The sequence below is a fragment of the Polynucleobacter sp. MWH-UH2A genome, assembly GCF_018687195.1.
Taxonomy (GTDB): domain Bacteria; phylum Pseudomonadota; class Gammaproteobacteria; order Burkholderiales; family Burkholderiaceae; genus Polynucleobacter.
In genome coordinates this window covers 1,263,164-1,318,695 of the sequence record NZ_CP061321.1, presented here as the reverse complement: position 1 = coordinate 1,318,695, position 55,532 = coordinate 1,263,164, and the positions used below count along the sequence as shown (strand labels likewise).

Genomic DNA, 55,532 nt, shown 5'->3' with positions numbered 1-55,532 from the left:
TAGATGTGAACAATTTCTATGTTTCTTGTGAGCGTGTTTTTCAGCCTAAGTTAGAAGCTGTGCCGATGGTTGTGCTATCGAATAATGATGGATGCGCCGTGGCGCGTAGTGCGGAAGTTAAGGCCCTAGGCGTCAAAATGGGTATGCCCTGGTTTCAGATGAAAGATTTGGCCAAGAAGCACGGTATTACCGCGTATTCCTCAAACTACACGCTCTATGGCGATATGAGCAATCGAGTAGTGCAGGTACTCAAAACATTTACACCCAAAATTGAGATCTACAGTATTGATGAAAGTTTCTTACAGATTGAGAGTGTCTTAAAGCATCATCGCGACACCATCGAGCTAGGTCAATCGATTCGCAGCACTGTAAAAGAAACAACTGGCTTACCAGTTTGCGTTGGTATTGGCGCTAGCAAGACCTTGGCAAAGTTGGCTAATCATTTAGCAAAGAAGCATCCCGCATTCTCTGGTGTATGCGATGTGCAAGCAATGCCCAAAGAAGAGCTCTATCAATGGATGAGTGAGACTGAGGTTGGTGAGGTGTGGGGTATTGGTCGACAGTTAAATAAAAAACTCAAAGCACAAGGTATTCATAGTGTGTTTGATCTGCTGTGTGCTTCCCCACAAGCGATGCGTCAACAGTATGGCGTAGTCATGGAGCGCCTATGCTATGAACTGCGCGGGACTTCTTGCTTACAGCTAGAAGAGGTGGCAGCAGACAAGCAGCAAATCATTGCTTCGCGCAGCTTTGGCAAGCTAGTGACCAGCCAGACTGAGCTGGCTCAATCAGTTGCCACTCATGTGGCCAGGGCTGCCGAGAAGTTAAGGGGGCAAGATGGGGTAACTGGCGCATTAACGGTGTTTATTCAGACCAACCCATTTAAACATCACGAGCCACAGCACCATCAAAGTATCACCATTCCGCTGGCTGACCCAACCGATAACACGCTGACATTAACCAATGCGGCTTTAGCAGGACTCAAGCAAATTTATCAACCCAACTTTCGTTATAAGAAGGCAGGAGTCATTCTGAACTGCATTAGTGATAAGCCTAGCGTTCAGCAATCACTCTTTGAAGACCTGGAGAGCAAAGGTAAGTCAGCACACCTCATGAAGGTGATGGATGAGATCAATACGCGTTTTGGAAATACAGCACTTCGGTCGGCAGCCTCAGGCACGCAAGATAGTAAACAAGCCTGGCAAATGCGATCAAACAATCGATCACCTAACTACACCACCAAGTGGGATGAGTTGCCAGTCGCACGTTAGGAAACCCATGAAAGACATGAAAGAACATCAACAAAATACCAAAAAACCACGATTTTTTACTAGCTCATTTCGTGAGCTTTTAACTCAGTAATCTAGTAACAACTAAGCAATCAAAGTAGAGGAGAAATACATGAATACCTTAAGTAACTTGACGAACAACTTCAACGGCATCTCATTGGCGGCCATCATGATTTTGTCTTATTGCGCAGTACTCAAAAACACCAAGCGTCATGAAGGCGAAGCAAAGAACGTCTTCAATCGTCAGTACCAATAAGAAAAAAACAATCGCAGCAGCAAAAGTTAGCAGAAGGGGAATAAGGAACTCACGGATTCCTTATTCCCTTGTTTTAAGCGGCTTTTAGTTCAAATTTAATACTCTTTCCAAGTACTGCAGCAGCGCTAGCAAGCGTAATTAGTGTGAGACTAGTATCACTTTCATCTAGTAAGCGATTGAGAGCAGCACGACTCGTATGCATTTTTTTAGCCATTAATGTTTTAGTTAAATTTTGTTTTTCCATTTCCCGTTCAATCTGCCATGCGATAACACGCTTCACTGCAACAGCTGTAGAGTGTTCTAAAAGAGATTCTTCTTTTAGAAAATCGTCAAAATTACTGCCAATATGTTTTTTCTTCATAACCGCTTCCTCAAATTTTTAACTCTGGCTCTAGCTATATCCAAATCTGGTTTTGGCGTTTTCTGTTGATTCTTTTTGAATCCATGGATCAAAACCATGGATTTACCATCAAGAACAAAAAATACTCTAGCAATTCCATCCTTTAATCTACTTCTGGCCTCCCAGATATCTCCTTCAATATGTTTAACAAGGGGCATTCCAAGTGGCCAGCCATATTGAATGGTTTTCAAATCTTCGCCAATAATCTTTTTATCTCCAGTCGTTAGTTCCCTAAGCCATTCTCGAACTGGCTCATTAAATGTGTCAGTTGCATAAAAGTACACTTCTAATATTGGATTCTTCATCCAAATATCGTATCAATATTGATACATATATTACATCAGAACTTACTGAATTGCATATAGGAAAAGACTGATTAATAGATTCCCCAAGGGCAAATACAATGAGACTCTCTAAGTAAGTTTCAAAAGTTAATGACATCGAATCCCTGCTTTGACTGTGGTCAGTGTTGCCAACATTTCCGCGTGAGTTTCTATCACGGGGAGATTGAAGGTAATGGCGTTGGCATTGTTCCTGCTGAGCTGACTACCAAACTCACAGATCATCTGGCTTGTATGAAGGGTACCGAGAAGGGTGGTGCACCTTGTATCGCATTACGTCACACTAAAGAGGAAGGTTGGCGTTGCTCTATCTATGAGAGCCGTCCCACCCCTTGCCGAGAATTCAATATTCTCAATGAGGATGGAACGCCCAACCCAGATTGCGAGCGACTACAGCTGGTCGCCAAGCAAAAGCGACTAGCTGGCAGTTGAGCATTTAACGCAAATTCAGTGTTTTAGCGATTTGGCTGAAGGCCGCGTATTCCTGATCAAGCTTGTTCTGTAGCTCTTTGCCTGTCAGAACAGCAGAAGATTCGCCAACCTCATCTAAATACCGCATGGTGTCAGGTTCTTTCATGGCCTGACTGAACGCTTGTGCAATTTGCTTAATGCGTTCAGGCTTCGTGCCTTTAGGTGCTAGCACTACGCGCCACAATAATGTCTCTTCTTTTGGTAGACCAATATCTTTCAAAGAGCTGGCATTGGGAAACTGGGCATTTCTGTTTGCAGAAGAGACCAATAGGCACTTCGCTTTACCAATATTGGCATGTTGCAAGACTGGTGGAATAGAGCCTACATAGATATCAATTTGATTGGATAAAAAACCAATGATGGTTTCACCAGCACCCTTGTAGGGAACATCAACTGCTTGGATATTCTGGGGTCTAAAGATGCGCTCGGTAGCAAGTTGCGCAGGACCACCTAAGCCATCGGTGCCGTAGGTGTGTTTCTTGGGATTCTTGCGCAGCTCTTCCATAAAGGATTTGCCATCATTTGCTGGAAAATCAGGATGAACACAAAAGACATACGGTGCGGTAGAGAGTTGAATGACTGGAATGTAGTCATTTGGTGTGTAAGGCACTTTACTGGTCTGCGGAACCACGGTGACCGGGGAGGGCCAAACACCTGCTAGGGTATAACCATCTGGCGGAGAGTTCACCATTTGCGCAACACCAATCGTGCCGCCAGCACCAGGAACGTTTTGCACGCTAATAGGACCACCAATAAAACGTTGTGCATCTTTAGAGGCCACCCGAAAGAGTGCATCAGTACCGCCACCAGGCGCTGTAGGAACAATCAATTTGGTGACAGTCTGGGCAGAAACCGATTGCAATAAACAGATTGCCGTACAAGCAAAGACAGTTTTCAAAAGGGATTGTTTAGAAAGATTACGCATATCAAGCCTTATTCAAAATGAAAGAGGGTTTTGGGGTTATTGATCAAAATGTCATTCCATGTTGCCCGATTAGGAATGGCCGACTCAATCCAAGAGAGGCAGTCAGCATAAGTAAAGCGGTTTTCATAGCTGAGCCATGGCCAATCGCTAGCCCATACCAGTTGTTTTGGGTTAGCTGCTATCAGTGCATCGATATAGCCTTGAATAGAAACACCATCTAAAAAACCAAGGCGATAGGGCGCGGAGAGTTTTACCCATACTTTGCCATCCGCTAGGCTACGCAGCGTATTCTGAAAACTCTTGCTCTGTTTACCTTGAACTCCGAGCTTAGGATCAGGGTTGCCAAAGTGATCTAACACTAGGGTGGCGCCACTGGCTAATATTTTGGGAATAACCAATTCTTGTAAGTGATCTTCTAAAAATAATTCAATATGCAGGTCTAAATCTTTAGCTGTACCCAAGAGTTTTTTGTAGTCAGCGCTATCAATATCCGGAATGGCTTTTTTCCTAATCCAATTCAAGCGAATGCCAACAACGCCTTGCTCACGCATCTGTAGCAGTTCTCGCTCTAGGCGAGAGGAGCTAGGGTCAACAATCACGGTGCCACGAAGTTGATCTGGATAACGACGTAGGGCATCAAGCAAAAGCGAATTATTGGCACCATAAAAACTGGGTGCAGTTAATACCCCATGTGAGATGCCATGTGAGCCTAAAACAGTGAGATATTCCTCCGCATTAATATCGCGAGTAGGGCGGGAGTGGATCTCTGGTGCTAATGGGAGATCCACAGCCATGATGTGGGCATGGCAATCAACGCCAGTAATAGCGGGTTTTTCTGACATCTGTCTCTGAATTGTTGCTCAATAGGTATTTATAATTCTGTAAAAAGGAGACTACCATGCCACAACAAGATGGCTCAACTCACTTGGGTACCCGCTTACGCCAACTCATTAATGAGAGAAGGGGTTTATTAGTGCCTGGAGCAGGCAATGCCTTGGCAGCTAGGGTGATTGAGGATGCTGGATTTGAGGCAGTCTATCTCAGTGGCGCAGGCCTTACTAATCAGTTTTACGGCATTCCGGATTTAGGCTTTATTAGTCTGAATGATGTTGCGTCGCACACGGCCGCTATTCGGGATGTGATTCAACTACCCCTCATTGTGGATGTTGATGTCGGCTTTGGTAATGCGGTTAATGTCCATCACACTATAAAAGTATTAGAGCGATCTGGTGCTAATGCAGTGCAAATAGAAGATCAAGCCATGCCCAAGCGTTGTGGCCATTTCGCTGGCAAAAGCATTATTAGCAAAGAAGAGATGTGCGGAAAGATTAAGGCTGCAGTCGACGCTCGGGCGCATGAGGACTTTTTAATCATTGCTAGAACAGATGCAAGATCGATCAATGGATTACAAGATGCTTTAGATCGAGCACAGGCGTATGCACAGGCCGGCGCTGATATGACCTTCATTGAGGCGCCAGAGAGCGTAGAAGAAATGAAGATCATTGCCTCACAAACTTATTGTCCGCAGCTGGTCAATATGGTGATTGGCGGCAAAACCCCATCGCTTCCCCAGCAAGAGCTGGCGCAAATGGGATTTGGTATTGTTCTGTATGCCAATGCTGCCTTACAAGGTGCAGTGCATGGCATGAACCAAGCGCTAAATCATTTAAAGCAAACGGGCGAACTCAAAGAAGATCCTAATTTAGTTGCTACTTTTGCTCAGCGTCAAAGCGTTGTTAAAAAAGAAGACTTTGACGCCCTAGAAAAGAAGTTCTCATAAACAAATCAAGTTAAAACTAATCTAAGCACCTAACACCATCTAATACTATCCAACCATCATGAAAATATCTAAACTTCTTATAGCGTTTGTTTCTACACTTATCGCCACATCTGCGCTTGCTGCAGATCCATGGCCTAATCGTCCCATCAAATTTGTAGTGGGCTTTGGTCCTGGTGGTGCCAATGACTTAGTGGCACGTGCGGTTGCGGAGGCTGTAGGTAAGCAACTGGGACAACCCGTGATTGTGGAGAACAAGCCGGGTGCGGGTTCTGTGTTGGGTGGTGACTATGTTGCTAAGAGTGCGCCAGATGGTTACACCTTCTATGCAGGTGCTGCAGGTGGTGTTGTGACCATTCCGATGCTGCGCAATAGCATGCCTTATAAGCAAGAAGACTTGGTACCCGTAGGAATGATGGCGGTGAGCCCATCGATCATTGTTGTCAATAGTGACTCGCCGATCCAGAACTTTAAAGAACTCTTAGCGAAAGCAAAAAATAAGCCAGGGGTGACATTTGCAACTGCAGGTTCTGGTAGTACGCCGCACTTTGTGGCGGAGATGCTGAAGCTCTATGCCGGTGGTGGTAATTATGAAATCATTCCTTACAAGAGTGGATCAGAAGGCGTGTTTGCAGTGGTCTCTAAACAAGTAGATGCCACATCAGAGGCTAGCGTCGTAGTGTTGCCACAAATTGAAGGCGGCAAACTCAGACCAATCGCATCTACTTGGAACAAACGTATTACTCGTTTACCAAACGTGCCAACCACGAAAGAATTGGGTTACCCAAATATCTTTATTGGTCACTGGTCAGGCATCTTTGCTCCTAAAGGCACCTCTCCTGAGATCATCGCCAAGATGAACCAGGCGATTAATGCAGCTTTAGATACCAATGCGCTTAAATCTCGTTTGATTCCACAAGGTATTGAGCCAGCTCCAGGTTCGCAAGCAGACTTCATTAAGTTCTTAAATGAAGAGCGTAAGCGTCTACAGCCGATTGTGAAGAGCGCCAATATGAAGGATGAGTAAAACTCATTCATCATGTATTTAGATCTTATTTATTAAAAGGAAGACCCAATGAGAAAACTCTTATTAATCCTCTTGGCATCCATTGCTACTGGCGTGTTTGCTCAGGATGCAGCAGTCATTGTTCAAACGGATCAAGTTCAGCAGGCACTTGCGCGTGGCGCAATCATTTGGGATGTCCGTGATGAAAAGAGTTATCTCGATGGCCATATCCCAGGAGCAATAAATATTGGCGATGCTGGTGCTGTATTGCGAGATCCTAATAAGGAAGATTACATTCCAATAGAGCAGATCGAGAAGACCTTCAATGCTGCTGGCTTGGATGTGAATCAGGAGGTGATTGTCTATGGCTCAAGAGGTAATCCCTATAGCTACTTTGGCTTGTACACCATTAAATACTTTGGTGGCAAAAACGCCCAGATCTATCACGACGGTATTGATGGCTGGAAGCAAGCAGGCTTATCAATTCAGAAAGAGCGTACAAGTCTCAAGCCTGTATCAGTAGCCTTGGTGCCACAAAAACAGCTGGTGGTGAGCAATGAAGAGATGCTCAAATTGGCGCAGTCCAAATCAGTGCAGATCATTGATGCAAGAACGCCCGATGAATATTCCGGTAAGGACATTCGCGCTATTCGTGGCGGGCATATTCCAAATGCGATCAATGTGCCATTTGAAGACAACTGGCAAGACCCAGCAGCAGGAGTGAAGCTGAGCAAAAAGCAGGTGACTGACAATTCAGGAATGGCGCTGAAAAACACAGCCGATCTGAAAAAACTCTACGCGAATCTAGATCCCGATAAAGAGACGGTGGTGTATTGCCAAAGTGGAGTCCGTGCATCTGAGACAGCAACGGTTCTCAAGAGTCTAGGATTTAAGAAGGTGAAGGTCTACGACTCATCATGGCTAGGTTGGGGGAATAACCTCAAGGCACCTGTTACTGATGAGACATTCTTAAATGTGGGCGCACTCAATGCCAAGATGGCCGCCATGCAAAACAAGATCAACCAGTTAGAAGAAGCGCTGAAAGCCAAAAATAACTAAAACTAACTCGCCAGAGTAGTTGCCAAAGCAACTACTCTGGTTTAATTCCGGACTTCTTAATTAAGCTAGTCCAAAGTTCAATTTCAGATTTCATGAAATTGTTGTACGCATTCGCACCCAATGGTGGAATCACAAAACCGACTGACTCAATGCGTTGCTTGACTTCAGGGGTTTGCAGTGCCTGAATCATGGTAGCTTCTAATTTATCGAGTGCTGGCTTAGGGGTTCCTTTAGGTGCGCTGATACCTGCCCAAGACAATGCTTGGAACCCAGGGTAGCCACTTTCTGCGACAGTGGGGACATTTGGGTACAAAGGGTTGCGTTGTAAGCTACTTACGGCAATCGGTCTGAGTTTGCCGGCGGCAACGTAAGGTAATGCAGCATCTTGATTGATAAACTCCATCGGAATTTCATTACCCAAAATGGCATTCATTAAAGGACCACCGCCGCGATAGGGGATGCCAACGATCGGTAACGGATTACAGTTCAGCTTCTTTTTGGGATCTGCGCAGGTAGCAGTTGCTTGGCGAAGTAACTCCATGGCCATATGACCTGATGATGCATAGGTATAACCATAGTCAAGCTTGCCAGGATTGGCTCTTGCATAGTCAACGATATCTTTCAGTGTTTTAAAAGGACGGTCTGGGTGAACTACTAAAACATTTGGCCCTAGATCAATGAGTGAGATATGTGCAAAATCCTTCATTGAGTCATATTTGAGATTCGGATCTAAACCATGGGCCACGGCATTTTGTCCAACGCCAGTCATCACTAAGGTGTAGCCATCAGGCTGCGCACCAGCAGCTCGTTCAGCGCCAATGACGCCACCACCACCAGCGACGTTCTCAATCACAAAGGCTTGCTTCAAAATTTTGGTGAGTTGCTCGGCAGAAATGCGCGCCATTAAATCAGTTGTACCGCCAGGAGGAAAGGGAACAATGATTTTGACGGGTTTGCTGGGGTAGTCAGATTGGGCAAATGCTGTCAGCGAGCCAAAGCAAGCTAAATAGCAAATGCACAGCGTTTTAATCCATAAAGAGTGCTTCATTTGGTCTCCATCCCCATGGTCTTAGGGTTTTTTATTTAGGTCTTGATGCTCTGTTTTTACTAGGGTAATTAAATGGTTGGGAGAAAACAAGTGCAGGAATACCCTTTCTGCAATTTCCAGCATTAATATAGGCTTTTACATTTCTTCTTATATTGATCCATAGGCGCCAATGTCCAAAAAGACCAAAGAATCCTTGCGTAGTGCTCGCTGGTTTGCACCGGATGATTTACGTTCCTTTGGACATCGCTCTAGAGCTATGCAAATGGGTTATGGGCCAGAGGATTGGGCAGGTAAACCGGTTATTGCCATTATTAATACCTGGTCCGATATCAATCCTTGCCACACGCACTTCAGGCAACGAGTAGAAGACGTGAAGCGTGGCATATTGCAAGCCGGTGGATTTCCGTTGGAGTTGCCTGCTATCTCATTAGCAGAGCAGTACGTTAAACCTACCACCATGCTCTATCGCAATATGCTGGCGATGGAAACAGAAGAGTTGATTCGTTCTCATCCAGTGGATGGTGCAGTTCTGATGGGTGGATGCGATAAGACTACGCCAGGCTTGGTGATGGGTGCTTTATCTGCGGGTCTACCGTTTGTCTATTTACCCGCTGGACCAATGTTGCGTGGCAACTGGAAAGGCAAAGTTTTAGGTTCGGGTTCGGATGCATGGAAGTATTGGGATGAGCGCCGCGCAGGCAATATCTCTGAAGCACAGTGGTTGGAAGTAGAAGGCGGTATTGCCCGTAGTCACGGTACCTGTATGACCATGGGTACCGCTGCCACCATGATGGGTATTGCTGAGGCGCTAGGGTTGACATTGCCAGGCGCATCAAGTATTCCAGCAGCAGATGCAAGCCACCCTCGGATGGCCGCTGCTTGCGGTAGAAGAATTGTGGAGATGGTGTGGGAAGATCTCACGCCGGCAAAAGTGCTCAGTAAAACCAATTTCTTAAATGCGATTAATGCAGCGATGGCGATGGGTTGTAGTACCAACGCCATCATTCATTTGATTGCGATGTCACGTCGTGCAGGCGCAGACTGCACCGTGAGCTTAGAAGATTTTGACCAGGCTAGCAGAAAAGTTCCGGTGATTGCCAACATTCGTCCTAGTGGCGATCAATATTTGATGGAAGACTTTTATTACGCAGGTGGTATGCCAGCGCTTTTAAAACAGATGGGCAGTCATCTGAATCCAAATGCGATGACCATCACCGGCAAAACCATTGGTGAGAATATTAAAGATTCGCAAGTGTATAACGATGATGTCATTCGGTCATTAGACAAAGCGATTTACCAAGAGGGCGCCCTAGCAGTTCTGAAAGGCAATATCGCACCAGGTGGCGCAGTCATTAAGCCAAGCGCCTGTGCTGAGAAGTTCCTCAAACACACTGGCCCGGCCCTCGTGTTTGATAGCTACCCTGAGATGAAAAAAGCCGTTGAGGATGAAAATCTCGATGTCACAGAGGACCATATTCTGGTTCTAAGAAACGCTGGACCAAAAGGTGGCCCTGGTATGCCGGAGTGGGGCATGTTGCCTATTCCGGTGAAGTTGGTTAAGCAGGGTGTGCGCGACATGCTGCGCTTATCCGATGCTCGCATGAGTGGTACTAGTTATGGCGCTTGCATCTTGCATGCCTCACCAGAGTCTTATATTGGCGGTCCCTTAGCTTTAGTGAAAACGGGTGACCTCATTACAGTCGATGTACCAAACAGGAAAATACATCTAGAAATTAGTGATGAAGAACTGGCCCAGAGAAAAGCAAAGTGGGTAGCGCCAGAACCGAAATATGAAAGAGGGTATGGCTGGATGTTTAGTCGTCATATTTTGCAAGCAGAAGATGGGTGCGACTTTGATTTCCTAGAAACCAGCTTTGGTAAGCCAGTACCAGAACCAGACATATTTTAAAAATGAAAAGTACCCAAGCTTGAATTGATTGACTGCATTCCTTCACCAAATTAGGTGGGAGTGTTCAACTTAGGTGCATGCAGCACCAATTTATGACTTATACGTATTACTTCATCATTTTTATGAGTTGTATATTCAAGTTTTAAAGCTTTGCTACACTAAGAAAAAAGCAGTACTACCTATAAATAAGGAGACCCAGCATGAAATCACGTATTTCTACGTTGTTTGCAGCCCTAGTTATCAGTATTTCAGGGAGCGTATCTGCTAAAGATACGGTCAAAATTGCCTACATTGGACCCTTGACAGGTGGTGTTTCAGCCAATGGTATTGGCGGTCGAAACTCTGCTGATTTAGCGGTTCGGTTGAAGAATCAGGATCCAAATGCGAAGTACAAGTACGAACTAGTTGCGGCTGATGATGAATGTAAGCCAAACGTAGGTGTGCAGGTTGCAACCAAAATAGCATCGGATAGTTCGATTATTGCTGGGGTAACGCATTATTGTTCAGCTGTAGCCATGAGCACGGTCGACGTGTATCACAAGTTTGGCTTACCAGTCATGGTGTGGGGCGCTGTTTTGCCTGAAATCACTTACGCCAACAACTACAAAGAAGTTCACCGTGTTAACGGCACCATGATTAACCAGAACGAAGTTGCTGCAAAGTTTCTTACAGGGCTTGGTTACAAGAAGTGGGTCATCATTCATGACACCACCGACTACGGTAAAGGTCACAATAAATATTTCTCTCAATATCTCGCCAAAAATGGTGGACAGATTTTGGGAACCTTTGGCGTTACTGCAGATCAGCAGGATTTCACAGCGGAGTTAACCAAAGTAAAAGAGTTAAAGCCTGAGGTAGTCTACTTCGGGGGTTTGACTCCAATTGGTATTCGCATTCGCACGCAGATGGATCGCCTGGGCATCAAGGCTGTATTTGAAGGCACTTCTGGAATTAAGTCTGACGCCTACATTGAAGGTTTGGGCAAACTCTCTGAAGGTTCACTCTCATTTATTGAAGGCGCTCCATGGGAGAAATTACCAGGTGGCCTCGGGTTTATTGCTAAATACAATCAGCAAAAATATCCTGATGCTCCAGAGGCGTATGGACCATTTGCTTACACTGCAGCAACTCTCATTATTGATGCGATCGAAAAGGCTGGGCCTGATCGCAAGAAAGTAATGGCAGTACTAAACAACACTCAAAATGTGGAAACAATTATTGGTAAGGTAAGTTTTGATGATCATCGTCAAAATATCGTTCCATTGATTTCCAAATATGTTGCGCAAGACGGCAAATGGGTTGTTTGGGAAGATAGCTTGTATGCCAAGGGACAGCGTAAGCTAGGCCAATAATTCTTCATAGATTTTCTGGCTAAGAGGAAAGTGTTCTAGCGTGTCATTTGATATTTTTTTGCAGTATCTTCTCAATGGGTTGATGCTGGGCGTTATTTACGCAATTGTGGCGGTCGGCTTCACCTTGTACTTTGGTGTTCTGGACGTTATTAAGTTCTCGCACGGTGATATCTTGATGGTGGGGGCCTTTGCTGGCCTCACCACTTATATTGGGATTGCTGGAACTTTTGACTCTCCATGGCTGCAGTTACTTGTGCTGGTATTGGTGAGTCTGTCGATCGCAGCATTTCTTGGTGCAATCATTGCGCGCTATTTGATTCTGCCTCTCCAAAAAGCACCCCCAATTAATACATTGCTAGTTACTTTGATGTTGGGCTTGGCTTTGCGTGAGTTGGTACGTTTGTTTTATCCAAATGGATCCAATCCAAAACCATTTCCAAGATTGCTTCCAGGCGATGGAATCGCCATTGGGGAATTTATATTACGCGCGGATAGTTTGATTCTTCTAGCTACCGGTGTGATTACGATTGTTGCTGTACAGAGGCTAATTACCAAAAGCAAGATCGGATTAGCGATTCGTGCAGTTGCTCAAGATAGTGAAACTGCACGCATTATGGGCATCAATTTTCGGCAAATTGTGCTGATCACTTTTATGCTGGGATCTGCATTGGCTGCGCTAGCAGGTTTGATGAATGGCTTGTATTACAACGAAGTCAATTTCAGTATGGGCTTACTTTTAGGTGTGATTGGCTTCTCTGCTGCGGTTGTTGGTGGTTTAGGTAATTTTTACGGGGCGATTGTCGGAGGTTTTTTATTTGCGGCTCTTCAGACAGTTGGGGCAGTACTGCTGCCAGCAATCTTGCCGAGCGTTCCGAGCGCATACAAAGATGTATTCGCATTTGCGGTGATCATCATCATTATGGGATTAAAGCCAACTGGTTTGATCTCAGAAAAATCCAGTGAGCGAGTGTAAGTATGAAATTATTGATCTCTACTTTCATCGTTTGCTTAATCTATTGCATCTTGTTACTTGGCGCTGAAAACCAGTTGGAAGTGGGTGCATTAGTCGCGATTGCTTTTGTTGCGAGTTTAGTTGGCAAGAAAACTGGGTTCATGGATCGCCTGGCGGTTGCAGTCAGTCAGCGTCCAAGTTTTCCAGCAACTGCTTCAGTGATTGGCGTCTTGGTCATGATGGCCGTGTTTCATAACTCCCACTTCGCTTTGTTAATGCTGGCAACGGTATTGATTTATTCCATCGTTTGCTTGGGTCTTAATATTCAATTTGGCTACGTAGGTATTGTGAACTTTGCGGGCGCCGCCTTTTTTGGTATCGGTAGCTATACCGCCGCAGTTTTAGCTACGCATACCGCAGTACCGCATTTATTAGTGCTGTTCATTGCGGCAACTATTTCAGCCTTAATTGGCTCTATCCTGATTTATCCAGTGCTGAGAACGCGTGGTCACTATGCTGCGCTAGTAACTATTGCTTTTGGTATTTTGTTTCGCAACTTCTTAGAGGTTAACGACACCCTGGGTGGTCCACAAGGCTTAAAAATTCCACCGTTAACCATTTTTGGCTGGAATCTTTCTGATGGGCTAGAGGTGGGTGGTGTTGAGATTTCCTTCTACATTCCCTATTTAGTGATTGCCTTAGTTCTGCTGATTGCAACCTTCCGTATTACTCGCAACTTGGAGCGCTCATGGATTGGCTTGAGCATGGATATGGTTCGCACGGATGAGATTGCTGCTTCTACTTTTGGGGTCAATATCGCCCATTGGAAAATTGTTGCGTTTACTTTGGGTAATTTTGTTGCGGGCTTGGCTGGTGCGCTCTACGGCATGATGACAGCCTATGTGGCGCCAAATAACTTCACTTTTGCTGATTCTTTGATCCTGGTTTCGATTGTGATTCTTGGGGGCATTGGAAACCCATGGGGAATTATTCCTGCGGCTGCGATTGTGGTGATTCTGCCGGAGAAATTACAGTTTATTCAGGAGTATCGCTTTCTGCTGTATGCGATTGTGGTGATATTGATCTTGTTATTCCGTCCCGATGGTTTATTGCCAAGACGTGTTCGCCAGTATTTTCCTGCCAGTAGAGCGGGAGGAAAAGAATGAGCCAGCAATCTTTGAATTCCAAGACTAAATTGTTAGAAGCACAAGATCTCACCATGCGTTTTGGTGGTGTTACAGCGCTGGACTCCTTGAATTTGCATGTGAATGAAGGCGAGGTTCTAGGTCTTTTAGGCCCTAATGGATCTGGTAAGACAACATTTTTTAATGTCATCACTGGCTTGTATCGCGCTAGTTCTGGACGTGTACATTTTCGTGGCCAAGATTTAACTGATGCAACTGCCCAGCAGGTTTATCTGAATGCCATTACTAGAACATTCCAACGCTCACGCTTGTCTTTGCCATTAACGGTATTTGACAATATTGCCATTGGCGATAATCGTCGCCTTAATACGGGTTTGCTCTTTAATTTACTCTCTCGTAAGGCGTTTAAGGCTGAGTATGAAAGGGTAGTCGAGCAGGTAGAAAGCTTATTAAAGACCTTCAACCCTAAATTGGCCCCCAAAATATTTGAGCCGGTTGCCAGTCTGCCGATGATTGATCGACGTCGTATTGAAATTTGTCGAGCCTTAATTAGCGAACCTGATCTCCTGTTGTTAGATGAGCCATCCGCAGGTATGACACATGACGAAACTGCAGAAGTGATGAATGATATTTTGCAGGTGCGTAGCAAAATCAAACCCTTTACGATTATTTTGATCGAGCACGAAATGGGCTTAATTCAGCGCATGACTGAGCGTTGTATCGTCCTGAATTACGGTAAAAAGATTGCCGAAGGCACTTATGATGAAATCGTGAGCAACCGTGAAGTTCAGGTTGCCTATTTGGGGCAGGAATAATGATGGCCTTATTAGAAATCGACCATATCAACACAGCCTACGATCGGATTGATGTTCTTGAAGACGTATCGATTCAGGTCGAGCGTGGACAAATCACTTGTATCTTGGGTGCCAATGGCGCGGGAAAATCCACTCTCATTCGATCTATCCTGGGTTTAACTCCAGCTAATCGTGGCAAGATTACTTTTAATGGTGCGGACATCACGCATTTAGCTACTCACCGCATTATTGGTCAAGGTATTGCTTGTGTGCCGGAGGGGCGTCGTGTTTTTCCTAGAATGACGGTCGATGAAAATTTATCAGCAGGCGCATATCTAGTTGGCGATCAAAAGGTGATACAGGAACGTCGCGAACGGGTAAAGACTTTATTTCCGCGTCTGGCTGAACGCTCTAATCAATTGGCAGGAACCATGTCTGGCGGTGAGCAAGCCATGTTGGCAATTGGCCGTAGCTTAATGAGCTCTCCTGAACTTCTCATTTTTGATGAGCCTTCCTTGGGTCTCTCTCCTTTGTTTGTGAAAGAGAACTTCAAAATCATCAAAGAAATCAATCAAATGGGGACAACAGTCTTGCTGGTTGAGCAAAATGTACGTCAAACCTTAGCTATTTCGCATCGCGGCTATGTGATTGCGAAAGGGCAGGTCGTAGCGCAGGGTAGCGCTACTGAGCTTGCTGAAAATTCAGAGGTGCAAGCTGCCTATTTTGGGTAAGTCTATTCAACTAAGTACCCTCAACCTAATTTGCTCGAATGAATATGATGACTATTCCTGATCCGATTGCCTTAACCCAAGAGCTGATCCGCTTTAATACTGTTAACCCTCCTGGTAATGAAGACCAGATTTGTAATTTTCTAGCGAGCATTTTGGAGTCGGCTGGTTTTGAGTGTCGCAAGATTGAGTTTGCCCCACGACGGATGAGTCTAGTGGCCAAAAATGGTGCTTGTACTCCTGCAAATCCAAGCATCTGTTTCACAGGTCATGTGGACGTAGTTCCATTGGGAGCGCGATCTTGGAAGCATGAGCCATTTGCCGGTGTAATCGATGATGGCAAATTATTTGGCCGTGGCTCTAGCGATATGAAAAGTGGCGTCGCTGCATTTATTGTTGCCGCCATGAAAACCGCGCAAACTGCCAAAGCCGGCGGTGGTATCAGCATGATTATTACCGCAGGAGAAGAGACGGGTTGTGAAGGCGCGTTTCATCTAGCTGCGAGTGATGAGATTCTGAAATTTTTAGGCCCCGCTGGTTGCTTTGTCGTTGCAGAGCCCACCGCCAATGAACCACTCCTTGGTCACAAGGGCGCCTATTGGCTCAAAGCTTCTACTGAGGGCGTTACTGCTCATGGATCGATGCCAGAGCGTGGTGACAATGCATTCTACAAATTAGCAAAAGCAGCACTCACTCTTGAGCAATTTACTTTTGATACGCCTGTTCATCCCATGATGGGGCAAGGCACATTGAATGTGGGTACCGCTAAAGCCGGTTTAAATATCAATTCTGTGCCTGATGCTGCTGAAATGACTTTAGATATTCGTACGGTAGCGGGGCAGAGTCATAAACATATCTACGGCTGTCTATGTAAAGCCCTAGGCCCAGTTGTGAAACTAGAAACCATCATTGACATTGAAGGCGTATATACACCTGCAAACGACCCTTGGATGGCCAAAGTATTTGACCGTTGTGAGCAAGTCAATGGCGTTAGACCAACTGAAAAAACGGTTTCTTACTTTACAGATGCTTCTGCACTAAAGCCTGCTATCGGCAACCCTCCTACAGTCATCCTAGGGCCTGGGCAGCCAGAGATGGCACATCAAACCGATGAATTTTGCTACGTAGACAAAATTACCGATGCCACCCAAATTTTTGAAGATCTGATTACGGATTGGCAGCAAACTGGAAAATGAAGAATAGTCACCAAGCTTTGGGTTTAATCGCAGCAGCTAAACAAATTGACGCGCACCAGCTTGATCCAAAGGATTTGCTGAAGGATGCATTTGAGTTGGCTAATCAATTAGAGTCAAATTTAAAGGCTTTTGTTTCTAGGCATTCCCTAGAAGATTTAATCAAGTCGATTGCGCCAGGCCCTTTATCGGGTATCCCAATTGGCATCAAGGACATTATTAATACTCAAGATTTGCCAACCACCAACGGCTCGCCAATCTACACCAATCATCGTCCATCGCAAGATGCGCCAATCGTCCAGAAGATCAGAGCTTTAGGCGGAATTGTTTTTGGCAAGACGGTAACTACTCAATTTGCCTGGAAAACACCCGGCCCAACGGTCAATCCTCACAATTCTGCTCATACTCCCGGCGGTTCATCTAGCGGATCTGCTGCAGCGGTCGCCGCTGGTATTGTCCCGCTGGCTCTGGGTACACAGACGGTGGGCTCGGTTGTCAGACCTGCTGCATTTTGTGGGGTCGTGGGATTTAAGCCAAGTTTTGTTGCTATCTCAAAAGAAGGTGCCCATCCACTTTCATATGCATTGGATCACATTGGGTTCTTTACTCGATCGGTAGAAGATGTCGCATATGCCTATCAATTGCTCAAAGAGGGCAGTGTTTATCAGGGTGCTAAAACAAAGGTAAGCGACGTAGCGCAATTGAGCATCAACCATATACCTAAGATTGCATTGCTCAAAACACCATTTGATCACTTAATGAGTGCTGAGCAAGAACAGGCGATCCAAACGGCGATTAAAAAATTACAACAAGCGGGCGCAAGCGTTGAGGCGGTAGAGTTACCCAAGCAATACTGGGATGGCGTAAATCAAATGCCGACGATTATGGCTTATGAGGCTGCGCAGATACACCGTGAGCATCTACGAAATCATTCAGAACTTCTTTGCGAAAACATCAAAGAACTTGCTGCCAAAGGGGTGGAATACTCTCAGGCTGAATATGAGGTCGCATTAAACCAGCAAGCCCAGTTACGCAAATCGGTGAGTGAGATATTTAAAGAATTTGATGGACTGTTACTAGCGCCGGCAACGGGCGAGGCCCCTAGAGATCTCACATGGACGGGCGATCCGTCGTTCTGTGCTCTCGCTAGTTACTTGGGTATTCCAGCAATTAATCTGCCTGCAGGGAAATCAGCCAATGGATTACCCCTCGGAATTCAGTTGATGGGTAATTACGGGGGAGATGAACATCTTCTGACGGTTGCTCAATTTGTCGAGAGCTCTTTGGTTCATTGAAAACTAGTTAGCAATCAAGCATCTCTATAATTGAGAGCATGATTAATCATTTTGTTCATGCCTTATCGTTTGCCGCTGAGAAACATAAAAATCAGCGTCGCAAAGATGCGCAAATTACACCCTACATTAATCACCCCATTGAACTCGTGAATGTCCTCGTAAATGAGGGTGGAGTGGTCTCTTGGGATATTTTGTGTGCCGCCTTATTGCACGATGTGATTGAAGATACCGAAACGACCGAAGAGGAGCTCTTGGCTCACTTTGGCAGAAAAGTAGCCTCGATTGTCAAAGAAGTCAGTGACGATAAATCACTGCCAAAAGAGGTGCGAAAGCGTAAGCAGGTTGAGCATGCGCCATTTGCAAGCCATGAGGCCAAGTTAGTTAAGCTTGCGGATAAGATTTGTAATCTGCGTGACATTTTAAGTTCACCCCCAACGGGCTGGGATTTGAAGCGCAGGCAGGAATATTTTGCATGGTCGCAAGCAGTGGTTCTGGGTATTCGTGGAACCAACTCCAAAATGGAAAAAGTGTTTGATATTCTGGTTGAGCAAGGCAAAGAGATGCGATAAGGTTTTGCCTTGGGCTTTCTAAATACTGAGCTTTAGATAGCCGGCAAAATCTGTTTAATCATTTCTAGAGCTTGTTCAGCAGTCTTGACCGACGCTCCTTTGCCAGACTTGCCAATCACAAAGCTTTTTTCCTTTGAAATATAGATGTGGACAAAGGCCTCATTCTTGCTTGAGCCAATGACTACTTGCAGAACGGGTTCAGCACTAGCCCGATCATAGGATTCTGTAAAGCTTGTGTAATCAAGTTCATGAGGATGATTTTTGGATATTGCCCAAATGAGATGGGTAATGCCCTCTACGAGCTTGCAGTATTCCTGGTAAAAGCTCGGTTCAGAGTGCTTATACCCCTCAATCGCAATGGCATGGAGTGCACTATTGGCCATGGTTGCTTTTAACGACTCTTATCTCAAGATCTCTAAATGCACAGCAGTATCAAGCTCTTCCAAAGACGCTCTGCAATCAATGGCGGCCAAAGTGAGCCCTTCTTGTCTGAAGTCTTCAATGCTGGGATGACTACCATCGCCACCTAAATTGACAATATAAGTCCACAGCACTTGATTTGGCTGATGCTTACGGTAGATGTCAACGATGCGTTTCATTTGCATCCCTCTATCAGTTAAATATACGCCCGCGTGATCAAAATGGCTTTAATTTTTAATACTGCAATGCGACATTGATTTTGAGCTGGGTTACACGCTATTTTTAGTTTTGTAGGCTAAAAGCTCATCCTATGAGCTTTTAGCTCGCAATACTTCACTCATCCTTTTATTTATGGGTGGGTGTATGACCACGGTTCGTCAATATCTCGTTTTTCTCACCGGCCATCGAATTAGCGCAAGAACCCCTGCGGAAGAAGTGGGGAGCCTTAGCAAGATTGGCGCCGCTATTGCCTTTGCCAGTTTTTTAGCTGCGCTGCAATTTGGCATTGCAGGATGGTTTTTGGCGATGGATTTGCATATTGCGCTGCAGATTCTCATGTCATTGGTGTTTGCCATCATTGGTGCAGCTATCGTCTTAGTGCTTGACCGCAATTTTATTTACCTTGCTGATACGCGCTATGAAACCGATAAAAAACTGACCTATGTCTATTTGGGAATTCGGGTGTTTCTCATTACGGTGATTGGTTCGCTCAGCAGTCAATTTACGATGCCCTTATTTTTAAAGTCAGAGCTCGCTATTCATGCGCAAGATATGAAAGATGGCCGTTTTACAGAAGCCAAAGAGCGCTATCAAGAAAAATACGAACTAGCTGACAAAACTCAAAACCTCAATGATTTAGAGGGCAGATCTGCCAAACTCAAAAAAGATATTGCTAATTTAACGCCAGAGTTAGTGCGTCAGCGTGGTGTAGTTAATCAATGTTTTGCTGACTACACCAAAAAAACCAAAACTACCTTTGCACCAGATTTGGATGAGCATGAAATTATTAATCTGTATGCAAAAGACAAGCGTGAGTGTGAACGTATTGAAGGTCTTTATCGTGAGGCCTATCGCGCGTACGTAGCGCCCAAAGAGGCTGAGTTAACCCAAATGGGCGACGCCATTACTCAAGCGCAAGGCAATATTGATACCGCCAAAAAAGACATTGCCCAGGACTTAGAAAAAGCAACCGCGATTAATGAGGCCTACATCAATGTCGCATCAGCTGATGTGTTGTCTTCTTTAGTACGCCACAATCCTGGCGCTTTTTTAAAGTATGCCCTTCTGACGCTATTGCAACTATGCCTTGAGCTCATGCCAATCCTATTAAAGCTGCAGGCAGGGCAGTCCCCCTTAGGGCATGAAATGGCAATCTATGCTTATGACCACAAAACAGTGACCTTAGATCGTGTTAACCAAAGTAATGAACGGCGTTTAGAATCAGATGCGCAAATTGAATTGGCTCGTCATGAGCATGCGCTAGTACTTAAAGAGCAATTTGCCAAGCGCCAAGAAATGGATTCGCAGCTGGTGCAGCAAAAACTCACTCAAGACTTAGAAAATGAGAAATTGCGACAAGAGCTCATCGAGCTCAAACGCCAAGCCAATGCCTATGCGCGTGCGCAGCATCAATTTACACAAAGCTTTACTCAGGCAGCTAACCAGTTCGTCAATCGCGTGGTAGTGCCCACGGTGAATATGGCTGGTAAGCCATTTACTCAAAGCAATTCTCAAGAGTCAACATCTAGTGAGCAGGAGAGTAAGTCGGCTGGTGCCAGAGTATTTCCCTTTGTAGGCCAAATGGATCTGGGCGTTAAAGCGTCATGAAAATAGCTTTAGTGATCGGCTTACTCACGCTATTGCTGGCATGCTCAAGCTCGCCTCGCTATAGTAATAATAGCTATACGCAAACCTATAAGCCCCAAGCATCAAGCACATACTCTAAGCCAGTGGCACAAAGCAATTATCAGGCCAATAATGCTCAAGGCAATTACATCAAAACATCCGGGCAAAGTGCTGGACAATCTGCATCACCTGTTGCGGTATCTAATTTTGAGCGTTTAAGCTACGAGGACTTGGTTCGTTTTGAGCCAGATTGCGAGCGGCGTACCGAGCAAGCCGCGCTGTTAGAAGAGCAGCTCAGACGCAATCGCTTTTATACAGTAGATGGCGTAGATGGTAATAGCTATCCAGGAAAAATAAGTAAGAGCTATTACTCGCTTATTAAATATCGCATCTGGTCACTTCATTTTTCCTGTCAGGGTAGTGAAGTAGCGCGTAATGTCATTGAGCAAGATATCCGTGCTGTCCCGACATCCTCTCCCTTGGCAACACCGCGTTGTTACTTTGAAGAAACAACTGAAGCAAAGACTTCAGTTCAGCCAGCGCACTACTTGACTAGCGAGCAGCAATCGACCCGAAGAGAAATCTGTACGAATTTTCCGTATGCGCAAGATAAGCCTTTTATTCGTGTTGGAGATCAAATTAGCTTGAGTTCTCGAGACGCCAAAGATGGCACCTCGTATTCAGCGCTACGCAAATGGAGGGGAAATATTTATCAGATGGTCTCAAAAACAGAAATGCATTTGAATCAAGCAGTCCGTTTTACCTTAGTAACCGTTCGCTCAGGAGTCAATCAGTGGACGGTAGTAGATAAGTTCTAACAATCAATTTCATTGAAAAGGGAAGGTTATGATGAATAAACACTCGAATGTGCGCGCTGTACAAAGTATTGGCAGCATTCGCAGTATTGCTGCAGGTGGAGCATTGAGTCTTGTGCTGGCTGCCTGCGGTAGCAATCCTGTGCAGCAAGTGCAAAATCAGCAGCAAGACGATTATCGCCAGCAGGCTCGTGTGGCAAAACAAGCCATCAGTGAGGCTCCTGACTGGATGTATAAGTTGCCCAAAGAGTCTGGGGTGATCTATGAAAATGGCACCGCCATTAGCAGTGACTTCTCGATGGCTGACCTCAAGGCAAAAACCATGGCCTATGTGAAGATTTGCACGGGTGCTGGCGGTAAGGTGCGCAGCCAAATGAAGATGTATCGCGCTGATAATGATGCTGCCTCAGTTGAGAGTTCAGAATTGACTGTGCGTAGTCTTTGCCCTGATGTAGATATCTCAGGAGTAGAGACGGTCGAGATGAAGCACGTGGCTGAAGGAAATCGTATTCGCACCTATGTTTTGGTTGCATTGCCATTGGGCTCGAAGAACGTGGCGAAAAGTGCGAAAGATATTCAGAATCGCTCGGGCGAAGCCTTTAAAGAACTCGATGGCGTGACTGAAAACCAGTTACGTAGCAATGGAAAAGAGGTGCAGAAGGAGTTTTCGCCAAGTGCCGTAGTGGTGCCGGTCCAGCCGGCTCAATCCTTTACCCCTGCACCTCTTGTAATGCCGCCCTCAACTGTGCCGCCAATTAGCCAGGCACAGCCCGCGATGGAGGGCGCAACTAATGCCAGTAGTGCAACAGAGCTTCCCACATTAAAAATGAATGTCAAACCTGCCACTAAGCTTGATGGCAGCGTGATGGATTCGGTCAGAGCGGTTGGACCGGACTCGGTAGTGGTGCAATCGGGCGATGGCACCCAAAAACAATTGGGTTTAGTCAACTCTAAAAACCCAGAGTATGTTGCAAAGCGCGCTGAGGCGCTTAATAAACCTGGCGCGGTGATTGGGCAGGTTTCGGTAGAGTAGTTTATTGCTCAATCAAATTAGTCAAGCTTGGCCAACTCTTTTGATAGAGGTAAAAAGACGATAAATCCCATCGTTTTGATTTGCAATCATCAATTTCCTATCATTTATTCGGAGGGTTGATGAAGTTATTTGTGGCATTCGTTCGCATACCGCTAAATCATGATTATCAAAAAGTTCAGGTTCTAGCCAATTCTCCTGCAGAAGCAAAAGAGCAGTTGGAGATTGAGTACGGGGAGGGATCAGTGGCTCGTTATCCTCAGGAGCTAGCATGAGGGAAGTAGTGCAATTTATAGCCATCTTGGTTTACGATGAAGAGTCGTTTCATAATGAGTTGGCGCAAATGAATAAAAAATTCTCTAAATCCACATCCAAAACCGAAAAGGAAGAAAAGAAAGCGCTTGAGGTTTTTCAGCGGCGCTGGGATTTATTAAAGCGCATTCCCTCTTATGAGCAAGATGGCTCAAAAGAGCAAGTTGCTACAGTGTTATTTGCACGCTATGGCCTGCCTGACGGCGAGGGCGGCATGAAGGCAGATGATTTGGAGCTAAAAAGACAAAACTTTCTGCGCTATATCCAAAGTGACATTGATATTTTGCAAAGGGCCCTCAAAGACCTTGGATCAGAAGAGATTGAAACTTCCAGAGGTAAAGTTTGGTGGAATAAACGTAAAGGGTCGCCGTTTAAGGTTGCCGGCTTTGGGTTAAATGAAACCATTGCTTTTGGTATGCTCAAAAAACTCGGTAGTAATTGGCTACCTTCAGAAATACAAAAAGATTTAGAGCCCTACTATGAAAAGGCCATTGCTGGCGCTGCAAACCTAATTGTGATTCAAGCTAATACAAGTACTGATCAGGCTAGCACCCAAACTCGAAAGTGGCTTACGAAATTAGAGCAATGGCCTGACTTTATTGAATTTAAAAAGCCAACTGTTAAACCCGCAGTGCAGCGCGCCATCTACGAATCTTTGCTCCATGAGACTCGATTGGAGATTAAATATAAAGGCAGGGAAGAGCCATTTATTATTCACCCTCATCTCTTGGTGCAACGGGGTGTTAGAACCTATCTGTTTGCTACGGATGACTCAAGGGGTGCAATACTTCATTCGTTTTTGCTAAACCGCATTTCTCAGGCCAAATATATTGGCGGCCAGTACAAGCCGAGATCCCAGGTGGAATTGAAATCTCGGCTGGATAGGGGAATTGCCGTTCCAAAAATGGACCAAGAGATTTATGGAAAAGATATTGAATTAAAAATGGTGGTGGATTTTGGCACTGCATTATTGCTTGGCGAAACCCCCATTGGGAGAAATCAACTGATTAAACCCTTAAAAACCAAGCTTGATCCAAGGGATGATGACCTAGCTTCGGAAGTAACAACCACCATCAAGTTGCAAGAAGAATTGGTTTGGTGGTTACGTAGCATGACTCCGCATGTGAAAGTTCTTGCCCCAACGATACTCGTTGAGCGTATGCGGGTCGACATGAAAAAGGCGGCAAAACTGTATTCCTAAGTTTTTCACCCCCCCCCTAATTTTGGCGATAAATTTCATCGTTTCAATCTGGATACTATGTATTGCTGTGTGGGATGTATCGCAGCAATAAGTCTCTGTGGTATTGCTATCAAAGCGCCGCAAGGGTTCGGATTGAATTGCATATGAAGGGGTGAATATGTCTGAGGCTACTTGGTTTGTTGATGAAGCAATTGCAACGCCACAAAAAGAACTTAATTCCCCTGGGCTCAAACACAAGCTAAGCAAGCAACAGGAGGAGCTTGAAAAGGCGCTCAGAGCACGCTATTTATCGGTCGATATGATTTCAGGACTAGAGCTTGATGATCTCATTGATCCAAGCATGCCCTATGCCAAATGGCTCAGGGTAATCATACTCAGAGTCTTAGTGCACACCAGCGCTTTGAATGAGCTCAAGAATTGTTACACATTTGGCACAACGAAGTTATATGCATTTTTGGGTTTTAAGAATTTTGAGGAGTTTGCCAAAAAGCGCGATTTAATTACGTTACGAGAAGATTTGCTGACCATCTTGCATGATTGGGAAATGGATCTGCATGATGGGGAAGGGCACTCTCATTTTCCGCAACCATTGAATGAAAATTTATCCGCTTTATGTCAGCTCGCCTGCTTAGATGAGGTGCAAGCTCAGATTCTGGGTTTTGCCATTTTGCTGCATACTGAAGGCGTGCTGCAAGAAGGTGCAGAGATGATGGGGCAGAGTATTTCTGCTTTTTCAATTCCCAAGATTTTTGCGGCGACCTTAGGTTTGAAAGTTTCGGTTGTTGAGGCGGCATTAGATGATCATTCACATTTGATGCGCTCAGGGTTGCTGTCTCTTGATCATCGCGGCGAGGGCGATTTACGTTCTCGTGTTGATCTTTTGAATTGGACATTTGCTAAGTGCGCAGTCATTAAGCAGCACGATGTACGTGATTTACTTAAAGCTTATATTCGCCCTGTTTCTAGCTCAAACTTGACCATAAAAGATTACGGACATATTGCCCAACGTGTAGGCATTTTGAAGACATATCTAGCGCACGCAATCGCTACTCAAAAGCCTGGCGTGAATATCCTCATTTATGGTGGGGCAGGTCTTGGTAAATCTGAATTAGCAAAATTACTTGCCAAAGAGATCAATTGCGATCTCATGGAGGTGGTGGCAACCAATCTTTCCGGCAATCCTGTTACGCCAATGCGCCGAATTCGTAGCTATCGTCTTGCGCAATCACTGTTTCAGCAGGGCAATATGATGGTGTTATTCGATGAGTGCGAAGAGGTGCTCAGCGGTGAGGGTATGCAAACGTCTGATGTTGATCCTTCGTTAGCGCAAAAGTCTTGGGTCAATATGATGCTCGAGGAAAACGCAAGCCCAGCCATTTGGATTTGCAATTCAATTGAGAAGTTTGAAGAGAGTTACATTCGCCGCTTTGATATGGTGTTTGAAATGCCTATGCCAGATGAGCATAAGCGCCGTGACATGCTTATGAATTTGTGTGGTCAAGACATTGATCAAAAACTTATTACGCAAATTGCTAAAAATAAAAACACATCACCTGCTTTAGTTGCAAAGACGGCCCAGGTGGTAAAGGCAATTGCCACCACCCAATCCCTTGATCAGCGTAATGATCTAGCTCTGATGCTAGTCAATGACAAATTAACTGCCCAAGGGGTCATGAAGGTGCAGTCAGTCAGCATGGGAGCAATGGAATTGGATTTTGAGCCAAGCATGGTTAATTCGCCGGTGTGTTTAAGTTCGCTTTGTGCTGGGGTGCAAAAAACACGTGAAGCGCGCATGCTTCTTTACGGGCCTCCAGGCACGGGCAAAACCCGTTTTGGAAAATGGTTGGCTGATAGCTTGGCCATTCCCCATATGGTCATTAAGCCTTCTGATTTGTTGGGCTCTTATGTGGGCGAGAGTGAGCGCCAGATTGCAAAGGCCTTTGCCATGGCGACGCGAGAAAATGCCGTATTGCAATTTGACGAATGCGACACCTTTTTGATGGATCGTCGTCAAGCCAAGCAGAACTGGGAATCGAGCATTACAGCTACGATGCTCTTGGAGATGGAATCGTATCAGGGTATTTTTATTGCCAGTACTAATTTGATGGAGGGTATTGATGACGCTGCTATGCGCCGTTTTGATATGTCCATTAAGTTTGATTTTATGCAAGCAGATAAAGCATGGGAGATGTTTCAATTAACTTGTCAAAAGTTAGGTTTGGGCTGGCAAGATCCACATATCCGTGAGCAGTTTTCGCAAGTTTCTTACCTAACACCAGGTGATTTTGAGCAAGCCTGTCGCCAAGCACGCTTTTTGCCACTCACTAGTGCGCAGGCACTGCTCCAGGCTTTAGTAAGCGCAGTGGCGGTGAAAAAGTGCGCTGCCTCTTCACGTCAAATTGGTTTTTTGGGGTAGTGGTCCCAGACTGGGAGTCAATCTGATGAATAAGTGGGTCGCTATAGGCTTGCTAGTGTTCGTGCTAGGGTATTGCTCGCGCTCACCTCGGCCGGTAGATAAGGCTAGCTTGCAAGCAGAGCAGCGTCTTGAAGATGGTGAATGTGACGCAGTCTGTATACAGGCAAAGGCTTTACAGGCAGAAGATGACGGAGATCTTGAGATGGCATTGACTCTGAATCAAGAATTGGCGCAGCTAGACTCCGGTAATCCCGCAGTAGAAAATACGGTTGCTGGTTTACACGGTGCCTTGAGCCGCTACGATGAGGAGATTTCCTGGGCCAAAAGAGCGCTGCAGTCTAATCCGCGCTATGAGCAAGCCTATATTAATTGGGGCAATGCTTTGCTTGCGCAAAAGCAGTATGCCAAGGCTAAGGAGCGTTTTTCGCAAGCCTTAGTGATTAATCCCCAATCAGCCATAGCTCATTACCATCTCGGCTTAACACTTGATTGGGAGGGGCAGCTCGAGCAGGCCTTAGTCTTTTACCAAAAAGCCTTAAGTCTAGACTCTCGCTTTGAGGATGCCTACTACAATGCGGCAACCGTGTTGGCTAACTTGCGTCGTTACCCTGAGGCAAGGCGGTATTTGCAACAGCTGCTAGATCTCAACCCTCAAGATGCCCAAGCTCGGGCTTTGCTGCAAGAGCTTGGGGCGATCCGGTAAAGATTTTTGCCACTGGCGAATTTGACGATAAAAATCATCGTTTTCAAGTTGCATACTAACTTCCTATTCATTACGGGAGGCAGCATGAAAAATCGCAAATTTAACTTTGTTCAAATTTTAGAAAATGCTCGTCAAGGCTTGTATACCAAGGCGCAGATTAAGAAATTTATAAAAGCGGCCAATGAGTTTGGCATGAGCTCAGTAGTGCGTGATCTTTCCTTGCATCTCATGCCCATCACAGAGTTTGCTGGAGATAGTGCGCCTGAAGCCATTAAAGAGCGCGTTGCTAAGGGGGTGAGCTATTTAAATGCCCAGGGTCACTCACTCTCACGCACCAAACAAATGCTCAAGCGCCATGGAATTATTGAATCGATTAATCGCGTTGGCGCGCAACCTGGCATTAGTAAAAACTTGGAAGTGCTTGTTAAAGCAGGATTGTTGCAATACTCGGCTGAATCCATTGTGATCGATTATCCGCAGTTGTTTTCGCAGCGTGTAGTCGATATTGCAAAAGTCAAGTTGCAAAAAATCTCCGATCCAACCTATCAAAAAGTCAAATCGATATTGCACGGCTTGGTGCAAGAGTGCGAAATCGGTCTAGTTGAGTCTTACTAATTGCAAAAGGAGGGTGATCATGACTTTTCTTTACTTTTCTCGCAATATTGTCAATATTATTTTGCTTGGTATGGTATTGGTGTTGACAATGACAATCGGCGTAGCAAGTGCATCTAGCGCTTCTAATGCCTTTATGGATAACTCGGATGTGCCATTTGATGCAACGGCTGCGAAAGTGGATAAAACAACCATCACTTGGCGTAAAGTAGACAATCTTCAGGCTGAATGCGAAAAGGAAAGTAAACGCCGCGGTTTAGGTGGATTTGGCTATGGTGTAGAGGCTTGTGCTTTCTGGGATAAATCTTTTGGTGCCAATCAGTGCACCATTATCACTAAAAAGCGCACGACGCCTCGCGTTGCAATGCATGAAGTTGGGCATTGCTTCTATTTTTCATATCATAACTAAAGCAAGTAGTTGCACTAATAATCTAAGGACTTTAAGAATCCAATGCTCTCTAAATCTAAAATCGTCGCAGGTTTACAGTGCCAGACCAAATTGTGGCTAGGCGCTCATGCAAAGCACCTTGCTAAGGTGGGTGCCCAACAGCAATTGGTAATGGCCCGCGGTGAAGAATTTGGCGTTATTGCTCGAGATCAATTTCCAGGCGGTCGTCTTATTCGTGTGCTAGATGCCAACGGCAAAGTAGATGTACAAGGGGCCTTGCGTCAGACCCAAGACATATTGGATGAGTTTGCCGGCGGCAGCCCTCGAGTGCCGCTATATGAAGCTACCTTTTTACGCGATGACACCATTGTCATGGTTGATATTTTGTTGCCATCAGACAATGGTGCATGGAACATTGTTGAAGTGAAAAGTGGCAAAGCGAAGAATGGGGAGCAATTTAACGAGCGTTATGTGATGGACGCCGCCATTCAGACTTACATAGCAAGCGCCACGATCTGTATTCAATCAACTTCTTTGGGTTACCCCAATATCCAATTTATATATACCCAGTCCGGGAACTACCAAGGCTTACTCAAAGTAGAGGATGTCAGCACACAAATTGCTGAGCACCTAGTGAACATGCCTCAGACGATTGCGCAAATGAAGCAAGTGGTTTTAGCTAGCGAGGCGCCACCCAGCCAAATTGGGACTGTTTGCAAAGGTTGTGAATTTATTGAGCATTGCTCAGGCGCCACATTAGCTCCTGATGAGTCGATTCGTGTGCCGGTTTGGTATTTAGGCAGTAGTCCTGATGTGGCGATTGTGCAAGAACTCATGAAAGAGCATCGCGATTTAGCGACAGTGCCCCCTGAAAAACTCACCAAGCCGATTCATCAGCAAATGCGACAGATTGCAAAGACAGGGCAGCACTATATTGACCAGAAATTAATTGATTACTTAGAGCATCAGCCCTGGCCACGCTATTTTTTAGATTATGAGTACTTAGGTAAGCCCGTTCCGCTATGGCTACAAACGCAGGTCAACGAACAAGTGCCATTTCAGTTTTCGTTGCGCAAATGGAATGGACCAAATGACGTTGCTATTCAGCATACGGAATATATTGCCGATTCATTAAGTGATCCGCGCCAAGAATTGATTGCTAAGCTGTTAGATGCCTTTGATGAGGATGGCCCTATTTATACTTGGCATGGCAACTCGGTGGAAGGGCCGATGACTTTCAAACTTGCTCAGATGGCAACAGCTGAGCAGGCCACAAAATTAGAGAGTATTGCAAAGCGTTGCAAAGAACATGATTTATTAAAAGTATTTCAACAGTACTTTTATACCCTAGGAATGCATGGCTGGAGTATCAAAGAGATTGCGCGCTGTTTATTGCCAAGCAATCCCTATGAAACGCTATCAACTGCCAATGGGGTACAGGCAATGATGGGCTATGAGGACTTTTTGTTGATGCCACCATCACCTGAGCGCGATAAGCTAAAGGAAAATTTATTGGCCTATTGCAAGGTCGATACCCAAGTCATGATTGATATTTGGCAGGCGGTGTTAAGTCTAGGTGCTCATGATCATTTTGATTCGGTTGATTAGCATTCAGTTGTAAGATGTCATGAAATGAAACAATTTATAAAAGTGCTTACTAAGAAATTATAGGAATGCTTATGCACACCTTCTATCTGATATTTATTCCAGGAACCAAATTTGCAAAAGTAGTTTCTCGTTTGCAAGATTTGCCATCCAATCAATATTCTTCTGTGATGTTCATGGTGCGCGATGAGAGCCCTGAGCGCGGGTTGGCAGTAATAAAAGCGATTGAGGATCTGCATAATATCTGGATAGTGGGGTCAGATGCCGAATATGATATTCAGTACACAATGGGCTCTATAGGCAACTATATTCGCCCCCATCTTAATTGGCGCTCGGATTTGCAAGAACCATTGCTTGAGGATGAGAATGGCACATTAGTTAATGCTGATAGCGTTGACCATTCTTATGTGTACTCATATGCTGCGCCAGTAAATTATTCAGAATGGCTCGGCAATTGTGACCCTATGAGCCATGGTTATCACACTCCGAAAAGCAGTGAATTCAAATCTTTCTATATAGGATGTGGCACAGGTGCTCGCTGGCTTGCTCATATTCCAGAAGCTATGCAGCATGTTTCGCTTCAAAATGTACCGCCTGGATCTCATATTGAATATGGAAAGATTTTAAAAATCTATGAGCATTTAACAAAAACAGCAGAGCACGCTTGTCAAGAGCTGGTCAGAAAGGTTGCCATTTTTACTGGCGCTTATGCAAAAGAAAAAAGTTTTGCTGCCGAGCATTTTCTAATTAACTACTATGGGATTTATCAGCTAAAAAATCTTACGAGCGGGAATATGAGTTGTGAGGGGATGCAGTTTATTGCTAGGCCAAAGCATTGCATGGGTGGTCTTCAGTGGCTAGAAGTGGTTACTGAATTTGCGGAAGATGGGCTAAATGCTTGGACTCAGACCCGGGCAAATCATTTGAGCGCATTTGCTTTGAATCAAGAATTTCCTTCTTTTTTAACTGATGACGATGAAATTCATCCAAGTCTATCGGTGTATCGTGTTAATACCACCGCGGCTTTTACGACCGATGGGACGGATGTCTTTAGTCAGATGCAGATTCGTGATGAATACGGCGCACTTTTGGTTATGTTGGACTTAAAAGTGAGTGATGTCAGCCCAAGTTGCGTAATTAACTTACGGCCAGCGCCTAACAGAAAAGCTGAATTTGTAAAATTAATAGCAGACACGTTTTTTGAAGGCGATATAGCTGAAGCTTCCTCAAGAGTGAAAAATCAGTCACATGATCCATTCTTTAAACCGTGTGCCGCCAATTCAGATGGCAGAAGAGATGTTTGGTTTGACTTTACGGATGTTGATCAGGCCATTTATCAAATCGTGGATTGCCCGTGGTTAGGGCATGGGCCTTTATGGGGTAATGCAAGCTTAAGAGATGTATTGCATGCCATCGTCAATAAATTTCTGTAGGCCTGATTTAGCATCACTCCGTACTAACAGAGTGATGCTAACAATGGCTGCTTAGGAGGCCTTAAGGACTTTAAGGTTTTTATGTTGGGTTGCGGAGCTAGGATTCTGAATCCAGTTATGCACAACGGTATTTAAAGCTGCGAAGTTGTAGCGATGCGCCTTTAGATGGATGATTTTTTGCTGAGCAAGGTCAAAAGCAGTGTTTAATTCACGAGGTGTTTTTTTCATGATTGCTCCTTTGTGTGGTGGAGTATTTATTATGCATATTGAAACGATGATTTTTATCGTCTATTGATGCCAGTCTGTAGTTCTAAGATCTAGTCCCATGGGCGCGAATATGAAAGGGTTATGTAAATGGCAATTGACCTCAATGCAGCAGTTCAAAAATTATGCGCCGTGCGCGCTAAGGTGAGGGAAGAGTCGCCTAGCACTTGGGCAGAGCTTGAAGTTTTATGCGCCAATATTCCGGCAACTATTGGAAAAGCGCAAATCTGGCAAATGGGTAAAGATAAGCCTTGCTGGTCTAACATCAAAGTTTCTGCAGGCGAACGAATTGTCTCTGATTTGCAACTTAGCGTAGATTTTCAATCATCTGCGGCAATTGCCAGCGCATCATGGCTAATGGTTCGCAACCCTCAGTTGGGTCGAAGTTCTTCTGCCTTTGCTTTAGAAGGGGATTCGGTCAGGGCATATATTGCAGGATTGCAACCTGGCGGTCTTAAAAGTTATGTGTGGCGCTTGTATGCTATTCGAGAATTAGCCAAGGGGCTTGAGAATAATGCCAACCCTAAATTAACCGCTTTAATTCAAGAGTTGCTAACGAAGCAGTCATTTACAGGCTCTGAAATAGAGCGCTGGACCAAAAATTTTGCTAAACAGGTAGGGTACGGATGGGGTTACATTACGGTCAATCATATGCTCACTGACTTGGGGGTATCTATTAAGCCCGATGTATGGGTGCGTCGTAGCGCGGCACGTCTTGGTTTTATTGAAGGCATTCCATCCAATAGCTCATTTGAACAAATTGATGCATTATCAGAAAAAGTGGATTTTCAAATTATCAATATTGCATTAGATGCCGCGACTTTAATGGAGCCACTAGTTGCGGTGCAGACAGAAGATCCAAAATTAAAAAAGCGATTGGCACTTCGTGAAATTGATTTATGTCTAATGCGCTGGGGAAAGTTAGGCTTTCTTAATGATGGGCTTGACCTCTAGTCGATCAACTTGATTGACAATATCAAGTCAAAGTCTTTATAACTAACGCTACATCAAGAGATGGCTTTGTCGCCACAGCAACCTGCTAACGCTAGCAAGGTGCTCAAAAAGTGAGACTCCTGTAAAGGGGTAATCCCAAGCGACAAACCCACCATTTTGACCTTTTCATGGCGCACCCCTCCTTGGGGATAATATCGCCGATTTTTTCTAGTTTAGGGTGTCCAATTTATTGGGAGGAGGTCATTTATTGATTTCGCATATAGTTGGAGTTGTTTTAACTAGTCTCCTTGCTTAGTAGATTCCATAAAAGCTGTTGATGTCAAAATAGAACTCCCTTTTGAATCGATAAGCCACAGAATCTCGATAAGCATCTAATTCATCCATCTTTTCAATCGCGCCACTTTTTTGAATTTCTTCAAACCGACTAGTGAGCTCATTCCATATTGCTTCTGAAAAGCCGACTATGTTGAATGTCAATATATCGTAGTGTCGTTCATCATGAGTAGTTAGCTTTTGTTTTTCGGGTTCCCAGCGAATTCCATGAAATTGCTCATCTGGATGGCGAAAAATAATCATTTCTTCATAAATTCGTTTTTCAGCAAATATGTATTCAATTTCTACGCCATCAAAAGGGATGCTCGAATCTGCCGAAGGGTCATCTTTATCGATGATGCATGCTGTAGAAAAATCGTATCCCCAGCCACCAGAAATCGGAAGGTCTAGATCAAAATCATCCAAAATAATTTGTCTTGGTGATTCTTGAGTATTAAGTGGCGACGGGTCGCTGAGTTTTCTTTCCATAATTAATATTTATCCAATGATTTAGTAAGTTCATCTTTGATTCGCTTTTTAAGGGTAGCCGGTCCGAGTACTTCAACTCCCGAGCCATGCTTCAGAATATCCATCACTAATTCGGGATCTTGGTTGAAGTCAAACTCTAGAATGTAATAGCCTTCTTTATCAAATGAGCCGACTTGTTGCCCATGCCAGTGCTCGCCAGCTACCCAACGCGCATGTTCAGGAGTAAAGCGCAGTTTTGCTCTTTGCGTGGCCTTGCCAGAGAAGATGCCGTAGCTCTCGGCAAAATGTTCATGACAATCTTTATCAGAAACCTCTTGAGCCTTTGCATTAGTCAGGACCGCACTCCGAATGCCATCGACCGCAAAGCTACGTAAATCATTGCGTAGGTGGCAATAGGCATCCAGGTACCAGTTCTCCCGATAGAAGATCAGTCTTTGTGGAGAAATCTCACGCTCAGTCTCTTCGCCTTTACCTTTGGCAAAGTACTTAATGACCAAGCGGTTACGTTTAAGAAGGGCGGCACCTATCTCGGAGAAGTTCTCAATCGAGTTTTTACGAGAACCCATGCCCAACACTTTGATACGTTTACGCAATTCTTTGGCAGAGGTTTCGCTTTGACCCAGAATGCCATCAATGATGGCGGTGAGTGGTTCAATATGTGGACCAATCAAACCGCTTTGATCGAGTGATGATAGTAGGTGTTGCATTAAGACTAGTGCAGTCGCTTCCTTTTCAGAGAACCACAAACCAGGCATCTCAATTTTGTCGATTTCATCTGGGAACTCAAACTTGTAACCATTTAAGAAGCGGTCATACACAATTGAAGCCTTAAGGCGGCTGCGTAAGTATTCAAGATCGCGCTTGAAGGTGGCTTTAGAGATCTCGAGCTCATCCAAAAAGTCATCAATCGGCACGCACTTGCGTTGCTGAATCATGTACTTAATGCGGTGCAGACGTTCCATATCGCTCATAAAGGCTCCAAATGGTTAAAAAACAGCATATTTATTGTTTTTATAACTTTATTCAGTTTAAGGCTCATTTGATGAGCTAGCAAGTCTTTAGTCTTGAAATAGGTAAACCACTAGGCAGAGGCCAAAATGATCAAATTTATCGGTATTTTCTTTATGTTCATCAGCTGGGTAACTTTGGAGCGTGGATTTAGCTTCGGCCTAGCCTTCTTATTCTTGTTAGGGCTATTTCTGGTCTGCAGCCAAGGTATCTTTGCTCATCTGATGTTTGTGCAAAGAGAAAAGGTTAGAGCGCAATATCGGAGAAGAAGATGAGCGAAGGATTATCTAAACTCAATTGCTCAGTCGGTGATCTGGCTATTACTGTGGATTGCCGCATTCCAGCAAATCTGGGAAACATCGTGCGCATTATTTCTGCGGAAGGGTTTGGCGAATGGGAAGGACACGACCAGCCCTTGTATACCTGGAATGTCGAAGTCGCAACTACGGGCGGCGTACTCTTTTACAAAGACGACAATGGTATTGGAGCCTATACAGCAGGACCAGCTCCAGATAAGTATTTACGCAGACTCACGCCACCTCAAGGATATTTGCTTGATGAGTTCGCTGACTCAGAGCAACTGCAAATGGATCTATTAAATGTAGAGTGCGGCGAAATTAAAGAAAAGCTCTAAAAATTATTTCTCTAATTACAGCTCTTCCTCAACTTCTTTTTCAAGTACCAGAAAGTTGCGCTGTATGGCATTCCAGTCGCTGTCATGTGACCATAGTTTCTGAATGCCTACCAATCGAAAGCCTCTAGGGCCACGGTCATTGAGGATTTCATAAATGGAGTCGCTATCCGTTTCAACGGGCTCCATCTTCACGAGTTCGTATTCATAGGTTTTCATTGTTTAGCGGGGGTGTACCCGATCCGGTTGCCGTTGTTGTCGTATACATTGGTGACACCAGTTGATGACTGGGTCTCATAGCCAATACGATTGCCTCGGTTGTCATAGACACCATTGGTGGCATTCCAGTTATTAGCGTTGTTATTCCAATTGTTTGGACTGTTCTGCCAGTTGTTTGGTGAGTTCTCGTAATTGTTAATGGAGTTATTCCAGTTATTTGGCGAGTTCTGCCAATTATTAGCTTGTGCATTTGCGCTACGTACTAATAAAACAGCTTGAACAATGAGAAAGAGGGTGATGAGGTATTTCATGGATGCCTCCCATGTAGGTTTTAGGGTTTATTAAAGAATCACTACGGATTCACAGCAGATTCACAACAAATTCAGGATAAAAACCCAAGAGCTCACCCAATGAGCCTCTAGCTCATCACAATGAAATCATTCCAAAAAGCTTGATTTCATAGATAACGCCATGCTCAGCACCCTTGTTTTCATCACCCTCTTGCCGCTTCAGGTTTCACCAACTGGTAAATCGGCTGTGCCTATTTCTAAGCCATTGGCAGTAGCTGCCTTTGTAGATAGCGCCAGAATTTTGGGCTTACCCAAGTTCAAGTTGAGAGATAAGAATGGAAACCCTTACTTTGCAGACAAAGCTTTGCTACAAGAACCGCTTGCCATGATTCATCAATATGCGGGCATTACCTTCCCAGCAGAAGTAAATCAACGCAAAGCCTACATCCTCTCTTATGTCCGCAGATAAAAGGAAAGTACTTATGAAATGGTTACGCTCAACCCCGGTTACTTTGTTTCTCTTATTTGCTGCAGTCTTTGCGGTACCAGCATTTGCTTATGCCTCATTTCAGTTCTTCTTCCCATCTGATCCTGATATGGTCTATACCAAGTACGGCCCATTGAAAGTAGGGTGGAACAAGTTTTCAGAGAATGACAACTTCACTGAGTATCTAGGTAAAGTGCAGCATTTCGATGAAGATGCGCTGACCGTAGAGATCTTGGTACTCCGTAGCTATCACAACCCACAAACATCGATTCATGAAAACGCTAAATATGTCTATTCTTCAGCGCTCATGCGTCAGTCAGTTAATTGCAGAAACAGAACCGTATCAGTGCAAGACCTCATGATGTTCTCTAAAACACTCAGCAAAGGAAATCTCGTAAAGGATTTATACGACCTAGACTGGGATTTAGGAGAGGCAAGGCCAGGATCGATTGATGAGAGAAAGGTTGCTACATTGTGTGGGTTTGATTCGTGACTGAAATGACCAAACTAGCAAGGCGCCAAAGAGGTAAGGGAGTGACTAATTCTAGGTTGTGGGGTTATTCACCATACCCTATCAGTTCTTGAGCGTTCGAGGGGTCCAATTTTTACTAGGCAAATTAAATACTTCTTAAAGCATCAATCAATATTTTGAGTCATTGCATTGATGATGAATTTACGTAATCGCTCGTAGCGGCCAAGACGAATCATATCTCGTGGAGAAACATCACCTAATAGAGGGTTTCTGGCTTTGAACCAGGCCACTGTTTTTTCTGCATTCCCATCAAATACTTTGGCAACCATATTGATGGTATTGGCAATTTCCTCAAGACGTTCTTTCATTTGATCAGGAATTGCATCATCGTATCGAACAGATTTAATCGAAACAGATGCGATACGAGAGATGTCCTCTCTCTTAAAGTTAAGTAACTCTTGAACTTTTTTAGCGTTAAACGAAGGGCCAATGCCAAAGTGAAGAAGATCTTCCGCAATGTTGTCAAAAAGTCCAATCGGGGATTCAGGCTTTTGGTGAGCATGCACTTGGTTCATGTGAGGAAAGAGTTTGTATTAAAAGACCAATACTAAACCATATTTAAACCAAATATTAACCAATAAAATATACCCATAAAAAGTAGCAAAAACCGATGAAAAACCTCTTTTGCAGCATGAAAATGGGTAAAACAACCGGTCTTTCCCGGCTGTCCGCTTGTTCACATCCCGAAAGGAGAAGCTCTATAAAGAGTTAAAAGGAACGCACAAGCTGGTAAGGTTTTTCTTATGAAAAGGGCTATAACAACCCTTCTGATCTGTGGGCACTCATACCTTATCCCGTTGATCACTATCAAGCAGTAATACAAACAACCCCAACAACTACCTAAAACAAGCAACAACACCTAATAACTTCATTAGAACAGGGCTAGAGCTCAAATAACGAGCTAGTCACGCTCATAGATAAATTCCCCCAGAATCTTGCCATCGCGGACCCGAGCATAGCCCCTGGTCTCTGAAGTAGCTTCAAACTGATATTTGCCAGTCTTACTGCCCTTGGGGATGCAAAAGGACCAAATCTCTTCAGTGGGATCTGTCATTTCAGCTAAGAAATTAGCCCACCCTTGATTGAGATGTCCAAACGGAACGGCTGGAACAGTGCCTAGTGGGTCAACTATGTAACTGGCTAACTCAGCATCAATTGGATTGACTTGAGCTACTAAATACTCAGGTGCACAATCAAAATCTGGCAAAGCCTGCCATTCTTCATTGCGTTTTTGTTGAGCAATATTAAAAGGCAGCCAAATTAAAAATGCAGGCCAGCCTAATAAGATGCATAAAGTAGCTATGACATAAACAAGACATTCTTTTAGTTGATCGACCAGACTAGTCTCTTTGCCAACAGTCTTCATGATGGCTCTAGCAAATTCTGAAGGTCTTTCTCGCCATTTATTAATCAGAAAGTATGCCAAGAGCAATAAGCCTGGCGTCATGTACACCAAGAGATACTCAAACCAACCTATTGGCTGCCAGCCAATAGCAGCCCATAAAGAGTCGATCATTTGCCCCTCCGCAGGAATGATGAATAGTCTTTCTCATCCTTGGGCTTAGGCACTTCGTTATGGCGCGCATGCTTACCAACCAGAACTCCTTGTTTGAAGTCCATCAAGAGGTCGTATTCATAGATGCTGCCATAACCCATATGCCGATATTCCAGTTGTGCTCCTTGTGGGCAACGTAGCTGTCCTGTATACCAATGGGCAAATACTTTGTCATGATCTGGAAAGACATCAGACAAGCTGAGTATCTCTTCATAAGTCTTATGAGCAGAAAGGGCGACTAAGTACAAGCGCTCAACACCTTCATGTTCTAGAATTTGCCAAGTTCCTACATACCCACGCCAATTAGCAGTGTGCGGAGAAACAAAGCGAATATCGGAATACTTCATGTAGAGCGAAAGGGGGTTAGTAAACAAGGGAATCTCCTTGTCGCCATAAATCAGTCTTTCTGAAACTTGTGCGGTCATGAAACCCTCTTTGGCTTTAAACAAGCCATTTATATAGAACCTAGGGCTCATAAGGTGAGCCCTGAAAAATAAATACGCTAGCTCGATATTTGAGCTCAAGCAACTCTAAGCTCATTAACAAGCATAAAAGCTTGTAAGTAACTCACACATGCAAATCATGCAAGTAAAGCACGCAAGCAAAACAAAAAAATCCCAGCAGTTCCCCAACAATTGAATTAGGAGCTTATATGCCTGTACTGATCGAAGGCGTCTGTGTCTTATTGAAAAAAGGATCCATCATTGAACGTTATCAAGGTGGATACGGTCAATTTCAATTTGACTTACATGACCATAGCAAGCTTAGTGAAAGCGATGAGCTCATCAGCATTAGCTTTGATCATCATGAGCAAGCACGAGAGTATCTGAAGTTTCTCGTACAACGCGGCCTCAAGGTGATGTTGCTAAACGAAGATAACCCAAACAATACCGATGCTTTGTTGGTAGACCAAGTATTTGGTCCAAGCTTTAGGGTCTATTGGCTAGACTTTATTCACTTATTACCAAACCCACACAGTAAAGCTAGAAAGAACAAAAGAGCAAAAACCAAAGTAGGGGATCACGAGGAAATTGTGATTGCTACCACCGAGAAGGAGTTAGACGAAAGGGAAGAGGCAAGGCTACTTCGCTGGGGAAAGGATGAAATCTCTTTTCCAAAGGATTGGGAATTTAAATCATCAAAGTCCATGGACCTTGAGTTCATGCGTATGGCAGAAAACCGTAGCAAGCTCGCTCATTAAGTGGGATTGTTGGAATAAACATGGCGGGGTTCCGTGTAATTCTAGAGGTATTGACCTAAGATTTTTAGATGACTTGATGACGGAACTGTTTGCCATTGAGAGTTTTAAGAAATTAAAGCTTGAAAATACTATCGACTTATTTTTTTTGCAATTTCTTGCTTCTTTTTATTTCTAATATCAAAGCAAACACTGCACCTCCAGCTTGTCGTGGTTTTTCCGCTACTGCGAGAGGTAATTTTTTTGCACTCAGCGATTGGCGTTTTGCGATTGCAAGCCGGGCAATTCTTAAATTGCTCTTCAGGGGTATTTGTTATGGTTGTCATTATTGGCTATTAGGAGTTTGTAGTGCAGAAGAAGCATGAGCCCATTGCTGAGCCCATTACTTTTGAGAGTTTTTGATATGAACTTGTGACAATTAAGCTATCAACATTTACTTGTAAATCGCTTGGTTCAATTTTGAGCCAACTACCCACAAAGGCTAGCTTGTCTTTGTAATACTTGGGGTAATGTGAGGCATTTTTCGGTTGAGATTTTGTTAGCTCTAGTAGCTTGTAGGTTTTAGAGTCATATTTCCCGCCATTAAAGCACAGAATTACTAGATAGGGCTCGGTCTTGGCAAGTAATTTTTCCCCTCTAATTCTTCCCACAGATTTGCCAAATTTGGCAAAATAGGCAAAGCCCTTGGATTTCAGTACGGCATCAATCTCGGTAATTGGGTGATTAATGTCCGAGCCTTTCCCACCAACACGCAATGCTAAATAACCTTTTGGACGCTTTTTATGAGAAATATCGAACTCTTTGGTGAGTGCCTGAGACATAAAGAACCTTTGATTGACGAATTCTACTGCAGTGATTCGCTAATAATATCAAAATCTAAGGATGATAAAGAGACGCCATTAATGGTGAATAACAGGAGGCTTATAGAGAGAATTACAGCAATAAAGGTTGCAATCGAAGATGACTATGACGTCGACCTAAAGCCTCATTTGGTGGTTATCGCAAATTTGCTAGAAGAGAGGAATATGAATTTTAATGAATTCACATCCTTTTTTCCATCCCTAGATGTTTCATATTCAATATACAAAAAATTATCAACTCCTGAAAAATTTAACTTTTTGCAAATAGCGGTTAGAAAATATATTGAAAAGCGACACTCAATATATATTTCGCAAGGATATTCGGCTACCACTTTGCAGGTGAGAAAAGACTTTGAGAAACATAAAACAGAGGGCGGTTCCGCCAAAAAGAAAGTAGAGGGGTTGCTCTCTAAGCATGGATTTAAAGAGCTTGGTAGCTCTGAATCTATTATTGATAATCCTCTCAAGTATCATTTTTTTGGCACATCAATTGCCACAACAAATTTAATAGATGATTTAAGGGTAAAAGTTAATTTGAGGTTTGAGTGGCAAGCTGTGCATCAAAATAAATCTGCTGATGTAGTCTTTTCTGATCGTAAGGGTAATATATATATTAGCGAGCTGAAGCATACCAAAGAAACCGGTGGCGGTCAGGATAAGCAAGTATCTGAGCTTATATCTTTAATAAGCTTTACGGAAGATAGCCCAAAAATTAGGTACCTATCATTTTTGGATGGGATTTACTTTAATACCTTCATCAGCCCCACAGCACCCAAGACAATTGCACAGGTTGAGCAAATTAAAGGCTACTTGGTGGGATGCAAAAAAAATTTTTTTGTTAATACTTATGGTTTAGAGCAAGTGCTTATGGATAATGTGACGGTATAAATTTATAATAATCTGTCTTGTTTTATATTTTTGGGACTCATCGAAGTCAAGCTTAATTCAATTATTGTCCGCGCTAAGGTGTAGTCTAGTCGCCTTCTTCTCTTACCGGACTTATTGTTGCCTTTGAATGGTGACAGCACTAAATCAAAAGTTTTATTTCTGATAAAGCCTAAATGAGAATTACATGCATCTACAAAATCGTTAATCTCACTATCAGTTAATACGTCAACCTCTAGGTAAGTTAAAAGTCTGCTTGAATGTTTTATGTTTGTGCGCGAGTACGAAAATGTATTCGCATTCTCAAATCTGATCAAGTCGTCACCCATTGTGCCGTCAACAGCTTTCAACGCTACACGACCATTTGAAATGTTGAACCTTACCCCGTCTTTGCGCAAGGAAGTTTTTCTGTAGGAAAAAATATCGCTAAAGTTCCCACAATAGCTATGGTTTATAAATAATTTAGCATCTTGTTTATTGCGCCTATCAAAACAAGCAACACACACGGGAGTTTCTGTGTCTTCAAAGGGGTTCTCTTCAAGTACGCACAATAGGGATAGATAATCTTTACTGAATGTAGAATTAAGGAACGTTTCTGGAATGATTGCGACTACAAATGTTGCTGCCTCTAGGCATCTATCCAGCGCAGTTTGATATAAGTCTTCTCTGCCCTCTTCGAAGTACTTCTCAACAGTATCAAATACGCCTTTTCTTTTCGCGCTGTATTTTGCAAGGTAGGGTGGGTTGGTGACAATGACAGCATTGTTTGGGTTCGGTATTGATATTAGGCTGTCATTTTTCTCCCAAATTGTCTCTCTGATATCGTAGCCGTATATTGCAGAGTTAAATTTCTCAAGGCAAACGTCAAGCAAATGACCTTCGCCAGCATACGGATCGAGAACATTGTTTCCGGCTGCTAGCGCGCCACTTAAAAATTCTGCTACTGGCTCGGTTAGCCAAACATCCCTTTTGGTAAAGAAGCTTCCGGTGGATGTTTTACTCGCATCAATTTCCTTGTATAAATCTTTATCCTTTGAAATGAGCATCCGACTTATATTTTTTGAGTTCATTGGCTTTTGATGGTTTTGAGTATTGGTTTCTTCAGGAGTATAGCCAATGAATGTCTATCAATCTACGAGTGTCGAAATTTTAAATAATCTATCTGACTAATGCTGCGAGAGTAATGAATTTTTTAAGAAGAAATCCTGCGCATAAATATTGTAAGGCAATCTTTTATGGCGATTGAAAGATGAAGAGTGCTAATGTTTTAGATGGATATACATGCTAATTATGTTGGCTAAACATAATTAGAAAATTCTTTGTAGATTTATTGGGGATTATTTGCTGAAGTGCAAAAGCGATATTTTCATTCTTGCTTTCTAGTCAAATTTTATGGAAGTTAGTATCCGGCGCTTATTCTTGGGCTAATTTTTCTTTTTGTTAGCTCACCCCACGAGCCTCATCACCCCTAATCTGATCCTGTTGCTTTCATAGCCGCCTGTATTTGCCCCTGCTGCAAATTTAGGCAAATACAGGAGAAATCATGATTAACGGAAGATCACTAGAAGTAGTGCTCGATACCCGCAAAGAGGTCCTAGCAAGTCATTCAGGGGAAAGTTTGGATGTGTTGCTACGCCTGCGTGCACCCAAACAAGAAAACATTGGCCAAACCCGTCCTCAATTAGCGGTATCTCTAGTAATCGATCGCTCAGGCTCAATGGGTGATGGCAAATTAGATGAAGCAAAACGCTGTGCCCTCGATCTGCTGTCTCGCCTAAAAGATGGAGACTGGATCTCTGTAGTGATCTACGACGATCAGGTTGAGGTATTGCTAGAGACAATGTCGGTGCGGGTAGCTAAAACCTTATTGCCGATTCGATTAGATGGGATACAGCCCAGAAACATGACCAACCTTCATGGCGGCTGGCTCAAGGGTGCAGAAACGCTAGCCCCAAGAGCAGGACGGGGCATGGTGAGTCGCGTCATCTTGCTATCGGATGGCCAGGCTAATCGAGGCTTGCTGTCTGTAGAGGGAATCTGTGAGCAAGTGCGCGAGCTAGCAGGTGCTGGAGTGACTACTTCAACAGTGGGTATAGGCTTTGGCTTTAATGAAGAGCTCATGACAGCCATTGCAAAAGCCGGTCAAGGCAATAGTTGGTATGGCCAACGCGCAGAAGATCTTGCCGAATCATTTGATGCAGAGTTGGGATTCTTGGCCAATCTTGTTTGGCAAGACGTCAGAGTCAAACCAGAAACCCCATTGTTGTCTCGCATGGGTCAGATCAACGTACGTAATGACTATGTACAAAATACGGACGGACTGTATTGCCTCCCAGCAATCGCCCAGAGCTCTGAAGTCTGGATGGCAATTTCATTATCGATGTCTGTAGTTATTCATCTTCAAGATAGTGGCACTGCATTACGTTGCATCATCATGGCAAAAGACCGGGATGGTATTGAGCATGAGTTTGCAGTCAGTCTGCCACAAATGCGCGTTGTATCTCTTGCAGATTACCAGTTAGCCCCAGAGAATGAATTGGTCGCAAGACGCTTTAATGAGGTGGAGGCAGCTGATATTCAGCGGGAAGCCCGCTTGTTTGTGAGAGATCGTAACTGGTCAGCAGTAGAGCGCCTGATGCGAAAACTCGAGGAGCGTGCTCGCGAGAATCCATGGCTAGAAGAGACAGTGCGTTATTTGCGTACGCTATTAGAGAGACGCGACTATGAGGCCATGGAAAAAGAGCTGATGTACTCCTCTGACAAACTCAAAAACCGAGTGGCAGATCTAGATGACACCGTAATGTTCTGCATGAGCGCAGAAGCAGTGAAGCCTGCCTTTATGCGCAAGAAGGTTTCACAAGGACGTAATACAGATTCTCAAAAGTAATTGTGTAGTGCTACTGTGAGTAGTAAGTTCTAAATCAAGCATATGAATGTAGGAAAGAAAACCCTTTCCTACATTCATTTCATCCATCGCCTCTATTGATTTCCCATTGAAATCACTACGCTGAATCTTTCTATATAGAGGAGGGTTCGGTTTGCAAGTATCTGTCGAGTGCACCCATAAGACATTGCGTCTATTTAAGATTCAGTTAGACGTACGAACCGTCGTCGTTTTGCTCATCATTTGGATGATTTGGGGCATCTTCCGGATTTTGAAAATCTTCTAGGTCTATAGTGTTGCTTAAAAAGCTACTTTAGTTGCTAAATAAGCAACAATAGTGCAATATATGGCCTATGTCGACACTCTCATCTGTCTTGTTTGCTGAATACCGTAGCCGTGTTTTAGGTTTGTTATTGCTTCATCCTGAGCGCACCTATTACTTGAGAGAGATTGCTCGCTTAACTGGAACAGTTCCAGGAACACTTAAGCGTGAGATGGATAAATTACTTGAAGTTAGATTGCTCACTGTAAAAAAAGTAGGCAATCAAAATCACTATCAAGCAAATCAAGAGTGCCCGGTGTATGTTGATCTCGCAAATATCTTACGTAAGACAAGTGGCATTAATGATGTCGTGATGAATGCACTATTACCACTTAGTGAAAAGCTGGAAAGTGCATTTATCTTTGGCTCTGTAGCTCGTGGAAAAGAGAATGCCAAAAGTGATATTGATTTGATGTTGATTGGTGAAGTGAGTTACTCAGAAGTATTGCCGTTACTACACCCATTACAAGAACAATTAGGAAGAGAAATTAACCCCAAGATATATGGTGTTAAAGAGTGGAGTAAGTTGATCCAAGATAATGGAGCTTTCGTACAGGATGTAATGAAGAAGCCAAAGCTGTTCATCATTGGAAACGAGCAACAACTCCACTCTAAAGAGATCCCTTATCACCCTACAAAACCTAGTCGGAATTAGTCTTGATTCCATAGCAATCGATGTCTTGATGGTTCGCAGGCTAATTGATGCTGCGCATGTCAGCTTGCAAGACGCCAAACTCAACTCTCTAAGCAATGAAGGTCGTTTTGATCTAGCTTATAAAGCCATCATGCAGTTGGCTAATGCTGCTTTACAGGCAAAAGGCTATCGAGTCCTAACCAGCAAGCCTGGTCATCATCAGTTAATGCTACAAGCATTGCCATTGACTATCGGGTTAGATCAGTCATCCCTGATCATGCTGGATCAATTGCGTAAACAACGCAATGCAACTGATTATTCAGGGGATCTAGTTTCAGATGCATTGGTAGCAGAGGCAATTGCTCAGGCCCAAGCCTTATTCGATCTGGCACTAGCAATTGTGGAAAACCGTTGACAGGGTGGCGAAGACTAAATTGTTAGAAGAGATTCATCCGGGTGAAATCTTGCTTAAAGATTTTATGAAGCCTATGCAAATCACTGCAAGACAAATCGCAACGGATATTGATGTCCCTATAAGCCACATTAGCGAGATTGTTAACGGTACTCGACCTATTGCCGCCGATACTGCAATTCGTTTGGGATCATTTTTTAGGATGGACCCGAAGTTTTGGCTAAATCTCCAAATGGAGTATGACCTGCGGGTTGCCAAGCGAAATTTGCAAAAAAGATTGCATCAAGAGTGAGGCTATAGGGTGGATGAGCCAAACCCCCGGCACTGGCAGAAATTGGGTTTGGCTGCTTCGTTCCCGACCTGACCAGGTTATCCAACCCACCATGCGGGGAGGCCCATCCAATTCCATTTTAGCTTGTTAGAATGTAAGACATGACAGCACTGGCATTAGCCCGTTCGTGGCGCCCCAAAACATTCTCTGAGCTTATTGGACAAGACCATGTGGTTAAGGCCTTAACCCATGCTTTGGATCAGGGCCGCTTACACCATGCATGGCTATTTACGGGTACCCGTGGAGTGGGTAAGACCACGATTTCTCGAATCATGGCCAAAGCACTTAATTGCACTGGCGCTGATGGTTCTGGAAAGATGACATCTGAGCCATGCGGAAAATGTCCTGCCTGTATGGAAATCGATGCAGGCCGCTTTGTTGATTACATCGAAATGGATGCCGCTAGTAATCGTGGTGTTGATGACATTGCTTCTTTATTAGAGAAGGCTGCATACGCACCAAGTAATGGTCGCTATAAGGTTTACATGATTGACGAGGTGCACATGCTCACCAATCATGCCTTTAATGCCATGCTCAAAACATTGGAAGAGCCACCAGAGCACGTCAAATTTATTCTGGCAACGACTGACCCACAAAAGATTCCAGTCACCATTCTGTCTCGTTGCTTGCAGTTCAATCTCAAGCAAATGCCAGTACCGCTCATCGTTGAGCACCTAGAAAAGGTCCTTGCCGCTGAAAAAGTGGATTACGAAGTCAATGCCTTACGCGTACTGGCTAAAGCAGCCCAAGGCTCGATGCGCGATGCGCTCTCATTAACAGACCAAGCAATTGCTTATGCCGCTGGTAAGGTGACCGAAGAATCTGTACGTGGCATGCTTGGCACTCTAGATGACGCTTATCTCATTCGTATTCTCGATTGCTTAATTGCCAAAGATGGCGCAAGCCTTCTAGCAGTTGCTAATGAAATGGGTGAGCGCAGCATGTCTTTCTCACTCGCATTACAAGATTTATCGAGTTTGTTGCAAAAGATTGCAGCAGCGCAAGTCGTGCCAGAGTCTGTATTGGATGATTGGCCAGAAGCAGAGGCGATTCGTCGCTTGGCTGGTCAGCTAACTAAAGAAGAGGCGCAACTCTTTTATCAAATCACGATTACAAGCCGTCCCGATTTATCACTCGCGCCTGATGAGCAAACTGGCTTTGCCATGACCTTATTGCGCATGTTGGCGTTTCGCCCCGGAAGTGCAGGAAGCTCGGGAAGCACAGCACCATCAGCACCACCAGTAAATACAGCACGTCCAGCATCAGCAACATCAGCAGCGCCAAAGACAGCGGCGCCAGTAAATCGTGCTACCCCTGCAGCGCCTGCGGCTAAAGTTGCTGCTTCAGTAGCCCCAGCCGCTCCAGCAAACAATGGCCCAGTAGATCGTCCTGACTGGCATGGCTTGATGCGCCAATTGCCTGTACGTGGCTTAGTGCAGCAGTTGGCATTTCAGACGGAGTTACAAGATTGGAATGATTCACCAAACGGAATTAAGGCAGTGGTTGTGACGCAAATGCCCCAGCTTGCATCTGATGCATCAATTGCGCGTTTGGCTGATGCCTTAACTGCGCACTTTGGTAAGACTGTCAAAGTCATCATTGAAAAAGGCGAAGTAGAAGGTAAGACTGTTGCTAAGGTTGATGCACAGATTCATCAAGAGAAAAGATTAAATGCAGAGCAAATGATCGCAGCCGATCCATTTATTCAGCAATTAGAAAAAGAGTTTGGCGCCAAGGTAGTGGGCGGCTCAGTTAAGCCGCTATAAGGCTCCTCTGAGACAATCTTTTAAATTCACACATAAGCAATAAGGAAAGGAAGTCATGATGAAAGGTGGACTTGCTGGCTTGATGAAACAAGCTCAGCAGATGCAAGAGAAGATGAAAACCGCGCAAGCTGAATTAGCTGCGTTGGAAGTAACTGGCCAAGCTGCTGGTGGTTTGGTAAAAGTGACTGTCTCAGGCAAGCATGAGCTTAAGCGTGTACAAATCGATCCAGGCGCAATGGATGACAGAGAGATGTTGGAAGACCTCATCGTGACGGCATATACCGAAGCATTTAAGCAAGTGGAAGCCGCAAGTGCGCAAATGATGTCTGGCGCAACAGCGGGTATGCCAATGCCCCCTGGCTTTAAGTTGCCTTTTTAAATCATTAGTCTCTTTTACTTTCTCATTTAGTCATTTAAGTTCATGGCGCGTCACGAAGCACCTACTGATGCACTCGGTCGATTGATCGAAGCATTAAGAGTCCTGCCTGGAGTAGGGCCGAAGTCTGCACAGCGCATGGCTTTTTATTTATTGCAGCATGACCGCAACGGTGCTGCGGTGTTAGCAGAGTCTTTAGGTGAAGCGGTTGAAACCGTAGGCCATTGCACACGTTGCAATACTTTTTCTGAAACACCGATTTGCACCACTTGCTCTGATGACCGTCGTGACCCGTCCTTGCTCTGTATTGTCGAGACGCCTGCTGATCAAGTAATGATTGAGCAAACCTTGAGCTTTAAAGGTAATTACTTTGTGCTCATGGGGCGGATTTCACCACTGGATGGCATGGGCCCGAATGAAATTCATTTTGACCGCTTACTAGCTCGTATTGAAAACCCAGATACCGGTGTGCCAATTAGAGAAGTAGTGCTCGCCACTAACTTTACGAGTGAGGGCGAGGCCACCGCTCATTACATTGGTGAAGTACTTAAAACCAAAGGCATCAAAGTCACACGCATTGCTCGAGGTATCCCAGTAGGTGGAGAGCTTGAGTATGTAGATGCTGGCACGCTTGCTAGAGCCTTGATGGATCGTCGATAGTAGTTCTCATCAAATTCTGTATTTAACAGTCTTTATTTAAATCAGCCATCAGGCAATCAACGGAAGGAGAGGATTTCAGCTTCCCTTTTCTTGCCTCTTTCATTGCTGCAATCGTTCCTTTATTCGGAACCAGTGTCTCAAAAGGAAGCGCCTTTTCTCTTGCAACTCTGGTCATCAGGATTCGAAGTGCATCCGCTGGGGTCAGTCCTATGGTCTTTAATACTGCCGCAGCCTCATCCTTAAGTTCTCTGTCAATCTGCACTCTAACGATTGCACTTGCAGTCATGATCACATCCTGTTGAGTCTAATGATCCCTATATTATCCTAAAATGATTTTCAAAAGGTTGCATTTTGCAACCTTTTGTGATAAATTGACACCTATTAATGAATCGATGAAAGGTGAAGTTATGCCTATAGCTATCAAGTTATCTGATCTTCTTATTGAGGATGCAAAACCTTACGCACAAGCAATGCAAAGATCTGTTCCCAAGCAGATAGAGTATTGGGCTCGACTGGGGAAAGTCGCGGAAGAAAATCCAGATTTGCCTGTGCACATGCTTCAAGACATGCTGGTGAGCATCGAGGAAGTTAAGGCGGGTAATTTAAATCCTTATAAATTCGGATGATCGTACTAACAACTCCCCGATTTGATCGGGCTATTAAAAAAATATTGCCAGCTGAGAAAAAGTCCCTAGATACGGCTGTTAAGGCTCTGATGGTTAATCCCTCGCTTGGAGAGAAGAAAAAGGGCGATTTGTTGGGCACCCAAGTTTATAAGTTTAGGCATCTGAAACAGCAAATGTTGTTGGCCTATTCTGTAAGCCTGGACGGAAAACAAATGGTTCTTGTGGGTTATGGAGTCCATGAGAATTTTTACCGAGATCTAAAGCGCTAGGCTTTGGTTAATCTTTTTATTCAGTATTTGTCGCCGATATGTCACGGCTTAGACATAAATACTAGGTAAATTGCTCCAATTTGGGGATAATTTGGGCTGCGCCACCTTTGGGCTTCAATTCCAGTTGGTGAGCTGCTGGTAATTTCCATCAATCTGTTGCTACTTGCTGATGCGTGCATAGCTGGGCAACCCAATCTGAAACTGTGAATGACTCGCAAACTTTTGCTCATTCTCCTGCTAAGTGTATTGAGTGCTTTTGCGCATGCGCAAAGGGCAGGGTCAGGTGCCGACCAGATCGCTAGTTTTGCAGATGATATTTCTTGGTTGCCAACCGAAGGTGAGTTCTTAGGTTTGCCAGTGAACGTGCATGGTCAAACCACATACATTAATCAGCGCTATAACAATTTCAATTCTCAATATCAGGGACAGAACAGCTTATCGCCGCTCAAGTCGATGAGCTACACCTGGTCTGGTACTTTATTTTTTGGCGCACGCTTAGCGCAAGACACGGATATTTATTTCAATCCTGAAGTAGTGTCAGGCGTACCCTTTTCAGGATTAACTGGTTTTGGTGGTTTTACTAACGGTGAAGCCACTCGTGCGCAAGGAGCACAAGCCCATTTTTATTCTGCTAGAGCATTCTTACGCCAAACGATTAATCAAGAAGGCAGTAAGGTTCAATTAGCAAATGATGCTAATCAGATTACCCAGACGGTAAGCAGCAATCGTTTTGTCATTACTGCTGGTCAATTTTCTACATTAGATATTTTTGACGATAGTCGTTACGCAAAAGACCCTCGTGTGCAGTTCATGAACTGGGGCAATATGACCTACTTGGCGTATGACTATGCTGCCGATGCCCGCGGCTACAGCTGGGGCTTAGCGGGCGAGTGGTACCGCGATAACTGGGTGTTTAGAGCATCGCGGATGTTGACCCCCAAGATTCCAAATCAACTCAATCTCAATTGGCAAATCTTTAACTCTTACGGTGACCAAATTGAAGTGGAGCGTCAACATACTATCGGTGATTTACCCGGCAAGGTGAGTGTGCTCGGTTATCGCAATCGTATGCTGATGGCGCGTTACTCTGATGCCACTAACTATTTGCTGGCTAATCCAGATACCAGGGGTACTCAAGCCTTATTTAATGTGCGTAATAATTTTCAATACAAAACCGGTATTGGTGTGAACGCTGAGCAAGCATTAACAAAAGATGTGGGCATCTATATGAGAGCCTTTACATCAGATGGCCATACCGAAACGATGTCATTTGCTGAAGCAGATCAATCCTTATCTGTCGGTATGGGGATTAATGGTGAACGTTGGGGTAGGGCAAAAGATACGATTGGTATATCAGCCATGCTCAACGGCATTTCGGCAAATCGTCGTGCCTACTTACAAGCAGGCGGTATTTCTAACTTCGTTGGTGATACGCCGTATCCGTATGTCAGCCCAGCGCAAACGATTAGTTACAAACCAGAGCAAGTGAGTGAGTTCTATTACAACGCCTTGTTAGTGCAAAACGTACTCTTGGGTTTGAACTATCAGCACATCATTAATCCGGCCTATAACGCCGCTCGCGGCCCAGTAAATGTGGTCTCGTTTAGGGTTCATGCCGAGTTTTAGGGCTTGTATGGCTGATTGGCATGGCATAGAAATGATTATTGTCTTTAGAATCAATAGGATAGGAAATGCTAATAATTCGACATTTGTGTTTTCTACCCTATAATCTGTAAAACCCCCTAAAAGGATTGCTTCTTTAAGGCAAAACCGCATTAGGGGCTAAAAAAACAGCATTATTGGATTAAGAGGCAGCCGCTTTTGTTGATTTTCGGCACACGCACAATTCGTCAAATTTCACCACACGGTGTTGCGTTGTTTATCAGTGCAATGGCACTAGCCTCCCCATCTTTTTTGTGTTCAAGCGCGCTTGCTCAAGCAACCAGTAATTTAGTTACCCAAAGTGATGGCGAGGGGTCAAGTTCAGTAGAGGCTGGCACAGTGACATTGCCGATAGCTCCTAGTGCAAATACATTAGGTTCTACTGAAAAGTTAGGAGCTAGTGTCACGGTGGTGACAAGTAATGAAGTTTCAACGGATTTATCTGCGCCACCTTCGATTGGCGCGCAGCTCAGTGCGCAAAATAGCCCAATAGAAAAACCATTAAAGGCGTCAGAATTGTCTGCGCCGGTAACGAAGGCAAATGCGTCAAAGAGTTATGTCAAGAGTGCGCCATCTGGCCCAACGCAAATGGATCTGCGCCAACTTTGGGATGAGCTTAAGCTCAATAACCCACAGTTAGCCTCTCTGCGCGAGGCTTACTTATCCGCCAAAGCAACCGTGCCCCAAATTGCTGCTCCAGCAAATCCACAGGTCGGGTTGGTGTGGTCAGGTATGCCAGTGAATTCCCCATTTGCTTTGGGTGGCGCTAATCAACCGGTGCCAGGTTACCCCAATGGTATTAGTAGTAACAACTCAATTTCGGTAGCTCAGCCACTTCAATTTCCGGGCAAGAAGAGCTTGGCTGCTGATATTGCCGACACCAATGCAGAAGCATTGTTAGCTCAATCTGAATCGACTTACTTGCAGTTGGGTGCGCAGCTCTCAACCCTGTACTACAACACCTTAGCAACCCAAAAACAATTACAGGTTCTCAAAGAATCCGTAGTGCGCCTCGAGATGATTAAGAACGTAGCCAAGGCGCGTTATTCCAATAACGCTGCCGCTTATGTTGAGTATCTCAATGCGCAAGTAGCGCAAAGTGCGGCAGAGGCCGATCAATTTAATTTAGAGCGTCAACTCGAAGTAGGCATTAAGAACATTAATACTTTGATTGGTCGTCACTCGAGAGAAAAACTGATTCTCAAAGGCGATAGTCGTCGTTCAATGGCACCAGTTCCGACACTGGTGGAGTTGGAAGATTACGCTGAATCGAGTCACCCAAGCCTAAAGAGTTCTGCATTGCAACTCGATGCAGCGCGTAAAGGCGTGACCCTAGCCAAGAAAGCGTACTTGCCAGACTTTCAGGTGATTGGTTCTTCATACACACCACGCGGCCCATTCTCAGCAAACAATGGCGCCTTGTTCTATCAGTTTGAATTAGATCTCATCATTCCGCTGTATTTCTTTACCAAAGAAAAATACGGCGTAGAGCAGGCGATGCGTAATCAAGCTTCTGCTGAGGCAAGCGAGATTTCCAATCGCCAGCAGGTCGTATTGGCAGTGAACTCGGCTTATGCCGCTTATCAGCAAGCCAAAACAGCGACTACCTTCTTAAAGAATCGCCAAGTACCCCAAGCAGATGCTGCATACAAGGTAGGATTGATTCAGTATTCCAATAATGGTCAGGGCTTTAATGATTTGTTGACAGCCCAAACACAGTTGCGTAATTTGGAGGTGCAATTGGCCTTAGCCGAAGCAAACCTTCTACAGGCACAAGCCACGTTAATGGTGACTGCTGGAAAAGAACCTTTTTAAGGAGTGGTTTTGAAGGACAAACTCATTCACCTCTATAAGCGGACGATCGCAGAGCTGCAAAAGCTGCAGGCTAAGCTTTCTGCTCGTATTGCTGCTAATACCAATGAGATTCATCGGTCATACTGGGCTTTACCTCCAGAGACTCGTGCACGTTTGCGCTTGGTGATTATTTGCACTTCTATTTTGATGCTCGGGATTGTGATTGGTTTGTTCGTGAACGTGAATCGCCCAGTGAAGTTGGAGAAGAGCGACAAAGTATTAAAAGTAGAAAGTACGGGTGCAATGGAGCTGCAGCTTCCTGGCGTTGAACTGAACCCCAATATCTATGTTTTCCAAGATGCCACTCTAGTGACTGTGCCAGTTGAGTTAAAAGTACCAGGGCGTTTGGCATTTAATGCAGAAAAATCTAAAGTGTTATCTGCCAGAGCGCCAGGTAGGGTAGAGCGTATCTATGCCTTTGATGGTGCTGCGGTTGAAGTAGGCTCTCCAGTTATCGAGCTTTACAGCCCAGAATTTATTTCTGCACAGCAAGAGTATTTGCTTTCCTCTAAAACTGCCAAAGTGTTAGAGGGCAATAAAACGATGAGCGACCTTTTGGGTGATGCGCAAATTACTCAGCAGGCTGCCGCCAACCGGATGCGCAACTTAGGCGCGGGTGATGGCGATATCAAAGCACTAGAGAGAAGCGGTAAAACCCAAAGCAATTTGGTGATGCGTTCACCACTACAAGGCGTTGTGGTCAAGCGTGCTGTAGAGCCAGGATCAATTGTGAATGCCGGTGATGTGCTAGTAACTTTGGCAAATCCAAAAGAACTGTGGTTCTTGGGCAATATCTTCGAACAAGATATTCGTAAGATTCAAAAAAACCAGACCATGATTCTGCGCACTGAGTCTTATCCTGATAAAGAGTTTGTGGCAACGGCTAATTACATTGCACCAACCATTGATCCAGAGACTCATGCTTTGCTCATTCGTTGCGATGTAGAGAATCCTGATGGTCTATTGCGTCCTGATATGTATGTCAGTGCGCGTTTGAAGACCGCAGAATCAGAAGCAATTGTTGTGCCGCAATCTGCGATTGTGAGGGTGCGTGAGATGCGCTACGCTATTATCAAAAATGGCAAAGATTCTTACAGGCGATTTGTTGTTAAAGGTTATGACCTCGATGGCAAACGCTTTGCTGTTACTGAAGGTCTTGAGCCTGGCATGAAGGTGCTCACTGATGGCGCGGTCTTGTTGAATGACCGTTTTGCCAAGCAGGAGGAATAATTGAGTTTTGTTACCTCCTTCATTCGGGGAGTTTTAGACAAGCGCGTCGTGATTTTGTTCGCGGCGGCTGTGTTATTAGTTCTGGGCGCATTTAGTCTTAAGCAACTACCGATTCAGCCATACCCTGGTGTAGCACCATTAACGATTCAAGCGATCTCGCAATGGCCTGGTAGAAGTACGACTGAGGTAGAGCAACAAGTTACTATTCCGGTCGAGAATGCCTTGGCTGGTATTCCCGGGGTAAAGGCCTTTCGCTCTGTATCACTCTTTGGTTTATCGGTTGTCACCCTGAAATTTAATGACAACGCTGACCCATTTAAAGTTCGCCAAATCTTCATCACCAATTTAGGTAATGTGGCATTCCCACCGGGCGTGAGTTCTAGTGTGAGCCCAGACTCAGATGCAACCGGCGAGATCTTGCGTTACCAAGTAGCTTCTGACTATGCTTCGCCTACACGCTTAAAGACCTTACAAAACTACGAAATCTATAAAGAACTGAAGCAAACCCCAGGGATTGCCGACGTCTCTTCATTTGGCGGCAAGGTACGTCAATACCAAGTGATTGTGAGTCCTGAGAGCTTGCAATCCAAAGGGGTAACCATTCCGCAGTTAATCGATGCTTTATCTAAAGCCAATGACAATACTGGTGGTGGCGTATTGCCAAGCGGTGAGCAACAGTTCGTTGTGCGTGGCGTTGGTCTATTGCGCAATATCGATGACATTAAGCAGGTAGTAATTGCAGTTAACAAGGGTGTGCCTGTCCGTATTGGTGATGTGGCAACCGTGGTGATTGGCAATGCACCTCGCTTAGGCATGTTCCAGTTTGATAGCAATCCAGATTCAGTTGAAGGGATTGTGTATTTGCGTCGTGGCGAGAATGCATCTGAAGTATTGGCTCGCGTCCGCGAAAAGATCGACAACATCAACAACCACATCTTGCCACCGGGTATTCAGGTAAAGCCTTTCTATGATCGTCAGGTCTTATTAGATATCACCGTGGGCACAGTAAAGCACACCATGTTCTTTGGTATCACCATGGTCTTGGTCTTGCTCTATGTGTTCTTGGGTAATTTGCGTGCAGCAGCAGTGGTAGCGGCAGTCATTCCGCTGGCACTTTGCTTCTCATTCATCATGATGTACCTCTTTAATGTGCCCGCGAATTTGATTTCTCTTGGTGCAATTGACTTCGGCGTCATCGTCGATGCTGCGGTCATCATTACTGAGAACGTCATGCGCCATATGGAAGAGGGCGGTAAGCGCGTTAATCAAAGCATAATTCTGGCAACCAGTGAAGTACAGCGTGCCATGATCTATTCAACTAGCATCATCATTGTGGCGTACTCCCCGCTATTTTTGATGGGCGGTGTTGAAGGCATCATCTTCAAACCGATGGCATTTACCATGGGCTTTGCGCTGATTGCCTCCATTGTCTTGAGTTTGACTTTCTTGCCGGCCTCGATGTCCTATGTCTTTGGTCAGAACTTTCATCACGCGCCGCCTAAATTTATTACCTGGATGTTGCAGCATTACCGT

The 55,532-nt window shown here is 44.5% G+C and carries 63 protein-coding genes, 1 other RNA gene and 1 riboswitch (2 of these 65 running past the window's edge); of the genes, 45 read left to right on the top strand and 19 right to left on the bottom strand.

The window, feature by feature from the left end; translation table 11 throughout:
- Positions 1-1,271 carry the 3' portion of a Y-family DNA polymerase gene (locus tag IC571_RS06870; protein WP_215315587.1) on the top strand. 52 nt of this gene lie to the left of the window's left edge, so 1,271 of the gene's 1,323 nt are visible here — the last part of the coding sequence; its start codon lies beyond the left edge, outside the window; it ends in the stop codon at positions 1,269-1,271.
- 130 nt (positions 1,272-1,401) lie between these two features.
- Positions 1,402-1,545, top strand: a complete 144-nt coding sequence (locus IC571_RS06865) for a hypothetical protein (protein WP_215315586.1) — start codon at positions 1,402-1,404, stop codon at positions 1,543-1,545.
- Positions 1,546-1,618: 73 nt separating this feature from the next.
- On the opposite strand, the gene IC571_RS06860 is transcribed toward IC571_RS06865, so the two are convergent.
- Both IC571_RS06860 and IC571_RS06855 read right to left on the bottom strand, forming a co-directional pair.
- Positions 1,619-1,906 carry a helix-turn-helix domain-containing protein gene (locus tag IC571_RS06860; RefSeq protein WP_215315585.1) on the bottom strand — a complete coding sequence of 96 codons (288 nt, stop codon included), beginning with the start codon at positions 1,904-1,906 and terminating at the stop codon, positions 1,619-1,621.
- Positions 1,903-2,250, bottom strand: a complete 348-nt coding sequence (locus IC571_RS06855) for a type II toxin-antitoxin system RelE/ParE family toxin (protein ID WP_215315584.1) — start codon at positions 2,248-2,250, stop codon at positions 1,903-1,905. The genes IC571_RS06860 and IC571_RS06855 overlap by 4 nt, the downstream gene beginning before the upstream one ends.
- Positions 2,251-2,430: 180 nt before the next feature.
- Here IC571_RS06855 and IC571_RS06850 point away from each other — a divergent pair, with 180 nt between their 5' ends.
- Positions 2,431-2,718 (top strand): YkgJ family cysteine cluster protein, encoded by a 288-nt coding sequence (locus IC571_RS06850; RefSeq protein WP_251373280.1) that lies wholly within the window; start codon positions 2,431-2,433, stop codon positions 2,716-2,718.
- 4 nt (positions 2,719-2,722) lie between these two features.
- Here the strand turns inward: IC571_RS06850 and IC571_RS06845 are convergent, their stop codons facing one another.
- Together IC571_RS06845 and IC571_RS06840 are read right to left on the bottom strand one after the other, a co-directional pair.
- Positions 2,723-3,682 carry a tripartite tricarboxylate transporter substrate binding protein gene (locus tag IC571_RS06845; RefSeq protein WP_215315582.1) on the bottom strand — a complete coding sequence of 320 codons (960 nt, stop codon included), beginning with the start codon at positions 3,680-3,682 and terminating at the stop codon, positions 2,723-2,725.
- A gap of 8 nt (positions 3,683-3,690) precedes the next feature.
- On the bottom strand, positions 3,691-4,524 hold the full coding sequence (locus IC571_RS06840) for an amidohydrolase (RefSeq protein ID WP_215315581.1): 834 nt from the start codon (positions 4,522-4,524) through the stop codon (positions 3,691-3,693).
- A 56-nt stretch (positions 4,525-4,580) separates the two neighbouring features.
- Between IC571_RS06840 and IC571_RS06835 the strand changes: the two genes are divergently transcribed.
- Genes IC571_RS06835 through IC571_RS06825 form a run of 3 tightly spaced genes read left to right on the top strand, consistent with a single transcriptional unit; the run spans position 4,581 to position 7,524 of the window.
- The gene (locus IC571_RS06835; RefSeq protein WP_215315580.1) at positions 4,581-5,462 is read left to right on the top strand and encodes an oxaloacetate decarboxylase; all 882 of its coding nucleotides are present in this window, start codon (positions 4,581-4,583) and stop codon (positions 5,460-5,462) included.
- Between the two features lie 58 nt (positions 5,463-5,520).
- Positions 5,521-6,486: a tripartite tricarboxylate transporter substrate binding protein gene (locus IC571_RS06830; protein ID WP_215315579.1), complete on the top strand. Its 966-nt coding sequence runs from the start codon at positions 5,521-5,523 to the stop codon at positions 6,484-6,486.
- Between the two features lie 48 nt (positions 6,487-6,534).
- Complete coding sequence (locus IC571_RS06825; RefSeq protein ID WP_215315578.1) at positions 6,535-7,524, top strand: sulfurtransferase; 990 nt, start codon at positions 6,535-6,537, stop codon at positions 7,522-7,524.
- 31 nt (positions 7,525-7,555) lie between these two features.
- Here the strand turns inward: IC571_RS06825 and IC571_RS06820 are convergent, their stop codons facing one another.
- A complete protein-coding gene (locus IC571_RS06820) occupies positions 7,556-8,572 on the bottom strand; it encodes a tripartite tricarboxylate transporter substrate binding protein (RefSeq protein WP_215315577.1) in 1,017 nt (338 codons plus the stop codon).
- A 169-nt stretch (positions 8,573-8,741) separates the two neighbouring features.
- Between IC571_RS06820 and araD the strand changes: the two genes are divergently transcribed.
- From araD to IC571_RS06775, 9 genes are all read left to right on the top strand, one after another.
- Positions 8,742-10,481: an L-arabinonate dehydratase gene (gene araD / locus IC571_RS06815; RefSeq protein WP_215315576.1), complete on the top strand. Its 1,740-nt coding sequence runs from the start codon at positions 8,742-8,744 to the stop codon at positions 10,479-10,481.
- 200 nt (positions 10,482-10,681) lie between these two features.
- Positions 10,682-11,833, top strand: a complete 1,152-nt coding sequence (locus IC571_RS06810; protein WP_215315575.1) for a branched-chain amino acid ABC transporter substrate-binding protein — start codon at positions 10,682-10,684, stop codon at positions 11,831-11,833.
- Between the two features lie 82 nt (positions 11,834-11,915).
- Entirely contained in the window at positions 11,916-12,806 is an 891-nt protein-coding gene (locus IC571_RS06805) for a branched-chain amino acid ABC transporter permease (RefSeq protein WP_251373560.1), read from the top strand.
- 2 nt (positions 12,807-12,808) lie between these two features.
- The gene (locus IC571_RS06800; protein WP_215315574.1) at positions 12,809-13,951 is read left to right on the top strand and encodes a branched-chain amino acid ABC transporter permease; all 1,143 of its coding nucleotides are present in this window, start codon (positions 12,809-12,811) and stop codon (positions 13,949-13,951) included.
- Positions 13,948-14,745 (top strand): ABC transporter ATP-binding protein, encoded by a 798-nt coding sequence (locus tag IC571_RS06795; RefSeq protein WP_215315573.1) that lies wholly within the window; start codon positions 13,948-13,950, stop codon positions 14,743-14,745. The genes IC571_RS06800 and IC571_RS06795 overlap by 4 nt, the downstream gene beginning before the upstream one ends.
- A gap of 2 nt (positions 14,746-14,747) precedes the next feature.
- A complete protein-coding gene (locus IC571_RS06790; RefSeq protein WP_215317853.1) occupies positions 14,748-15,455 on the top strand; it encodes an ABC transporter ATP-binding protein in 708 nt (235 codons plus the stop codon).
- 38 nt (positions 15,456-15,493) lie between these two features.
- Positions 15,494-16,648, top strand: a complete 1,155-nt coding sequence (locus tag IC571_RS06785) for a M20 family metallopeptidase (protein WP_215315572.1) — start codon at positions 15,494-15,496, stop codon at positions 16,646-16,648.
- Positions 16,645-17,940 (top strand): amidase, encoded by a 1,296-nt coding sequence (locus tag IC571_RS06780; protein ID WP_215315571.1) that lies wholly within the window; start codon positions 16,645-16,647, stop codon positions 17,938-17,940. Before IC571_RS06785 ends, IC571_RS06780 begins: the two co-directional genes overlap by 4 nt.
- A gap of 41 nt (positions 17,941-17,981) precedes the next feature.
- Positions 17,982-18,509: an HD domain-containing protein gene (locus tag IC571_RS06775; RefSeq protein ID WP_215317852.1), complete on the top strand. Its 528-nt coding sequence runs from the start codon at positions 17,982-17,984 to the stop codon at positions 18,507-18,509.
- A gap of 32 nt (positions 18,510-18,541) precedes the next feature.
- Here the strand turns inward: IC571_RS06775 and IC571_RS06770 are convergent, their stop codons facing one another.
- Together IC571_RS06770 and IC571_RS06765 are read right to left on the bottom strand one after the other, a co-directional pair.
- Positions 18,542-18,892 (bottom strand): hypothetical protein, encoded by a 351-nt coding sequence (locus IC571_RS06770; protein ID WP_215315570.1) that lies wholly within the window; start codon positions 18,890-18,892, stop codon positions 18,542-18,544.
- Between the two features lie 18 nt (positions 18,893-18,910).
- Entirely contained in the window at positions 18,911-19,108 is a 198-nt protein-coding gene (locus tag IC571_RS06765) for a hypothetical protein (protein WP_215315569.1), read from the bottom strand.
- Between the two features lie 184 nt (positions 19,109-19,292).
- On the opposite strand from IC571_RS06765, the gene IC571_RS06760 reads away from it, so the two are divergent.
- The 11 genes from IC571_RS06760 to IC571_RS06710 all read left to right on the top strand — a co-directional run bounded on the left by IC571_RS06760 (position 19,293) and on the right by IC571_RS06710 (position 31,289).
- Positions 19,293-20,756, top strand: coding sequence for a DUF4407 domain-containing protein (locus IC571_RS06760; protein ID WP_215315568.1), 1,464 nt, complete (start codon positions 19,293-19,295; stop codon positions 20,754-20,756).
- Positions 20,753-21,592, top strand: coding sequence for a hypothetical protein (locus IC571_RS06755; protein WP_215315567.1), 840 nt, complete (start codon positions 20,753-20,755; stop codon positions 21,590-21,592). The genes IC571_RS06760 and IC571_RS06755 overlap by 4 nt, the downstream gene beginning before the upstream one ends.
- A gap of 28 nt (positions 21,593-21,620) precedes the next feature.
- On the top strand, positions 21,621-22,622 hold the full coding sequence (locus IC571_RS06750; protein WP_215315566.1) for a hypothetical protein: 1,002 nt from the start codon (positions 21,621-21,623) through the stop codon (positions 22,620-22,622).
- 119 nt (positions 22,623-22,741) lie between these two features.
- Entirely contained in the window at positions 22,742-22,894 is a 153-nt protein-coding gene (locus IC571_RS06745) for a hypothetical protein (RefSeq protein WP_215315565.1), read from the top strand.
- Entirely contained in the window at positions 22,891-24,132 is a 1,242-nt protein-coding gene (locus tag IC571_RS06740) for a YafY family protein (protein WP_215315564.1), read from the top strand. Before IC571_RS06745 ends, IC571_RS06740 begins: the two co-directional genes overlap by 4 nt.
- 157 nt (positions 24,133-24,289) lie before the next feature.
- Positions 24,290-26,548, top strand: coding sequence for an AAA family ATPase (locus IC571_RS06735; RefSeq protein WP_215315563.1), 2,259 nt, complete (start codon positions 24,290-24,292; stop codon positions 26,546-26,548).
- A 25-nt stretch (positions 26,549-26,573) separates the two neighbouring features.
- Positions 26,574-27,251, top strand: coding sequence for a tetratricopeptide repeat protein (locus IC571_RS06730; protein WP_215315562.1), 678 nt, complete (start codon positions 26,574-26,576; stop codon positions 27,249-27,251).
- A gap of 84 nt (positions 27,252-27,335) precedes the next feature.
- Positions 27,336-27,866, top strand: a complete 531-nt coding sequence (locus tag IC571_RS06725; protein ID WP_215315561.1) for a hypothetical protein — start codon at positions 27,336-27,338, stop codon at positions 27,864-27,866.
- Between the two features lie 19 nt (positions 27,867-27,885).
- The gene (locus IC571_RS06720) at positions 27,886-28,272 is read left to right on the top strand and encodes a hypothetical protein (protein ID WP_215315560.1); all 387 of its coding nucleotides are present in this window, start codon (positions 27,886-27,888) and stop codon (positions 28,270-28,272) included.
- Between the two features lie 42 nt (positions 28,273-28,314).
- On the top strand, positions 28,315-29,859 hold the full coding sequence (locus tag IC571_RS06715) for a DUF2779 domain-containing protein (protein WP_215315559.1): 1,545 nt from the start codon (positions 28,315-28,317) through the stop codon (positions 29,857-29,859).
- A 140-nt stretch (positions 29,860-29,999) separates the two neighbouring features.
- Entirely contained in the window at positions 30,000-31,289 is a 1,290-nt protein-coding gene (locus tag IC571_RS06710; protein ID WP_215315558.1) for a hypothetical protein, read from the top strand.
- A 51-nt stretch (positions 31,290-31,340) separates the two neighbouring features.
- Here IC571_RS06710 and IC571_RS06705 read toward each other — a convergent pair whose 3' ends face one another.
- Positions 31,341-31,517 carry a hypothetical protein gene (locus IC571_RS06705; RefSeq protein ID WP_215315557.1) on the bottom strand — a complete coding sequence of 59 codons (177 nt, stop codon included), beginning with the start codon at positions 31,515-31,517 and terminating at the stop codon, positions 31,341-31,343.
- Between the two features lie 126 nt (positions 31,518-31,643).
- Between IC571_RS06705 and IC571_RS06700 the strand changes: the two genes are divergently transcribed.
- A complete protein-coding gene (locus IC571_RS06700; protein ID WP_215315556.1) occupies positions 31,644-32,507 on the top strand; it encodes a hypothetical protein in 864 nt (287 codons plus the stop codon).
- A gap of 45 nt (positions 32,508-32,552) precedes the next feature.
- Positions 32,553-32,655, top strand: a riboswitch (SAM-I-IV-variant riboswitch).
- Between the two features lie 143 nt (positions 32,656-32,798).
- Here IC571_RS06700 and IC571_RS06695 read toward each other — a convergent pair.
- Together IC571_RS06695 and IC571_RS06690 are read right to left on the bottom strand one after the other, a co-directional pair.
- On the bottom strand, positions 32,799-33,308 hold the full coding sequence (locus IC571_RS06695) for a hypothetical protein (protein WP_215315555.1): 510 nt from the start codon (positions 33,306-33,308) through the stop codon (positions 32,799-32,801).
- Positions 33,309-33,310: 2 nt separating this feature from the next.
- Positions 33,311-34,279, bottom strand: a complete 969-nt coding sequence (locus tag IC571_RS06690) for a YafY family protein (RefSeq protein WP_215315554.1) — start codon at positions 34,277-34,279, stop codon at positions 33,311-33,313.
- Positions 34,280-34,587: 308 nt separating this feature from the next.
- On the opposite strand from IC571_RS06690, the gene IC571_RS06685 reads away from it, so the two are divergent.
- On the top strand, positions 34,588-34,950 hold the full coding sequence (locus IC571_RS06685; protein WP_215315553.1) for a hypothetical protein: 363 nt from the start codon (positions 34,588-34,590) through the stop codon (positions 34,948-34,950).
- Positions 34,951-34,965: 15 nt separating this feature from the next.
- Here the strand turns inward: IC571_RS06685 and IC571_RS06680 are convergent, their stop codons facing one another.
- Together IC571_RS06680 and IC571_RS06675 are read right to left on the bottom strand one after the other, a co-directional pair.
- On the bottom strand, positions 34,966-35,166 hold the full coding sequence (locus IC571_RS06680) for a hypothetical protein (RefSeq protein WP_215315552.1): 201 nt from the start codon (positions 35,164-35,166) through the stop codon (positions 34,966-34,968).
- Positions 35,163-35,477, bottom strand: a complete 315-nt coding sequence (locus IC571_RS06675) for a hypothetical protein (RefSeq protein WP_215315551.1) — start codon at positions 35,475-35,477, stop codon at positions 35,163-35,165. The genes IC571_RS06680 and IC571_RS06675 overlap by 4 nt, the downstream gene beginning before the upstream one ends.
- A gap of 160 nt (positions 35,478-35,637) precedes the next feature.
- Between IC571_RS06675 and IC571_RS06670 the strand changes: the two genes are divergently transcribed.
- The gene (locus IC571_RS06670) at positions 35,638-35,925 is read left to right on the top strand and encodes a hypothetical protein (protein ID WP_215315550.1); all 288 of its coding nucleotides are present in this window, start codon (positions 35,638-35,640) and stop codon (positions 35,923-35,925) included.
- 13 nt (positions 35,926-35,938) lie between these two features.
- Positions 35,939-36,436, top strand: coding sequence for a surface-adhesin E family protein (locus IC571_RS06665; protein WP_215315549.1), 498 nt, complete (start codon positions 35,939-35,941; stop codon positions 36,434-36,436).
- A gap of 143 nt (positions 36,437-36,579) precedes the next feature.
- Here the strand turns inward: IC571_RS06665 and IC571_RS06660 are convergent, their stop codons facing one another.
- The 3 genes from IC571_RS06660 to IC571_RS06650 all read right to left on the bottom strand — a co-directional run bounded on the left by IC571_RS06660 (position 36,580) and on the right by IC571_RS06650 (position 38,455).
- Complete coding sequence (locus IC571_RS06660) at positions 36,580-36,990, bottom strand: MbcA/ParS/Xre antitoxin family protein (RefSeq protein WP_215315548.1); 411 nt, start codon at positions 36,988-36,990, stop codon at positions 36,580-36,582.
- A 386-nt stretch (positions 36,991-37,376) separates the two neighbouring features.
- Positions 37,377-37,991 (bottom strand): hypothetical protein, encoded by a 615-nt coding sequence (locus tag IC571_RS06655; protein WP_215315547.1) that lies wholly within the window; start codon positions 37,989-37,991, stop codon positions 37,377-37,379.
- Positions 37,988-38,455: a hypothetical protein gene (locus IC571_RS06650; protein WP_215315546.1), complete on the bottom strand. Its 468-nt coding sequence runs from the start codon at positions 38,453-38,455 to the stop codon at positions 37,988-37,990. Before IC571_RS06650 ends, IC571_RS06655 begins: the two co-directional genes overlap by 4 nt.
- A 227-nt stretch (positions 38,456-38,682) precedes the next feature.
- Between IC571_RS06650 and IC571_RS06645 the strand changes: the two genes are divergently transcribed.
- Positions 38,683-39,231 (top strand): hypothetical protein, encoded by a 549-nt coding sequence (locus IC571_RS06645; RefSeq protein ID WP_215315545.1) that lies wholly within the window; start codon positions 38,683-38,685, stop codon positions 39,229-39,231.
- Between the two features lie 332 nt (positions 39,232-39,563).
- Here IC571_RS06645 and IC571_RS06640 read toward each other — a convergent pair whose 3' ends face one another.
- Positions 39,564-40,049, bottom strand: coding sequence for a hypothetical protein (locus IC571_RS06640; RefSeq protein ID WP_215315544.1), 486 nt, complete (start codon positions 40,047-40,049; stop codon positions 39,564-39,566).
- A 9-nt stretch (positions 40,050-40,058) separates the two neighbouring features.
- Here IC571_RS06640 and IC571_RS06635 point away from each other — a divergent pair, with 9 nt between their 5' ends.
- Positions 40,059-40,976 (top strand): hypothetical protein, encoded by a 918-nt coding sequence (locus tag IC571_RS06635; RefSeq protein WP_215315543.1) that lies wholly within the window; start codon positions 40,059-40,061, stop codon positions 40,974-40,976.
- 2 nt (positions 40,977-40,978) lie between these two features.
- Here IC571_RS06635 and IC571_RS06630 read toward each other — a convergent pair whose 3' ends face one another.
- Positions 40,979-42,043 carry a hypothetical protein gene (locus tag IC571_RS06630; protein WP_215315542.1) on the bottom strand — a complete coding sequence of 355 codons (1,065 nt, stop codon included), beginning with the start codon at positions 42,041-42,043 and terminating at the stop codon, positions 40,979-40,981.
- A 473-nt stretch (positions 42,044-42,516) separates the two neighbouring features.
- Here IC571_RS06630 and IC571_RS06625 point away from each other — a divergent pair, with 473 nt between their 5' ends.
- The 4 genes from IC571_RS06625 to IC571_RS06610 all read left to right on the top strand — a co-directional run bounded on the left by IC571_RS06625 (position 42,517) and on the right by IC571_RS06610 (position 45,517).
- Entirely contained in the window at positions 42,517-43,860 is a 1,344-nt protein-coding gene (locus tag IC571_RS06625; protein ID WP_215315541.1) for a VWA domain-containing protein, read from the top strand.
- 350 nt (positions 43,861-44,210) lie between these two features.
- A complete protein-coding gene (locus IC571_RS06620) occupies positions 44,211-44,834 on the top strand; it encodes a nucleotidyltransferase domain-containing protein (protein WP_215315540.1) in 624 nt (207 codons plus the stop codon).
- A 28-nt stretch (positions 44,835-44,862) separates the two neighbouring features.
- Positions 44,863-45,228, top strand: a complete 366-nt coding sequence (locus tag IC571_RS06615) for a DNA-binding protein (protein WP_215315539.1) — start codon at positions 44,863-44,865, stop codon at positions 45,226-45,228.
- 4 nt (positions 45,229-45,232) lie between these two features.
- Positions 45,233-45,517 (top strand): HigA family addiction module antitoxin, encoded by a 285-nt coding sequence (locus IC571_RS06610; RefSeq protein ID WP_251373277.1) that lies wholly within the window; start codon positions 45,233-45,235, stop codon positions 45,515-45,517.
- A 9-nt stretch (positions 45,518-45,526) separates the two neighbouring features.
- Here IC571_RS06610 and ffs read toward each other — a convergent pair.
- Positions 45,527-45,625, bottom strand: an RNA gene (ffs, locus tag IC571_RS06605) — signal recognition particle sRNA small type.
- Between the two features lie 32 nt (positions 45,626-45,657).
- Here ffs and dnaX point away from each other — a divergent pair.
- From dnaX to recR, 3 genes are read left to right on the top strand one after another with little or no spacing between them, the layout of a single operon-like run.
- Entirely contained in the window at positions 45,658-47,322 is a 1,665-nt protein-coding gene (dnaX, locus tag IC571_RS06600; RefSeq protein ID WP_215315538.1) for a DNA polymerase III subunit gamma/tau, read from the top strand.
- A 55-nt stretch (positions 47,323-47,377) separates the two neighbouring features.
- Positions 47,378-47,701 (top strand): YbaB/EbfC family nucleoid-associated protein, encoded by a 324-nt coding sequence (locus IC571_RS06595; protein WP_215315537.1) that lies wholly within the window; start codon positions 47,378-47,380, stop codon positions 47,699-47,701.
- A 42-nt stretch (positions 47,702-47,743) separates the two neighbouring features.
- Positions 47,744-48,358, top strand: a complete 615-nt coding sequence (recR, locus tag IC571_RS06590) for a recombination mediator RecR (RefSeq protein WP_215315536.1) — start codon at positions 47,744-47,746, stop codon at positions 48,356-48,358.
- 22 nt (positions 48,359-48,380) lie between these two features.
- On the opposite strand, the gene IC571_RS06585 is transcribed toward recR, so the two are convergent.
- Positions 48,381-48,644: a type II toxin-antitoxin system RelB/DinJ family antitoxin gene (locus tag IC571_RS06585; protein WP_215315535.1), complete on the bottom strand. Its 264-nt coding sequence runs from the start codon at positions 48,642-48,644 to the stop codon at positions 48,381-48,383.
- Between the two features lie 121 nt (positions 48,645-48,765).
- On the opposite strand from IC571_RS06585, the gene IC571_RS06580 reads away from it, so the two are divergent.
- From IC571_RS06580 to IC571_RS06555, 6 genes are all read left to right on the top strand, one after another.
- Complete coding sequence (locus tag IC571_RS06580) at positions 48,766-48,984, top strand: ParD-like family protein (RefSeq protein ID WP_215315534.1); 219 nt, start codon at positions 48,766-48,768, stop codon at positions 48,982-48,984.
- A complete protein-coding gene (locus IC571_RS06575; RefSeq protein WP_215315533.1) occupies positions 48,981-49,253 on the top strand; it encodes a type II toxin-antitoxin system RelE/ParE family toxin in 273 nt (90 codons plus the stop codon). Before IC571_RS06580 ends, IC571_RS06575 begins: the two co-directional genes overlap by 4 nt.
- A gap of 207 nt (positions 49,254-49,460) precedes the next feature.
- Positions 49,461-50,879: a carbohydrate porin gene (locus IC571_RS06570; RefSeq protein ID WP_215315532.1), complete on the top strand. Its 1,419-nt coding sequence runs from the start codon at positions 49,461-49,463 to the stop codon at positions 50,877-50,879.
- A 195-nt stretch (positions 50,880-51,074) separates the two neighbouring features.
- Positions 51,075-52,730 carry a TolC family protein gene (locus tag IC571_RS06565; protein WP_251373274.1) on the top strand — a complete coding sequence of 552 codons (1,656 nt, stop codon included), beginning with the start codon at positions 51,075-51,077 and terminating at the stop codon, positions 52,728-52,730.
- 9 nt (positions 52,731-52,739) lie between these two features.
- Entirely contained in the window at positions 52,740-53,999 is a 1,260-nt protein-coding gene (locus IC571_RS06560) for an efflux RND transporter periplasmic adaptor subunit (RefSeq protein WP_215315531.1), read from the top strand.
- Positions 54,000-55,532: the start of an efflux RND transporter permease subunit gene (locus tag IC571_RS06555; RefSeq protein ID WP_215315530.1), read on the top strand. Its footprint extends 1,545 nt past the window's final position; the window shows 1,533 of its 3,078 coding nt (coding positions 1-1,533); its start codon is at positions 54,000-54,002; its stop codon lies beyond the right edge, outside the window.

Coding starts and splice junctions, on each gene's coding strand:
- IC571_RS06865 (WP_215315586.1), top strand. CDS start 1,402: ATGAATACCTTAAGTAACTTGACGAACAACTTCAACGGCATCTCATTG.
- IC571_RS06860 (WP_215315585.1), bottom strand. CDS start 1,906: ATGAAGAAAAAACATATTGGCAGTAATTTTGACGATTTTCTAAAAGAA.
- IC571_RS06855 (WP_215315584.1), bottom strand. CDS start 2,250: ATGAAGAATCCAATATTAGAAGTGTACTTTTATGCAACTGACACATTT.
- IC571_RS06845 (WP_215315582.1), bottom strand. CDS start 3,682: ATGCGTAATCTTTCTAAACAATCCCTTTTGAAAACTGTCTTTGCTTGT.
- IC571_RS06840 (WP_215315581.1), bottom strand. CDS start 4,524: ATGTCAGAAAAACCCGCTATTACTGGCGTTGATTGCCATGCCCACATC.
- IC571_RS06835 (WP_215315580.1), top strand. CDS start 4,581: ATGCCACAACAAGATGGCTCAACTCACTTGGGTACCCGCTTACGCCAA.
- IC571_RS06830 (WP_215315579.1), top strand. CDS start 5,521: ATGAAAATATCTAAACTTCTTATAGCGTTTGTTTCTACACTTATCGCC.
- IC571_RS06825 (WP_215315578.1), top strand. CDS start 6,535: ATGAGAAAACTCTTATTAATCCTCTTGGCATCCATTGCTACTGGCGTG.
- IC571_RS06820 (WP_215315577.1), bottom strand. CDS start 8,572: ATGAAGCACTCTTTATGGATTAAAACGCTGTGCATTTGCTATTTAGCT.
- araD (WP_215315576.1), top strand. CDS start 8,742: ATGTCCAAAAAGACCAAAGAATCCTTGCGTAGTGCTCGCTGGTTTGCA.
- IC571_RS06810 (WP_215315575.1), top strand. CDS start 10,682: ATGAAATCACGTATTTCTACGTTGTTTGCAGCCCTAGTTATCAGTATT.
- IC571_RS06805 (WP_251373560.1), top strand. CDS start 11,916: ATGCTGGGCGTTATTTACGCAATTGTGGCGGTCGGCTTCACCTTGTAC.
- IC571_RS06800 (WP_215315574.1), top strand. CDS start 12,809: ATGAAATTATTGATCTCTACTTTCATCGTTTGCTTAATCTATTGCATC.
- IC571_RS06795 (WP_215315573.1), top strand. CDS start 13,948: ATGAGCCAGCAATCTTTGAATTCCAAGACTAAATTGTTAGAAGCACAA.
- IC571_RS06790 (WP_215317853.1), top strand. CDS start 14,748: ATGGCCTTATTAGAAATCGACCATATCAACACAGCCTACGATCGGATT.
- IC571_RS06785 (WP_215315572.1), top strand. CDS start 15,494: ATGAATATGATGACTATTCCTGATCCGATTGCCTTAACCCAAGAGCTG.
- IC571_RS06780 (WP_215315571.1), top strand. CDS start 16,645: ATGAAGAATAGTCACCAAGCTTTGGGTTTAATCGCAGCAGCTAAACAA.
- IC571_RS06770 (WP_215315570.1), bottom strand. CDS start 18,892: ATGGCCAATAGTGCACTCCATGCCATTGCGATTGAGGGGTATAAGCAC.
- IC571_RS06765 (WP_215315569.1), bottom strand. CDS start 19,108: ATGAAACGCATCGTTGACATCTACCGTAAGCATCAGCCAAATCAAGTG.
- IC571_RS06760 (WP_215315568.1), top strand. CDS start 19,293: ATGACCACGGTTCGTCAATATCTCGTTTTTCTCACCGGCCATCGAATT.
- IC571_RS06755 (WP_215315567.1), top strand. CDS start 20,753: ATGAAAATAGCTTTAGTGATCGGCTTACTCACGCTATTGCTGGCATGC.
- IC571_RS06750 (WP_215315566.1), top strand. CDS start 21,621: ATGATGAATAAACACTCGAATGTGCGCGCTGTACAAAGTATTGGCAGC.
- IC571_RS06745 (WP_215315565.1), top strand. CDS start 22,742: ATGAAGTTATTTGTGGCATTCGTTCGCATACCGCTAAATCATGATTAT.
- IC571_RS06740 (WP_215315564.1), top strand. CDS start 22,891: ATGAGGGAAGTAGTGCAATTTATAGCCATCTTGGTTTACGATGAAGAG.
- IC571_RS06735 (WP_215315563.1), top strand. CDS start 24,290: ATGTCTGAGGCTACTTGGTTTGTTGATGAAGCAATTGCAACGCCACAA.
- IC571_RS06730 (WP_215315562.1), top strand. CDS start 26,574: ATGAATAAGTGGGTCGCTATAGGCTTGCTAGTGTTCGTGCTAGGGTAT.
- IC571_RS06725 (WP_215315561.1), top strand. CDS start 27,336: ATGAAAAATCGCAAATTTAACTTTGTTCAAATTTTAGAAAATGCTCGT.
- IC571_RS06720 (WP_215315560.1), top strand. CDS start 27,886: ATGACTTTTCTTTACTTTTCTCGCAATATTGTCAATATTATTTTGCTT.
- IC571_RS06715 (WP_215315559.1), top strand. CDS start 28,315: ATGCTCTCTAAATCTAAAATCGTCGCAGGTTTACAGTGCCAGACCAAA.
- IC571_RS06705 (WP_215315557.1), bottom strand. CDS start 31,517: ATGAAAAAAACACCTCGTGAATTAAACACTGCTTTTGACCTTGCTCAG.
- IC571_RS06700 (WP_215315556.1), top strand. CDS start 31,644: ATGGCAATTGACCTCAATGCAGCAGTTCAAAAATTATGCGCCGTGCGC.
- IC571_RS06695 (WP_215315555.1), bottom strand. CDS start 33,308: ATGGAAAGAAAACTCAGCGACCCGTCGCCACTTAATACTCAAGAATCA.
- IC571_RS06690 (WP_215315554.1), bottom strand. CDS start 34,279: ATGAGCGATATGGAACGTCTGCACCGCATTAAGTACATGATTCAGCAA.
- IC571_RS06685 (WP_215315553.1), top strand. CDS start 34,588: ATGAGCGAAGGATTATCTAAACTCAATTGCTCAGTCGGTGATCTGGCT.
- IC571_RS06680 (WP_215315552.1), bottom strand. CDS start 35,166: ATGAAAACCTATGAATACGAACTCGTGAAGATGGAGCCCGTTGAAACG.
- IC571_RS06675 (WP_215315551.1), bottom strand. CDS start 35,477: ATGAAATACCTCATCACCCTCTTTCTCATTGTTCAAGCTGTTTTATTA.
- IC571_RS06670 (WP_215315550.1), top strand. CDS start 35,638: ATGCTCAGCACCCTTGTTTTCATCACCCTCTTGCCGCTTCAGGTTTCA.
- IC571_RS06665 (WP_215315549.1), top strand. CDS start 35,939: ATGAAATGGTTACGCTCAACCCCGGTTACTTTGTTTCTCTTATTTGCT.
- IC571_RS06660 (WP_215315548.1), bottom strand. CDS start 36,990: ATGAACCAAGTGCATGCTCACCAAAAGCCTGAATCCCCGATTGGACTT.
- IC571_RS06655 (WP_215315547.1), bottom strand. CDS start 37,991: ATGATCGACTCTTTATGGGCTGCTATTGGCTGGCAGCCAATAGGTTGG.
- IC571_RS06650 (WP_215315546.1), bottom strand. CDS start 38,455: ATGACCGCACAAGTTTCAGAAAGACTGATTTATGGCGACAAGGAGATT.
- IC571_RS06645 (WP_215315545.1), top strand. CDS start 38,683: ATGCCTGTACTGATCGAAGGCGTCTGTGTCTTATTGAAAAAAGGATCC.
- IC571_RS06640 (WP_215315544.1), bottom strand. CDS start 40,049: ATGTCTCAGGCACTCACCAAAGAGTTCGATATTTCTCATAAAAAGCGT.
- IC571_RS06630 (WP_215315542.1), bottom strand. CDS start 42,043: ATGAACTCAAAAAATATAAGTCGGATGCTCATTTCAAAGGATAAAGAT.
- IC571_RS06625 (WP_215315541.1), top strand. CDS start 42,517: ATGATTAACGGAAGATCACTAGAAGTAGTGCTCGATACCCGCAAAGAG.
- IC571_RS06620 (WP_215315540.1), top strand. CDS start 44,211: ATGTCGACACTCTCATCTGTCTTGTTTGCTGAATACCGTAGCCGTGTT.
- IC571_RS06615 (WP_215315539.1), top strand. CDS start 44,863: ATGGTTCGCAGGCTAATTGATGCTGCGCATGTCAGCTTGCAAGACGCC.
- dnaX (WP_215315538.1), top strand. CDS start 45,658: ATGACAGCACTGGCATTAGCCCGTTCGTGGCGCCCCAAAACATTCTCT.
- IC571_RS06595 (WP_215315537.1), top strand. CDS start 47,378: ATGATGAAAGGTGGACTTGCTGGCTTGATGAAACAAGCTCAGCAGATG.
- recR (WP_215315536.1), top strand. CDS start 47,744: ATGGCGCGTCACGAAGCACCTACTGATGCACTCGGTCGATTGATCGAA.
- IC571_RS06585 (WP_215315535.1), bottom strand. CDS start 48,644: ATGACTGCAAGTGCAATCGTTAGAGTGCAGATTGACAGAGAACTTAAG.
- IC571_RS06580 (WP_215315534.1), top strand. CDS start 48,766: ATGCCTATAGCTATCAAGTTATCTGATCTTCTTATTGAGGATGCAAAA.
- IC571_RS06575 (WP_215315533.1), top strand. CDS start 48,981: ATGATCGTACTAACAACTCCCCGATTTGATCGGGCTATTAAAAAAATA.
- IC571_RS06570 (WP_215315532.1), top strand. CDS start 49,461: ATGACTCGCAAACTTTTGCTCATTCTCCTGCTAAGTGTATTGAGTGCT.